The organism is Collinsella intestinalis, from assembly GCF_902501455.1.
GTDB classification, from domain to species: Bacteria; Actinomycetota; Coriobacteriia; order Coriobacteriales; family Coriobacteriaceae; genus Collinsella; species Collinsella intestinalis.
Window position 1 is genome coordinate 1 of the sequence record NZ_CABWIC010000002.1, and the last position, 57,671, is coordinate 57,671.

Annotated in this window: 44 protein-coding genes and 1 tRNA gene (1 of these 45 running past the window's edge); 35 read left to right on the plus strand and 10 right to left on the minus strand. The window is 63.7% G+C overall.

Annotated elements, in window-relative coordinates; genetic code table 11:
• The first annotated feature begins 211 nt into the window (after nt 1-211).
• The 14 genes from AOBCEHNH_RS00385 (at nt 212) to AOBCEHNH_RS00450 (ending at nt 16,081) form a co-directional block, all read left to right on the plus strand.
• Complete coding sequence (locus AOBCEHNH_RS00385; RefSeq protein ID WP_152062748.1) at nt 212-673, plus strand: hypothetical protein; 462 nt, start codon at nt 212-214, stop codon at nt 671-673.
• A 224-nt stretch (nt 674-897) separates the two neighbouring features.
• A complete protein-coding gene (gene typA / locus AOBCEHNH_RS00390) occupies nt 898-2,727 on the plus strand; it encodes a translational GTPase TypA (protein WP_152062749.1) in 1,830 nt (609 codons plus the stop codon).
• A gap of 235 nt (nt 2,728-2,962) precedes the next feature.
• Entirely contained in the window at nt 2,963-3,841 is an 879-nt protein-coding gene (locus tag AOBCEHNH_RS00395) for a YdhW C-terminal domain-containing protein (RefSeq protein ID WP_152062750.1), read from the plus strand.
• Between the two features lie 248 nt (nt 3,842-4,089).
• Nucleotides 4,090-4,683 (plus strand): iron-sulfur cluster assembly scaffold protein, encoded by a 594-nt coding sequence (locus AOBCEHNH_RS00400; protein WP_152062751.1) that lies wholly within the window; start codon nt 4,090-4,092, stop codon nt 4,681-4,683.
• 231 nt (nt 4,684-4,914) lie between these two features.
• Entirely contained in the window at nt 4,915-5,640 is a 726-nt protein-coding gene (locus AOBCEHNH_RS00405) for a 4Fe-4S binding protein (protein WP_226803163.1), read from the plus strand.
• 12 nt (nt 5,641-5,652) lie between these two features.
• The gene (locus tag AOBCEHNH_RS00410) at nt 5,653-7,899 is read left to right on the plus strand and encodes an aldehyde ferredoxin oxidoreductase (protein WP_118272279.1); all 2,247 of its coding nucleotides are present in this window, start codon (nt 5,653-5,655) and stop codon (nt 7,897-7,899) included.
• Nucleotides 7,900-7,923: 24 nt separating this feature from the next.
• Nucleotides 7,924-8,598, plus strand: a complete 675-nt coding sequence (locus AOBCEHNH_RS00415; protein WP_006723532.1) for a cytochrome c3 family protein — start codon at nt 7,924-7,926, stop codon at nt 8,596-8,598.
• A gap of 327 nt (nt 8,599-8,925) precedes the next feature.
• On the plus strand, nt 8,926-9,192 hold the full coding sequence (locus tag AOBCEHNH_RS00420) for a TIGR03905 family TSCPD domain-containing protein (RefSeq protein ID WP_152062752.1): 267 nt from the start codon (nt 8,926-8,928) through the stop codon (nt 9,190-9,192).
• Between the two features lie 194 nt (nt 9,193-9,386).
• Nucleotides 9,387-10,637, plus strand: a complete 1,251-nt coding sequence (locus tag AOBCEHNH_RS00425) for a hypothetical protein (RefSeq protein WP_152062753.1) — start codon at nt 9,387-9,389, stop codon at nt 10,635-10,637.
• A 132-nt stretch (nt 10,638-10,769) separates the two neighbouring features.
• Nucleotides 10,770-11,489, plus strand: coding sequence for a response regulator (locus tag AOBCEHNH_RS00430; protein WP_039910408.1), 720 nt, complete (start codon nt 10,770-10,772; stop codon nt 11,487-11,489).
• A gap of 204 nt (nt 11,490-11,693) precedes the next feature.
• The gene (locus AOBCEHNH_RS00435) at nt 11,694-13,202 is read left to right on the plus strand and encodes a sensor histidine kinase (protein ID WP_118272274.1); all 1,509 of its coding nucleotides are present in this window, start codon (nt 11,694-11,696) and stop codon (nt 13,200-13,202) included.
• 106 nt (nt 13,203-13,308) lie between these two features.
• Nucleotides 13,309-14,235 carry a phosphoribosylaminoimidazolesuccinocarboxamide synthase gene (locus AOBCEHNH_RS00440; protein ID WP_193221129.1) on the plus strand — a complete coding sequence of 309 codons (927 nt, stop codon included), beginning with the start codon at nt 13,309-13,311 and terminating at the stop codon, nt 14,233-14,235.
• Nucleotides 14,204-14,797 carry a hypothetical protein gene (locus tag AOBCEHNH_RS00445; protein WP_226803164.1) on the plus strand — a complete coding sequence of 198 codons (594 nt, stop codon included), beginning with the start codon at nt 14,204-14,206 and terminating at the stop codon, nt 14,795-14,797. Before AOBCEHNH_RS00440 ends, AOBCEHNH_RS00445 begins: the two co-directional genes overlap by 32 nt.
• 3 nt (nt 14,798-14,800) lie before the next feature.
• Nucleotides 14,801-16,081 (plus strand): aminopeptidase, encoded by a 1,281-nt coding sequence (locus AOBCEHNH_RS00450; RefSeq protein ID WP_152062754.1) that lies wholly within the window; start codon nt 14,801-14,803, stop codon nt 16,079-16,081.
• A 636-nt stretch (nt 16,082-16,717) separates the two neighbouring features.
• On the opposite strand, the gene AOBCEHNH_RS00455 is transcribed toward AOBCEHNH_RS00450, so the two are convergent.
• Nucleotides 16,718-16,790 (minus strand) — tRNA-Lys (locus AOBCEHNH_RS00455).
• A gap of 376 nt (nt 16,791-17,166) precedes the next feature.
• Between AOBCEHNH_RS00455 and carA the strand changes: the two genes are divergently transcribed.
• The 6 genes from carA to AOBCEHNH_RS00485 all read left to right on the plus strand — a co-directional run bounded on the left by carA (nt 17,167) and on the right by AOBCEHNH_RS00485 (nt 24,932).
• Nucleotides 17,167-18,537: a glutamine-hydrolyzing carbamoyl-phosphate synthase small subunit gene (carA, locus tag AOBCEHNH_RS00460; RefSeq protein WP_152062790.1), complete on the plus strand. Its 1,371-nt coding sequence runs from the start codon at nt 17,167-17,169 to the stop codon at nt 18,535-18,537.
• Between the two features lies 1 nt (nt 18,538).
• The gene (gene carB, locus AOBCEHNH_RS00465; protein WP_152062755.1) at nt 18,539-21,823 is read left to right on the plus strand and encodes a carbamoyl-phosphate synthase large subunit; all 3,285 of its coding nucleotides are present in this window, start codon (nt 18,539-18,541) and stop codon (nt 21,821-21,823) included.
• A 610-nt stretch (nt 21,824-22,433) separates the two neighbouring features.
• A complete protein-coding gene (locus AOBCEHNH_RS00470; protein ID WP_152062756.1) occupies nt 22,434-22,763 on the plus strand; it encodes a hypothetical protein in 330 nt (109 codons plus the stop codon).
• 96 nt (nt 22,764-22,859) lie between these two features.
• Nucleotides 22,860-23,336, plus strand: coding sequence for a 5-(carboxyamino)imidazole ribonucleotide mutase (gene purE, locus AOBCEHNH_RS00475; protein WP_152062757.1), 477 nt, complete (start codon nt 22,860-22,862; stop codon nt 23,334-23,336).
• A gap of 129 nt (nt 23,337-23,465) precedes the next feature.
• Complete coding sequence (locus AOBCEHNH_RS00480; RefSeq protein ID WP_226803165.1) at nt 23,466-24,305, plus strand: class B sortase; 840 nt, start codon at nt 23,466-23,468, stop codon at nt 24,303-24,305.
• 222 nt (nt 24,306-24,527) lie between these two features.
• Nucleotides 24,528-24,932 (plus strand): molybdenum cofactor biosynthesis protein MoaE, encoded by a 405-nt coding sequence (locus AOBCEHNH_RS00485; protein WP_152062758.1) that lies wholly within the window; start codon nt 24,528-24,530, stop codon nt 24,930-24,932.
• A gap of 380 nt (nt 24,933-25,312) precedes the next feature.
• Here the strand turns inward: AOBCEHNH_RS00485 and AOBCEHNH_RS00490 are convergent, their stop codons facing one another.
• From AOBCEHNH_RS00490 to pth, 4 genes are all read right to left on the minus strand, one after another.
• Nucleotides 25,313-26,611 (minus strand): putative ABC transporter permease, encoded by a 1,299-nt coding sequence (locus AOBCEHNH_RS00490; RefSeq protein WP_152062759.1) that lies wholly within the window; start codon nt 26,609-26,611, stop codon nt 25,313-25,315.
• 260 nt (nt 26,612-26,871) lie between these two features.
• Nucleotides 26,872-28,278, minus strand: coding sequence for an NADPH-dependent glutamate synthase (gene gltA / locus AOBCEHNH_RS00495; protein ID WP_152062760.1), 1,407 nt, complete (start codon nt 28,276-28,278; stop codon nt 26,872-26,874).
• Nucleotides 28,266-29,102 carry a sulfide/dihydroorotate dehydrogenase-like FAD/NAD-binding protein gene (locus AOBCEHNH_RS00500; RefSeq protein ID WP_006723557.1) on the minus strand — a complete coding sequence of 279 codons (837 nt, stop codon included), beginning with the start codon at nt 29,100-29,102 and terminating at the stop codon, nt 28,266-28,268. Before AOBCEHNH_RS00500 ends, gltA begins: the two co-directional genes overlap by 13 nt.
• 286 nt (nt 29,103-29,388) lie before the next feature.
• Nucleotides 29,389-30,018 carry an aminoacyl-tRNA hydrolase gene (gene pth / locus AOBCEHNH_RS00505; protein ID WP_006723559.1) on the minus strand — a complete coding sequence of 210 codons (630 nt, stop codon included), beginning with the start codon at nt 30,016-30,018 and terminating at the stop codon, nt 29,389-29,391.
• Nucleotides 30,019-30,216: 198 nt separating this feature from the next.
• On the opposite strand from pth, the gene glmU reads away from it, so the two are divergent.
• The 5 genes from glmU to AOBCEHNH_RS00530 all read left to right on the plus strand — a co-directional run bounded on the left by glmU (nt 30,217) and on the right by AOBCEHNH_RS00530 (nt 35,945).
• Nucleotides 30,217-31,617, plus strand: a complete 1,401-nt coding sequence (glmU, locus tag AOBCEHNH_RS00510) for a bifunctional UDP-N-acetylglucosamine diphosphorylase/glucosamine-1-phosphate N-acetyltransferase GlmU (protein ID WP_152062761.1) — start codon at nt 30,217-30,219, stop codon at nt 31,615-31,617.
• A 217-nt stretch (nt 31,618-31,834) separates the two neighbouring features.
• The gene (locus AOBCEHNH_RS00515; protein ID WP_006723561.1) at nt 31,835-32,821 is read left to right on the plus strand and encodes a ribose-phosphate diphosphokinase; all 987 of its coding nucleotides are present in this window, start codon (nt 31,835-31,837) and stop codon (nt 32,819-32,821) included.
• 108 nt (nt 32,822-32,929) lie between these two features.
• Nucleotides 32,930-33,820, plus strand: coding sequence for an energy-coupling factor transporter transmembrane component T (locus tag AOBCEHNH_RS00520; protein ID WP_152062762.1), 891 nt, complete (start codon nt 32,930-32,932; stop codon nt 33,818-33,820).
• Entirely contained in the window at nt 33,817-35,220 is a 1,404-nt protein-coding gene (locus AOBCEHNH_RS00525) for an ABC transporter ATP-binding protein (protein ID WP_152062763.1), read from the plus strand. Before AOBCEHNH_RS00520 ends, AOBCEHNH_RS00525 begins: the two co-directional genes overlap by 4 nt.
• 14 nt (nt 35,221-35,234) lie before the next feature.
• The gene (locus tag AOBCEHNH_RS00530; RefSeq protein WP_226803166.1) at nt 35,235-35,945 is read left to right on the plus strand and encodes an ECF transporter S component; all 711 of its coding nucleotides are present in this window, start codon (nt 35,235-35,237) and stop codon (nt 35,943-35,945) included.
• 16 nt (nt 35,946-35,961) lie between these two features.
• Here the strand turns inward: AOBCEHNH_RS00530 and AOBCEHNH_RS00535 are convergent, their stop codons facing one another.
• A complete protein-coding gene (locus tag AOBCEHNH_RS00535; RefSeq protein ID WP_152062765.1) occupies nt 35,962-36,804 on the minus strand; it encodes an exodeoxyribonuclease III in 843 nt (280 codons plus the stop codon).
• A 331-nt stretch (nt 36,805-37,135) separates the two neighbouring features.
• On the opposite strand from AOBCEHNH_RS00535, the gene folP reads away from it, so the two are divergent.
• On the plus strand, nt 37,136-38,860 hold the full coding sequence (gene folP / locus AOBCEHNH_RS00540; RefSeq protein WP_152062766.1) for a dihydropteroate synthase: 1,725 nt from the start codon (nt 37,136-37,138) through the stop codon (nt 38,858-38,860).
• An 11-nt stretch (nt 38,861-38,871) separates the two neighbouring features.
• On the opposite strand, the gene AOBCEHNH_RS00545 is transcribed toward folP, so the two are convergent.
• Nucleotides 38,872-39,636: a type III pantothenate kinase gene (locus AOBCEHNH_RS00545; protein ID WP_039910414.1), complete on the minus strand. Its 765-nt coding sequence runs from the start codon at nt 39,634-39,636 to the stop codon at nt 38,872-38,874.
• A 140-nt stretch (nt 39,637-39,776) separates the two neighbouring features.
• On the opposite strand from AOBCEHNH_RS00545, the gene AOBCEHNH_RS00550 reads away from it, so the two are divergent.
• The 6 genes from AOBCEHNH_RS00550 (at nt 39,777) to AOBCEHNH_RS00575 (ending at nt 45,509) form a co-directional block, all read left to right on the plus strand.
• Complete coding sequence (locus tag AOBCEHNH_RS00550) at nt 39,777-40,448, plus strand: cytochrome c maturation protein CcmE domain-containing protein (protein WP_152062767.1); 672 nt, start codon at nt 39,777-39,779, stop codon at nt 40,446-40,448.
• Nucleotides 40,449-40,571: 123 nt separating this feature from the next.
• Nucleotides 40,572-42,725, plus strand: a complete 2,154-nt coding sequence (locus tag AOBCEHNH_RS00555; protein ID WP_226803167.1) for a heme lyase CcmF/NrfE family subunit — start codon at nt 40,572-40,574, stop codon at nt 42,723-42,725.
• Nucleotides 42,718-43,464, plus strand: coding sequence for an ABC transporter ATP-binding protein (locus tag AOBCEHNH_RS00560; protein WP_152062769.1), 747 nt, complete (start codon nt 42,718-42,720; stop codon nt 43,462-43,464). Before AOBCEHNH_RS00555 ends, AOBCEHNH_RS00560 begins: the two co-directional genes overlap by 8 nt.
• Nucleotides 43,465-44,214 carry a heme exporter protein CcmB gene (locus AOBCEHNH_RS00565; RefSeq protein WP_152062770.1) on the plus strand — a complete coding sequence of 250 codons (750 nt, stop codon included), beginning with the start codon at nt 43,465-43,467 and terminating at the stop codon, nt 44,212-44,214. It begins immediately after the preceding gene.
• Between the two features lie 206 nt (nt 44,215-44,420).
• Nucleotides 44,421-45,314, plus strand: coding sequence for a cytochrome c biogenesis protein CcsA (gene ccsA / locus AOBCEHNH_RS00570; RefSeq protein WP_226803168.1), 894 nt, complete (start codon nt 44,421-44,423; stop codon nt 45,312-45,314).
• Nucleotides 45,315-45,509, plus strand: coding sequence for a heme exporter protein CcmD (locus AOBCEHNH_RS00575; protein ID WP_118272255.1), 195 nt, complete (start codon nt 45,315-45,317; stop codon nt 45,507-45,509).
• A gap of 330 nt (nt 45,510-45,839) precedes the next feature.
• Here AOBCEHNH_RS00575 and AOBCEHNH_RS00580 read toward each other — a convergent pair whose 3' ends face one another.
• Genes AOBCEHNH_RS00580 through AOBCEHNH_RS00590 form a run of 3 tightly spaced genes read right to left on the minus strand, consistent with a single transcriptional unit; the run spans nt 45,840 to nt 50,113 of the window.
• The gene (locus AOBCEHNH_RS00580) at nt 45,840-47,759 is read right to left on the minus strand and encodes an ABC transporter ATP-binding protein (RefSeq protein WP_152062772.1); all 1,920 of its coding nucleotides are present in this window, start codon (nt 47,757-47,759) and stop codon (nt 45,840-45,842) included.
• Nucleotides 47,752-49,629, minus strand: a complete 1,878-nt coding sequence (locus AOBCEHNH_RS00585) for an ABC transporter ATP-binding protein (protein ID WP_152062773.1) — start codon at nt 49,627-49,629, stop codon at nt 47,752-47,754. Before AOBCEHNH_RS00585 ends, AOBCEHNH_RS00580 begins: the two co-directional genes overlap by 8 nt.
• Complete coding sequence (locus AOBCEHNH_RS00590) at nt 49,622-50,113, minus strand: MarR family winged helix-turn-helix transcriptional regulator (protein ID WP_226803169.1); 492 nt, start codon at nt 50,111-50,113, stop codon at nt 49,622-49,624. The genes AOBCEHNH_RS00585 and AOBCEHNH_RS00590 overlap by 8 nt, the downstream gene beginning before the upstream one ends.
• A 208-nt stretch (nt 50,114-50,321) precedes the next feature.
• On the opposite strand from AOBCEHNH_RS00590, the gene AOBCEHNH_RS00595 reads away from it, so the two are divergent.
• The 3 genes from AOBCEHNH_RS00595 to prfA form a co-directional block, all read left to right on the plus strand.
• Nucleotides 50,322-51,215 carry an aldose 1-epimerase family protein gene (locus AOBCEHNH_RS00595; RefSeq protein ID WP_152062774.1) on the plus strand — a complete coding sequence of 298 codons (894 nt, stop codon included), beginning with the start codon at nt 50,322-50,324 and terminating at the stop codon, nt 51,213-51,215.
• Nucleotides 51,216-51,507: 292 nt separating this feature from the next.
• Nucleotides 51,508-56,685: a beta-N-acetylglucosaminidase domain-containing protein gene (locus tag AOBCEHNH_RS00600; protein ID WP_193221130.1), complete on the plus strand. Its 5,178-nt coding sequence runs from the start codon at nt 51,508-51,510 to the stop codon at nt 56,683-56,685.
• Nucleotides 56,686-57,019: 334 nt separating this feature from the next.
• A protein-coding gene (prfA, locus tag AOBCEHNH_RS00605) for a peptide chain release factor 1 (protein WP_152062776.1) crosses the window boundary here: on the plus strand, nt 57,020-57,671 show its 5' portion. It continues 416 nt past the right edge of the window; only the first 652 of its 1,068 coding nucleotides appear in the window; the start codon lies at nt 57,020-57,022; its stop codon lies beyond the right edge, outside the window.

The following is a 57,671-nucleotide window of genomic DNA, read 5'->3' on the forward strand; positions in this document are numbered from 1 at the left end:
GCACCGCGCCGATGGTACTGCGGGGTCAGCCCGTGGGAGAGCAGGGCGCCGCTGACCGGTGGACGGCTTTCGCGCTTTCCCGGCGCGGGAGCGCAAGGGGGTCCCCTCGGGGGCCCTCTTTTGCTATGTCGATAGGTTGTAACGAGGCATTGGTCTATCATGTACCTTTGCACTGGCTCGAGGGCATATGCCTAACCGGATAGGAGATCCCATGTCTGAGGAAATCTACAACAATGAAACTTCTCAGGACGAGGTCTCTGCCGAGCTCGATGCCATGGTCTGCGACCTGATCGACGACATGCTCAACGGTCTGGCCGATGGCGAGGACCTTGGTGTGGTTCTCATTGCCGAAGACGTAAACGGCAACCGCTATCAGGCCTGCTTTACCGAGGATGGTCCTGAGGCTTGCCTTGAGGGTGCTCAGCATTTTATCGAGGCCAACGCTGCGGGAATCCAGTCTGATCATGTCGGTCCGCTCGATCGCTATGCGATTGCGTATGCAGGCGGAGTGGAGCTCGACTGCGAGTTCCAGGATGCCCTCATTGTGAGCTTCTACCAGCGTGGGATGTCGATGGGCTACTCTGCATATGTGCTGTATGAGGGAGCCGGCACGGGTGAGGACTTCCGTTGGTGCGACCCTGAGCCCGCTGGCGAGGAACCCGCTCTTCTATAGGATCGGGATGCACTGTCTATCTCTCTGGTGAACCGTTTTGCCAAACTTGTAGTGTAGTTCTATAGCTTCAGATTATGTGTAGTGCCAGCAAACCCGCTGGTGAGGCATGTTTGTATCAGTGACAACGGCTACAATACCGCCGTTACGATTTCCCGTATACCGACAAATTATCACGCTCATCGATACTGGCTTGCGTGAGGCCGAATTATGGATAGGGGACGCCCATGCGCGTAGACAACCTTCGAGACATTGCCATCATCGCTCACGTCGACCACGGTAAGACCACTCTGTGCGACAAGCTGCTGCGCGCCGCTGGCGCCTTCCGCTCCAATCAGGAGGTCCAGGACCGCGTGCTCGACTCCAATGACCAGGAGCGCGAGCGCGGCATCACCATTCTGGCTAAGAATATCTCCATCGACTACAACGGCGTGAAGATCAACATCATCGATACGCCCGGCCACGCCGACTTCGGCGGCGAGGTCGAGCGCGTGCTGCGCATGGCCGACGGCGCGTTGCTGCTCGTCGACGCTTTTGAGGGCCCCATGCCCCAGACCCGCTTCGTGCTGCGTCACGCCATCGACACTGGTCTTTCCATCATGATCGTCATCAACAAGATCGACCGTCCCGGCGCCGATCCCGAGAAGGCGTACAACGACTGCCTCGACCTGATGGCCGACCTTGGTGCAACTGATGAGCAGCTTGAGTTCGCGATGGAGCACGTTGTGTACTGCTCTGGCGTGAACGGCTATGCCCGCCTCGACCCCGAGGATGGCAACATGGACATGTATCCGCTGCTCGATATGATCGTCAACGATCTGCCGGCTCCCGAGGTCGATGTCGACGGCCCGCTTGCCATGCAGTGCGTCACCATCGACCACTCCAACTTCGTGGGTCGCATCGGTATCGGCCGCGTGTATTCCGGCACCATCCACACCGGTGACCAGATTCTCGTCGTCAAGAACGACGGCGAGCGCAAGACCGCTACCGTGAAGCAGCTCTTCACCTTCGACTATCTGGGCCGCACTGAGTGCTCCCAGGTCAGCGCCGGCGACCTTGCCGCCGTTGTGGGTGTGGACAACACCGATATCGGCGACGTGTACACCAATCCTGAGAACCCCGTCGAGCTCGATCCCATCGAGATCGACCCGCCGACTCTCTCCATCGTGTTCGAGGCCTCCACGTCTCCGCTCGTCGGTCGCGACGGCGACATCGTCGGCGCCCGTCAGCTCAAGGAGCGCCTGTTCAACGAGCGCGAGAACAACGTGACCATGCGCATCGAGGAGCTGCCGGACAAGACCGGCGTTGAGGTGAGCGGTCGCGGCATCCTGCACCTCTCCGTCCTGATGGAGACCATGCGCCGGGAGGGCTATGAGTTCCAGGTGGGTCGTCCGCGCGTCCTGTTCAAGAAGGACGAGAATGGCAACCTGCAGGAGCCTGTCGAGCAGGCTGTTGTGGAGTGCCCGGACGAGTACGCCGGCAAGGTCATTGAGATCTTCGGCAATTCTGGTGGCACCATGACCAGCATGGAGACCGGCACTTCCGTCACGCACGTCGAGTTCCGCATCCCGACTCGCGGCATCATGGGCTTGAAGAACCGCATTTTGAACGTCACGCATGGCGAGGGCGTGTTCTACCACACCTTCCTCGAGTACGGTCCGTATGCGGGTGAGATCGGTGGCCGCAAGAACGGCGCCATGATTGCCATGACGACCGAGAAGGCCGTGGCCTACGCTTTGGGCACGCTGCAGGAGCGCGGTGCGCTGTTCGTCGAGCCCGGTACCGAGTGCTACGAGGGCATGCTCGTGGGCGAGCGCAATCAGCCCGGCGACATGGTCGTGAATATCGCGCGCACCAAGAACCTGGGTAACCAGCGCTCCTCGACCGCCGATATCTCCGTGCAGCTCGTGCCGCCGCGCAAGTTCTCCCTGGAGGAGGCCCTGGAGTACATCATCGACGACGAGCTCGTCGAGGTCACGCCCAAGAATATCCGCATGCGCAAGCGCCTGCTGAACGCCACCGACCGCAAGAAGGCCGCGAACCGCGCGGCCAAGTAGCGCGCTGTTCGGGCTATGCCCGTCCAAGGTCGCTCGTGGCTTACCGGGTTGATTGGGCGTCGTCGCTGGCGCCACGTCGGGAGACCGGGTTGTCCCGTGCCGCCCGAGTCCGGCTTCTTTGAGGGCAATCGTTCGTGAGGGGACGGGGTCTATCTGCATGTATGCTGGTAAACTGGCATGCGTACGGATTGACCCCGTCCTTTTTGCGTTCGGGGCTGATAAGTTGAGGTAATGCATGAGCGATGAGATTGAAATGAGGGCATCCGAAGAGATGCCGCCGATTGATGCGCCTATTGCGGTGGGGGAGAAGGGCGGGGCCGTCGCGTCCGGTATGCCCACTGCGACCGGTTCTTCCGCCGCGGCTGGCACTCCTGCCGCGGCTGACGTTTCGGCTGTTGCTGAAGATGCGGAGGTGGCTCGAACCCCTGAAGAGATCGCCCAGATCCACGCTCGCAACGACTGGCTGATCGCGGCCGATCAGGCTCTTTCCGACCTGCGACGCCGCTCGCGTGATGGAAAGTTGACCACATCCGAACGTTGGGTAAAGCGTGCGTTCGCCCCTGCGGGGACCGATGCCCGCACCTTTGCCGAGGAGCTCCTTGCGTTCATCGAGGAGCACACGCACGCCGAGGACACCCCTGCCATGGGAAAGCAGGATCTTCCTTTGGGATACGATGATCGTCCCGAGCTCGATGAGCTCGGATTGGACGATCCTCTCCCCGAGCCGGAGGTGACGGACATCGTCATCCTGTACGGCAAATCCGGCATCTACTTGTATTCCAAGCCGCTTATGTCGCACAGTTTTGCCCATGCGCTGTTCAATACGGCGGAGGGTGACGATTTGGCGACGTTTGCCGACGTGGTGCGTACCGAGTCGCGCGTGTATCCGCGTCCGGTGGCCGCCTCTGATTTCCTGAACCAGCCGTATCTGTGGTCTGCGTCCAAGGTTGCCGGCCTGTTCGAGCGCGCCATGAATGACGAGGCATATGCGGATATCGAGATCACCACGACGAGCCTGAACGAATCGTTCTTCTACTCCACGCGCCATCTGAGCTCCGCGCAGGGCAGGGCCCTGGCCGAGTGGTACGGGGTGGAGAAGTTCCGCAACCCGTAATGGTTCACCGTGAAGGATGGATGGTCGTAAAATGCCACCCTGTAGCAGCGTGGCATTTTACGACCGAAATCTCGGTTATTTGCATTTGGGAATGGTCGCAATCTGCTGGCGTGCGACAGCGTGGCAGATTGCGACCAAAAGTCTGAATGCGACGCCGCGCGAGATCTTGCAGCATGACAAAACCGCCTTCGCGGAGGCGCGTTGTTAGGGATAATGACAGGGAAACCCGATAGGAAGGAACCATCGCCATGGCCAAGCGCCGCCTGACCGAAGACACGCCGTTTTTGCGCACACCCGATATGTATCAGATCGAGAACGACGCCCCGATCACCGAGTATTCCGAGCGCACGCTCGATTTGATTGCCGACGCCAAGAACGGCGGTATCCCGGACGGTGCCAACGCATTTTGTAGCGTTGGCAAGGAGAAGCGCGGTACGGTTCAGATGCAGCTGTTTGCCGAGATCGACCCCGAAACCGAGACGTTTGTCGAGGTCGGTTTCCGCAGCCACGGGTGCCTGGCCGCTATCGCCTGTGCCACGGCGCTCGCCACCATGCTTCGCGGGAAGACGTTCGACGAGGCCCTCGCCATCACCAAGGAGGAGATCTTGGAGGCGGTGGGCGGTCTGCCGAACGGCCGCAAGTACACGCTCACCTATGCGGTGGAGGCCGTGCGCGCACTGATTGGCGACTACCTGCTGCGTATCAAGGGATATAAGATCGCCCAGCTCAATGAGGTCGTTCGCTGCGAGAGCATGTGCCCGAACTGCCTTCTCACCGAGAATTGCTCCCTGCGTGACGAGCGTGTCGACCAGGAGCTTCGTGAGGCGGGAGAAATCGAGTAGAGTGTGCGGCCGCCGTGGTGGCCATCGGGTGTGCACTGCGACGGGTGCGCGTTTCCCCAACACCCCGTGAATCAAGGCATTATTCTCCAAATAGAATAATGAGCATCTGGGGTTTAAACGTTTTATTCAGGCATAATTGAACCTGTCTGTATGTGCGCATTTTCGCCATGCGCGCAGCTTTTACGTTCCATGGGCGCAAGCGCGCCCGTGAAGCCTTTTGGGGAGGGAACTATGAAAGAGAACACCGCCATGGAGCAGGTTGGCTCCGGCGCGGACCGTCTCGACTCCTTCTTTACCCGTCGTGGGTTTGTGAAGGTGTCGGGCGCGTTCGTGGCGGGCATGGTGGCGCTGGGGCTGCTCCCGGATACCGCCGCTGCTGCCCCCACGAGCTCCAAGGGCGAGGTCGACTACTATGCGACCCCGGCCCACGTGCTCAAGGTCAACCGTGCCCGCTGCACCGGCTGCCAGCGCTGCGAGATGATGTGCACGCTCAAGAACGACGGCGCCTCTCAGCCCGCTGCCGCCCGTATCCACGTGCATGACGGCCTGCAGTTCGGCTCCGACTGGGAGTCCTGCGATGGTCTGTTCTACTCGTGCGAGTGGCAGATCCGCGCATGCCACATGTGCACCACCGCCCTGTGCCAGACCTCGTGCCCGCACGCTGCTATCGTGACCCTCGAGGACGGCACCCGCACCGTCGATCCCGAGAAGTGCGTTGGCTGCGGCACCTGCGTCGCCGCCTGCCCGTGGCACATGCCCGTGGTCAACACCGAGACGCACAAGTCCACCAAGTGCGTTGCCTGCGGCCGCTGCGCCGAGCAGTGCCCCAACGGCGCTCTCGAGCTCATCAAGTGGGAGAACGTTAACCACTCCTCCGGCCCCACCCGTTCCGAGATCAAGTGGCCCTACGTCAGCGAAGTCCAGGACTTCGTCGGCGGCGGCAAGAGCGCCCAGTAAAGGAGAAGCGCAATGGCTGAAACCTCTTACGGTTGGGCTGGCTGGATCGCCCGCGTCAACCTCACGAGCGGAGATATCACCGAAGAGTCCGATGTCGAGATGCAGAAGGACTACATCGGTGGCATGGGCTTCGCGAACAAGATCATGTACGACGAGGTCGGCCCCGAGGTCGATTGGATGGACGAGGAGAACAAGGTCGTTCTCGCCGTCGGTCCTCTGACCGGTTCCGGCGTGCCGCTGGCGGGTCGCTCCACCTGGGCGTCCCTGTCCACCTTCACCACCGACCACCTCGTGGTCGACATGCACTGCGGCGGCCAGCTCGGCGCTATGCTCAAGTACTCCGGCCACGACGGCCTGATTATCGAGGGCAAGGCCGACAAGCCCTGCTACATCTTCATCGATGACGACAAGATCAGCATCGAGGACGCCTCCGCCCTGTGGGGCAAGGGCACCCGCGAGACCACCGAGGCCCTGTGCAAGAAGCACGGTGCCGAGTGCTGCGTGGCCGCCATCGGCCTCGCCGGTGAGAACCTGCTGCCCTACGCCTGCGTGATGAACACCCGTTCCCACTCCGCCGGCGCCGGCCTGGGTGCCGTCCTCGGCTCCAAGAACCTCAAGGCCGTCGTCGTCCGCGGCACCAAGGCCTGCCACGTCGCCGACCCGCAGATGGTCGCCGACCTGTCCGACTACATGATCTCCCAGGTCATTGGCTCCAACAACAACCACGTCGTGCCGAGCACCCAGCAGTCCTGGGCCGAGTACTACGACGCCGGTTCCCGTTGGACCGCTCGCAAGGGCCTCTACTGGGCTGCCGCCGAGGGTGGCCCCATCGAGACCGGCGAGCCCAAGCCGTTCGAGCCCAACACCATGGGCTATCGCTGCATGAAGTCCACCAAGGACATGGGCCCCGCTGCTGAGAAGTACACGGTCAAGATGGCCGGCTGCCACGGCTGCCCCGTGCGCTGCTACGCTCAGGTCCACGTGCCCTACGTGCAGGAGAAGACAGGCTACGAGTCCCAGGGCAACACCTGCGTCCCCGGCTTCCCGTTCTCTGCCTACATGCAGTCCTTCCTCAAGGCCGAGGGCATCTTCGAGGAGGACGGCAAGACGCTGTCCGACCTCTCCGTGAGCTACAACATGCTCATTTCCGCCACCGTCGACGATCTGGGTCTGTGGTGCAACTACGCCCAGCTCTACCGCGACCTGGCTTACACCTACTCCGCCGGCATCCTGGACAAGCACGTCCCGGCCGAACAGATGGCCGAGTACAACTTCGACGCCATCATCCACGGCCAGGATCCCTCGAGCTTCGTCAAGATCCTGCTCGACATTGCCTCCAACGACGTTGAGAACAAGCCGATCTCCCTGCTCGGCCATGGTCCCATCGTGTGGGCCAAGGAGTGGGATTGCATGGATTGGTTCGACAACGCCAAGTCCGCGCTGATCAACTACCGCGGTTGGCCGGTCCACCACTCCATCGAGACCTTCGGTCAGGTCGGCGGTCTGTACAACATGATGTTCAACCGCGACGACATGATCCACTCCGCCGTCAACTTCCACGGCTGCGGCCTGCCGTATGAGCTCAAGGAAGAGATGGCCACCGAGATGTGGGGCAAGGGCGCCATCGACCCGGTCAAGGATTACACCGAGATGAATGAGGCCAAGGCCGAGTTCGCCTGGTGGAGCATCGTGACCGACGTCCTGCATGACTCCCTGGTCCTGTGCAACTGGGTGTGGCCGATGGCCATGGCCCCCGCCAAGGAGCGCAACTACCGCGGCGACCTGGACCTCGAGGCCCAGTTCTACACTGCCGTCACCGGCCAGAAGGTCACCATCGACGACCTGTACAAGGCCGGCGAGCGCATCATGACCCTCCAGCGCGCCAACACGGTCCGCGGTATGAAGGACAAGGACGGCAACGTGGGTTGCAACGACCTGCGTGGCGTTCACGACGTCATCACCGAGTGGGTCTTCGAGAAGGATCCCGAGATCGAGCCCTTCACCCCCGGTACCGACAAGATGGAGCGTAAGGACTGGAAGAAGGCCCTTACCATGCTCTACAAGCGCTTCGGTTGGGACGAGAAGCTCGGCTGCCCGACCAAGGAGTGCTTGAAGGACCTTGGTATGGACGACGTCGCCGAGGACCTCGAGTCCCGCGGCCTGCTCACCGAGGGTGGCGTTGCCTTCGACAAGCGCACCCGCACTTACGATCACATTCTCGAGAAGTATTGCGGCGACAACCCGGCGCTGTCCGCTTAAGTCGCTTGAGGTAGAGGAGCAACTATGGCTGATGAGACCAAGGAGACGAACGTGGCCGAGACCGCGTCCGAGACTCCCAAGAAGAAGCGCGACTGGAAGGGCAAGCGTCTTCCCATCGTGATCGCCGCCGTCGTGGCCGTGACGGTTCTCGGTGTCGCCGGCTGGGCCTGGCGCGCCACCCCCGGTTACTGCGACGCCCTGTGCCACAGCACCATGGGCAAGTACTACGACACGTTCGAGAATCAGACTGATTCCCTGGCGTTCGCCCACAAGGGTGTTGTTAACGGCAAGTGCCTGGACTGCCACGAGAACACGCTCGGCACCTCCGTGCGCATGGCTCAGTCCCAGCTCACGGGCAACCATGAGACCCCGCTCGCCAAGGTGACCTACACCAACGAGTTCTGCCTGCAGAGCGGTTGCCACGCGGGCGCCGGCATCATGCCCGGTGCGAGCGAGTCCTCCACCAAGGATCTTGCCTTCGACCCGCACAGCGACTTCCACGGCGTGCAGCAGTGCAATTCCTGCCATCGCATGCATGACCAGAGCGTCTTTACCTGCGCCGGCTGCCACCAGGTTGGTGCCTGGGAGGGCGAGGGCGGCATCCCCGAGGGTTGGACCAAGCAGGATCTTGGTGACGGCCAGCAGGGCGCCGTGCCGGACGGCTGGACCACGCCGTTCCTGTTCGAGGCCGCCGAGTAATTTCGGAAGGCTGCTATTGAGCACCAAGAAAGGGCGGGCCTTTGGGCTCGCCCTTTTTCTGTGCGGCGATTGCGGGTCGTGCGTCCCGGGCGAGGTAGCCCGCGTTGCACAGCAATCGCTGTGTCACATGGGCGACTGCGGTGCCACACGGGGATTGCCTATGGATGTCTGCCGTCTGCTTCGCCTAAAAAGGCGGGCATCCATAGGCAATTTCGCAGCGGACATAGGTATTGTCGCTGGACTGGACGGGGATGGCGCATCCCCAAACTGCACATATGGGTATGGCATACTTTTCCAGCAGAAAGACCGATAGTGAGGGGCATGACCATGACCAAGCTCGATTTCAAGCCGCGCGGCGTTTGCGCCCGCATGATCCACGTGGAACTGTCCGAGGACGGCCAGACCATTGAGAACGTTTCGTTTGAGGGCGGCTGCAACGGCAACCTCAAGGCGATTGGCAAACTGGTGGCCGGTCAGCCGGTCGACCGTGTCGTCGAGATGCTCGAGGGCAACACGTGCGGCCCGCGCAAGACCTCCTGTGCCGATCAGATGACCCGCGCCCTGCGCGAGGCTCAGGGGTTGGTTGCCGAGTAGCTGAAAGGCATGTTCGCCCGGTTGAGGTCCGTTGCCGTGTCGCCGGGCGTTGAAGATGGTTGCCTGGCAGCTTTACGGTGTGGCGCCGAACGGGCGCGGGTGCCGGGTTGCCGGAAGGTTGTCGGGGCGGCGGTGTCGGACGGGCACATCCAGGATTGAGCATTCGGTAGCGTACTGTATGGGGATCTCACATAATGAGCAGTAAACATCGCGAAAAGTTGAACCAGGGCCCTGCCGCCGGTTGTAAGGTCGGCGGCGGTTTCTCTCGCCGCTCTCTATTCAAGGGTGCGGCCGCGGCTACGGCGGCACTTGGGGCTGTTTCTCTCGCGGGCTGCGGCTCGAAGGGGGATGAGCAGCAAGTAAGCGGCGAGCCTCAGGTCATCACGGACGACTCTAAGATTGTGAACGTTACCGAGGAATTTAAGAGCGTCGACAATCCGATCGCCGTCCAGTCTGCCTGGGACCTGCCCCTCGGCACGGTGCCGTTTCACTCTGAGGGTGCATGGGCCGCGCTGCTCGAGGCGCCCTCCAGCGCTCGTTCGGTAAACACGCTCGGTATCATCTCCCTGGCGTCGGGCGCGCGAACCACGCTGATTCCGCAACCCATCAAGGGTGGTGCATACGGCTTCCACGACGTTCGATGCAGCGAGACGGTTTATGCGTGGATCGAGATGAACTACGCAGAGGCGTCGTGGGTGCTTCTCGCCCAGGAGCTGCAAAACGGCGCGCTTGCGGGCGAGGCGGTCGAGCTCGACCATGGCAACGCCGATTGGGAGCCCGCGCGTTTCACGGTGGCCGGCGGGCATGTCATATGGCAGAAGATGCCGCTTGCCGGCGGTTCCAAGCGTGCGGAGTTCTCTCATTGCTATAGCTGGGCGTTCGGCGATGCCAAGGCCAAGGACCTTTACGAGAGTCCGGGTCGCTTTGCCACATGGCCGCGCGTGAGCGGGGGGTACCTCACCATCGCGCCGCGTGTGAACACCGAGGAGGGCACGTTCTACGGGATAACCGCGCTCGACCTCGACGGCGGCAAAATGGTCGATCAGCTCGTCATGCCGCAAAACGTGAGCCCGTTTGAAGCCGTGTACATGAACGGGACGTTCGCGTTCTCTGTTGAGGCGAACTATGGGTACGGCGGAGGCTTGGGCAACATGGGCACGTTCATCGGTCGCGAGGGCGGTCCGTTCGTGTACCTGAGTCGCGAGCCCCTCGCCTGCGTGGCGTGGAAAGGCAGCCGCTACCTCATCAAGGCACGGTCGTCGCATTTTGTGGTGGACACCGAGGCAAAGACCTATGCGATCTTGCTTGCGCCCGACAAGGCCACCGACTATGGCGACTACCCCGCGAGCGAGGGCGAGACCGATCGTTTTGTGACGTTCGCCACGGTCCGCGGCGACAACGGCCTGCCCGCCGCCGTGCAGGTCAGGGTGTTCCCGCTGGCATAATGCGGGGCACCGTACCAGATTCCGGGCGCTTGATTGAGCGTCCGGCATATTGGGCATACTCCATCTAAGATATGCGTCGCGCTTGTGCGTTAAAATGTAATGACGCTTGATCACGAGACGAGGAGGCCGCCCATGGCTTCAGATGCACGTAAGATTTTGTTGGTTGAAGACGAGAAGGCCATTCGCGACGCGGTGGCCGCTTACCTCGAGCGCGAGGGTTACTGGGTCGTGGGCGTTGGCGACGGCCAGTCCGCTGTCGAGGAGTTCGAGAAGCATCAGTTCGACCTGATCGTTCTCGACCTCATGCTCCCCAAGCTTTCCGGCGAGCGCGTTTGCCGCGCCATTCGCGATACCTCGGATGTGCCGATCATCATGCTCACCGCAAAGGGCGAGGTCGAGGATCGCATCATCGGCCTCGAGCTCGGCGCCGACGACTACCTCATCAAGCCGTTCTCCCCGCGTGAGCTCGTTGCTCGCGTGCGCGCGCTGTTCCGTCGCGCCCATCAGGCCGATGAGCCGCAGGTCGAGGTGCTCGACTTCGGTGACCTGGTGATCGATATCTCCGGCCACAAGATCCTGGTCGAGGGCAAAGAGGTCGACCTCACCGCCTCCGAGTTCAAGCTCCTCACCACGCTCGCCCGTCATCCGGGTCGCGTGTACAACCGTATGGAGCTGGTGGAGAAGGTCCTCGGCTACGACTTCGAGGGTTACGAGCGCACGATTGACAGTCACGTCAAGAATCTGCGCGCCAAGCTGGGCGACGATCCCAAGAAGCCCAAGTGGCTCTACACCGTCCACGGCGTGGGCTATCGTTTCGAGGCTCCCGCGCAGTCGGACAAGGCCGACAAGTAACACGTCTGCAGACGGGCGCCGCGAATGGTCGTGGCGCCCGTTTTTTCATTTAACGGGCAGTCTCAAATGGGGACCGGTCTCAAATGGGGACAGGTACAATTTGAGACGCTTCTGCCTCAATCGGGGGCGGGTGCGATTCGAGACGCGCCGAGTGTAGCAATTGGTGCCTGTCCCCATTTGAGACCCAACCATGAGGAGGGTGAGATGGCGCGTTTGGTCATCGGGCAAAAACACGGGTACGAGGGCGATCAGTCCTCGAGCCGCGCGAGCTGGAACACGCCCCATGCCACGCCGAGGGCGGGCATCAGCTACGGCGGCAGGATGGCGCTCTCCTTCGCCCTGACCTCGCTGGTGACGGTTATGATCTTGGCCTCCGTGGTCATGGTGGTCTGGGGCGGTGCGTTCTCGGACTACACCCGTGCGAACGTCGAGGAGATCGCGAACGTGGTGGCCGCCAAGATCGCCGAGACGCACCGGGCGGACGGCGGTTGGAAGCGTGAGTCGCTCGCCGCCATTGCCGAGTCCAGCGCCCTGTCCGACGATATTGGCCTGCAGGTCATGGATGCCAACGGCAAGATCTTGTACGACGACACCCTGCCCGCGCGCCACGCCAAAGAGCACAGCCCCGTTTCCACGGCACCCACGGATCCCGAGTCCGCTGTGACGGTCCCCATCATCGCGGCGGATGGCGTGCGCATCGGCGATGCTCGCCTATGGGTGCTCGGCAGCGACGCCTTGCTCACAAAGGCCGATACGGCGTTTCGCGAGCGCACCTTCAACGCCATGGGACTCGCGGCGTTCATCGCCATTTCCATATCGGTCATCGTGGGCTTCTTGGTGTCGCGCATGTTCACCAAGCCTGTGGGCACCATCACCGATACTGCCCGCCGCATCCGCGAGGGCGATCTTTCGGCCCGCACCAACATGCGCGGTGACGATGAGATAGACCAGCTCGGAGAGACCTTTGACGAGATGGCGGCCAATCTCGAGCGCGACCTCAAGCGAGAGCGCCGCCTCACCTCTGACGTGGCGCACGAGCTGCGCACCCCGCTCATGGCCATGCAGGCAACGGTGGAGGCCATGCAGGACGGCGTGTATCCCACCGATGCCGAGCATCTCGAGACCGTCGCCTCCGAGACGCGCCGTCTGGCGCGATTGGTGCAGCAGACGCTCGACCTTTCCCGTCAGGAGAACCACGCCGCGCCGCTGCGCCTGGATCAGGTCGACATCGTCCAGCTCACGCGCACCATCGTGAACAACCAGCACCAGCTCTTCCACAACAAGGGCCTGCACCTGCGCTTTGCCGACGAGATGCAGGGACGCTCCGCGGTGATTACCTGTGATGCGGACATGATTACGCAGTGTGTCATCAACCTCATGAGCAACGCGATGCGCTATACGCCTGAGGACGGTTGGGTCGTGGTGTCGGTCCATGGGGATCGAAAGCACGTGATGGTCTCGGTCTCCGACACGGGCATCGGCATCGCCAAAGACGATTTGGCGCGCATTTTCGGCCGCTTTTGGCGCGCCGATGCGAGCCGCGCCCGCGAGGCCGGCGGCCTGGGCGTGGGCCTGGCGGTGACGAAGACGATCGTGGAGCGCCATCACGGCTTCATCGCCGTCGAGTCCGAGCTCGAAAAGGGCACTACGTTTACGTTACATCTTCCGCGCGAGCAGGAAGAGGAGAAACAGTCTTCTACAATGAGGTGCTAGTCGCGCACGGTGGCGGGGAGCGAGGAGTTCAGCGCCATCCGCACGGCGCAACGGCTGGCGCCGGGTGGTCCCGGCGTCGTATCACAGCGTTAAGGAGAGGGCGTTTATGACAGCAATGGAGCTTCGGCCAGATTCCCAGGGTAAGGTTCGCGACATCTATGATGCGGGCGATTCGTTGCTCATGGTCGCTTCGGACCGCATTTCGGCATTCGATTACATCCTGCCCGACGAGATCCCCTATAAAGGGGAGGTTCTGAGCCGCATCTCGGCATTCTGGTTCGAGAAGCTCGCCGATGTCGTGCCGAACCATCTGGTGTCTATGGATCCGCACGACTTTCCCGCGGAGTTCTTGCCCTATGAGGAGTATCTTTCCGGTCGCGCGATGCTGGTGCGCAAAGCCGAACCCATCAAGATCGAGTGCGTGGTCCGCGGTTATCTCACAGGGTCGATCAAGGAGGCGTATGATGCGACGGGGGAGGTCGACGGCATCGCGCTGCCGGCCGGCCTGGTCGAGGCCTCGCCGCTGCCTGAGCCCCTGTTCACCCCGTCTACCAAAGCCGACGTGGGAGACCATGATGAGAACATCTCCTATGAGAGGTGTGTCGAGCTCATCGGCGAGGACTTGGCAAGCCAGATTCGAGATCTGTCGATCAGCCTGTACACGGAGGCCTCGAGCTATGCCCGAACGAGAGGCATCATCATCGCGGACACCAAGTTCGAATTCGGCATCATCGATGGCCGTGTCACGCTGATCGACGAGTGCCTCACCCCTGATTCCAGCCGATTCTGGGATGCCGCCTCCTATGAGGAGGGCAAGGTTCAGCCCGGCTACGATAAGCAGTACGTGCGCGATTGGCTCAAGGACAATTGGGATTTCACGGGCGAGCCGCCGCGCCTGCCGTCTGAGGTTATTGAGAGAACATCGGCACGGTATCGCGATGCATATGAGATTATTACTGGTAGCACATTTTTGCCCATGGCATCCAAGAAGGAGCGATCGAGTGAGTACCAGAAGCGCAAACAACAAGCGTAATCAGGAGAAATTGCAGGGCGCGTCCGGCTCCGGCATGGCCCGCAAGTCGACCTCTTCCGCCAAGCCCGTCCGTCCCGCGGGCGGTTCGGTCCGCGTGGTCCCGGCAACCGCTAAGGCCAAGCGCGCCGCCGCCGAGCGCGGTGAGGATCTCTCCAACCTGTCCAAGGAGGAGAAGAAGGCCCGCAAGGCCGAGCTGCGCCGTGAGGAGGACCGCATTTACACCGCGTCCAGCCAGCTCATGAAGGAGGACGAGGATTATTCGCGGTATCGCCGCATCTGGTGGGTCCTGCTTGTCATCGGCATCCTGGCGCTTATCGGCACCTGGGTGCTTCTGGCCGTTCTCGGCCAGGATGGCATGGCCGACAAGGGCGCCCAGACCGCGCAGTTTGCCCTGATTGTGGCCGCCTACGCTGCGATCATCGTCGCCTTTATCTTCGACTTCATCAAGATTCGCCCGATCCGCAACGCCTGCCGCGATAAGGCCGCTGGCATGACCGCCGCCAAGCTCGACGACGTCATTGCCCGCTCCATGGCGCCCAAGGACAAGAAGCAGGGCAAGTAGCATATGTTCAAGGCCGAACTTACCGTGGAGGATGCCCGCGCCGGCATGCTCAAGCTGCAGCCCAAGATCGAGCGCTATGCCGACCTGATCGTTCGCAAGGGCGTGAACGTCGAGGCGGGGCAGGAGGTTGTCATCCAGGCTCCGGTCGAGGTTGCGCCGTTCGTGCGTACGCTGGTGGCACGTGCGTATGCCGCCGGCGCCGGCCACGTGACTGTGATTTGGAGCGACGACGAGATTGCGCGTTTGACGTATGAGAACGTCGAGGCTTCCTGGTTCGAAACGGTTCCTTCCTGGCAGCGCGAGCAGCTCGATTCGCTTGCCGAGGGCGGTGCGTGCTTCATCTTTGTCGAGGGTGCGGACCCCGAGGCCCTCAAGGGCATCGATCCGGCCAAGCCCGCGGCTGCCTCCAAGGCGCGCAACACCCAGTGCAAGGCATATCGCCGTGGCATGGATTTCAACATCAACTCGTGGTGTATCGCCGGCGCTCCGGTGGTCGCTTGGGCCCGCCGCGTGTATCCGGGCGTTGAGGACGAGGTCGCCGTGTATCGTCTGTGGTGCGCGATCCTCTCCGTTGCCCGCGCGGACGGCGATGATCCCGAGTCCGCATGGGAGCTGCACGACGCCACGTTCGAGAAGAACTTGCGGCTGTTGAACGACCGTCACTTTGATCGTTTGCATTACACCTCGGCCAACGGCACCGACCTGTGGGTTGGTATGACCGACCGCCATGTGTGGGAGGGCGGCTCGAGCGTGACGCCCGAGGGGCGCGAGTTCTCGCCGAACATCCCCACGGAGGAGGTGTTTACCTCGCCGGATTGCGACCGTGTGGACGGCATCGTGTATTCGGCCCTGCCGCTCGTGCGCCACGGCAACAAGATCGACCGCTTCTGGCTGCGTTTTGAGAGCGGCAGCGTTGTGGAGTTCGATGCCGAGGTTGGCCGCGATACGCTTGAGAGTATTCTTGAGACTGACGAGGGCGCGCGTCGCCTGGGTGAGGTTGCGCTGATCTCGAAGAACACGCCGATCCGCGAGACGGGCATTCTGTTCTACGACACGCTGTACGACGAGAACGCGAGTTGTCACCTGGCGCTTGGGTCTGCTTTCCCCGAGTGCTACGAGGGCGGCTGCGATCTGTTTGCCGAGGAGTTGCGTCGCCGCGGCCTGAACAAGAGTGCCGCGCACGTCGACTTTATGATCGGTGCCGACGACCTGGACATTACGGGTATCACGGCCGATGGCGAAGAGGTCCCGATCTTCGTGAACGGTCAGTGGACCTGGGAATAGAGATAGACCTCGGACTCGGGTTCCCGCCTGGCACGTCCTGGCATGGCGGCAGGCTTGGAAGTCGAGTTAAGCTTGGGATTGATTTTTGGCCGCCGGTGTTAAGCCGGTGGCCTTTTTCTGTTTGAGAACCGGTGGCCTTTTTTATGCGAGGTTCGTTCGTGCGAGATGCGCATCGGGCGCGTTGTCCGGCAGACCCGGTCTTGGTTGGGCTTTTGGCTGGGCGCACCTTACGGGAGAAATCGGACCGACCGTAACGAAGTTGAGGTTTTTCGTATTGAATACCGGTTGTGCCGAGTAGGTGCATATGGAGTGATGCTAAAAGCGCAGGTCACAAGATGGTTGAAAACTTGCCTACTCGATGAATTGCGATACGAGTACGAAAAACCTCATCCACTTACAGGCTGACGGCTGCGCGGGCCTCATCCCGCTGCGGTGCTGTGCCCTTATGGGACTCCGCTGGGGAACTTTTGCGCGTTTCCGTGCGCTCTACGCCCTTAATTGGGTTCGAGTTCATGCAGCGCTTCGCCGGAAAACACCTTCGCGTTTCCTCGGCTACGCGCTTCTGGCGGGGTGGAATCCATGCGAGGTAAACAAAAACGCGAGGGGCTCAGAGCCTCTCGCGTTCATGTTCAAGGGTGGGTCATCAGGGGTTCGAACCCTGGGCCTTGGGATTAAAAGTCCCCTGCTCTGCCAGCTGAGCTAATGACCCGCGTGCTGCATTGTACCACGGTCGGCAGCTATGGCATCGCGTGTCTCGGCAAATGGGGGTGTCCGTGCATTGCGGTTTTATTTCGGTGCCGCTGTCGAGACGGGCAAGTCCGTGGCGCGTTCGTTTGAATGAAGGGCTGATTGCAGAGACACTGAAGTGCCTAATGCATAAAAATCCTACTCCATAGCCAAATTACGAATATAAATTATTTACTACGCGAAACTCTGCAAAGTCGCGTACAATACCCCGAGACCATACGGCCTTTAAGCCGGTACCGAGAGACCGAAAAGGAGACGAGATGGGTTTGAATCGCCCTGCGGACGTGTGTGCGCCCGCGCCTTCGCGCGCTGATGCGAGCCCCCTGGCCCAGCGCATCATGGCATCCACTTCAAAAGGAAATACCAGCCCGGCAGTGCTGCTGCTTGCCGACGGCACCGTGTTCTACGGCCGCTCTTGCGGCGCTGCGGGCACGGCGACCGGCGAGGTTTGCTTCAACACCTCGCTCGAGGGCTACTTCGAGGTCATGACCGACCCGAGCTACGCCGGCCAGATCGTGACCATGACCTATCCGCAGATCGGCAACTACGGCATCGACCTCGCCGATGTACAGAGCGCCTTCCCCGGCGACGGCTCGCGTCCCGCGAATGCCCCGGCGATGCGCGCCATGGTCGTGCGCGACATGTGCCCCACGCCTTCCAACTGGCGTAGCGCAATGAGCGTTCCTGCATATCTGCAGAAGCTCGGCATCGTTGCCATCGAGGGTGTCGATGCGCGCGCCCTCGTCCAGCACCTGCGCGACAACGGTGCCCAGATGGGCATCGTCTCGACCGAGGAGTTCGATCTGGACGAGCTCGCCTCCCGCCTGGCCGCCGCGCCCCAGCTGGTGGGGGAGAACCTCGTGAAGACCGTGAGCTGCCCCGAGCCTCATCCCTTTACCGCGGCAGACTTGCCTGCTGCCCATGATTTTTCCCTGACCTCCCCGGCGGGTGAGGGGGCCGCGAATCCGGCTGTGCATCGCGTGGTCGCCTACGACTGCGGCGTGAAGCGCGGCATCCTCGAGGGCCTTGTCCGCGCCGGGTGCGAGCTCACCGTCGTGCCATGGGACACCCCCGCCTCCGAGGTGCTTGCGATGAACCCCGATGGCGTCTTCCTCTCCAACGGCCCCGGCGACCCGGACGCTGTTCCCGAGACGTACACGCAGGTGCAGCAGCTCATCGGCCGTGTGCCCGTATTCGGTATCTGCCTGGGCCACCAGATGATTAGCCTGGCCGCCGGCGCGCAGATCGAAAAGCTCAAGTTCGGTCATCGCGGCGGCAATCAGCCGGTCATGAACCTCCTCACGCGTCGCGTGGAGATCACCGCGCAAAACCACGGCTTCGGCCTGGTGTTCCCCAGCCTGGGCGCCCTCGTGCCCGAGCTGTCCGGCGGCGTTGCCGAGCATCCGGCCGATGGCGACCTGCGTTTCTGGGTTGAGCGCGGCATCGCGCCGGTGGTGGAGAACGAGCGCTTCGGCCGTATCCGCCTCACGCATGTGAACCTCAACGACGGCACCGCCGAGGGCATCCAGCTCCTCGACGCCCCGTGTTTCAGCGTGCAGTATCACCCGGAGGCCTCGCCCGGCCCCACCGACGCGCACTACCTGTTCACCGCGTTCGCGCGCCTCATGGCGGGTGAGCCGGATTATCTGAGCATCGATATCGCCGCCGACCGCCTTGCCGGCTGGAATTTTGCAACGGAGGAGAACTAGCATGCCCAAGCGCGAAGACATCAAACGCATCCTGGTCATCGGGTCCGGCCCGATCGTCATCGGCCAGGCGTGCGAGTTCGACTATTCCGGTGCCCAGGCCTGCAAGGTCCTCAAGGAGGACGGTTACGAGGTTGTCCTGGTCAACTCGAACCCTGCGACCATCATGACCGACCCCGGCCTCGCCGACCGTACCTATGTGGAGCCCATCACGCCGGAGTTCATCGAGCGCGTTATCGAGCGCGAGCGCCCCGACGCGCTGCTGCCCACGCTCGGCGGCCAGACCGGCCTGAACGCCGCCGTCGACCTCGCCCGTTCCGGCGTGCTCGAGCGCTACGGCGTTGAAATGATCGGCTGCGACCTCGCCGCGATCGAGCGTGGCGAGGACCGCAAGCTCTTCAACGAGGCCATGGCCGAACTCGGCCTCGAGGTGGCGCGCTCCGGTTACGCCTACTCCGTCGAGGACGCCCTGGCGATCGTCGAGCGTACGGGCTATCCGTGCGTGCTGCGCCCGAGCTTCACCATGGGCGGCGCGGGCGGCGGCATCGCTCATGACGAGGCCGAGCTCATCCAGATCGTGACCCAGGGCCTCGAGCTGTCCCCGGCGGGCGAGGTGCTCGTCGAGGAATCGATCGAGGGCTGGAAGGAATACGAGATGGAGGTCATGCGCGACCGCGCCGGCAACGGCATCATCGTGTGCTCCATCGAGAACCTCGACCCCATGGGCGTGCACACGGGCGACTCCATCACCGTCGCCCCTGCGCAGACCCTGTCCGATCTCGAGTACCAGCGCATGCGCGCCGCCTCCCTGGCGATTTTGGAGAAGATCGGCGTCGAGACGGGCGGCTCGAACGTGCAGTTCGCGGTCAACCCCCAAAACGGACGCCTCATCGTCATCGAGATGAACCCGCGCGTGAGCCGCTCCTCGGCCCTCGCCTCCAAGGCCACGGGCTTCCCCATTGCCAAGGCCGCCGCGCGTCTTGCCGTGGGCTATACCCTCGATGAGATCACCAACGACATCACTCGCGCCACGCCGGCGTGCTTCGAGCCGTCGATCGACTACTGCGTGGTCAAGGTGCCCCGCTTCGCCTTTGAGAAGTTCAAGGGCACCGACACGACGCTCACCACGCGCATGAAGGCCGTGGGCGAGGTCATGGCGATCGGCCGCACGTTCGAAGAGTCGTTTGGCAAGGCCATGCGCTCGCTCGAGGACGGGGCCTGCGGCTTCGGCGTGAACGCGAAGGGCGCGGGCGAGCTGGCATCCCTGGATGAGGACGACCTCGCGGCGGCTGTGTCCCGTGCGAGCGAGGGGCGCATCGCCTATGTCGCCGAGGCGCTGCGTCGCGGCTGGAGCGTGGAGCGCCTGTACGACGCCACGCGCATCGATCCGTGGTTCCTCGACCGCTTGCACGACATGATCGCCGTGCAGGAGGCGGTGCGCGGCTTGCGCGTGGAGGACATCGACGCCGACTCAATGCGCCTGCTCAAGCAGTACGGCACGAGCGATGCCCAGATCGCGCTGCTGACCGGCAGCGATGAGCGCTTCGTCCGCGCGTATCGCAAGGGGCTGGGCGTGGTGCCGAGCATGAAGACGGTCGATACGTGCGCCGCCGAGTTCGAGAGCGCCACGGAGTACCACTACAAGACGTACGAGAACCTCATGCGCCCGGCTCCCGCTGCGCGCCGTGGCGTGGCTGCCGACGAGGTGCGTTCCTGTGAAAAGCCCAAGGTCATGATCTTGGGCGCGGGTCCCAACCGCATTGGCCAGGGCATCGAGTTCGACTACTGCTGCGTGCACGCCTGCTACGAGTTGGCCGAGCGCGGATTCGAGACCATCATGGTCAACTGCAACCCCGAGACCGTGTCCACCGACTACGACACCTCCGACCGCCTGTATTTCGAGCCGGTCACCTATGAGGACGTGATGGACATCGTGGATGCCGAACGCCCCGCGGGCGTGATCACCACGCTGGGCGGTCAGACGCCGGTCAACCTCACGCGCGCGCTGGCCGAGAGCGGCGTGAAGATCATGGGCACGCAGCCCGACGCCATCGATTTTGCCGAGGACCGCGAGCGCTTCTCGGCGCTCCTCGACCGACTGGGCATCATGTATCCGCCGGCGGGCATGGCGACCTCGTTCGAGGAGGCCGAGGCCGTGGCGGCGCAGATCGGCTATCCGCTGCTCGTGCGTCCGAGTTACGTGCTCGGCGGGCGCGGCATGATGATCGCCTACGACGCCGAGCGCTTGCGCGAGTACATGGCCGAGGCCACGCGCGTGAGCCCCGACCACCCCATCTACCTGGATCGCTTCCTCGAGGGTGCGTATGAGAGCGACGTCGATGCCCTGTGTGACGGTGAGAACGTCTACATCGGGGGCATCTTGGAGCATATCGAGGAGGCGGGCATCCATTCCGGCGACTCGGCCACGTGCATCCCGCCGTTCTCCTTCTCCGAGTCCCTGCAGGAAAAGCTGCGTGAGACGACGCGCCGCATCGCGCTGGCGCTCGGCGCGCGTGGCTTGGTGAACGTGCAATATGCGGTTAAGGGCGACGCCATCTACGTGATCGAGGCGAACCCGCGCGCGAGCCGTACCGTGCCGTTCATCTCCAAGGCGACGGGCGTGCCGCTGGCCCGCTGTGCCGCCCGTATCATGGCCGGCGCCGCTCTGAGCGACCTGGACCTGCCGGATGATCGTCGCAAGCTCGATTACTTCTGCATGAAGGAAGCCGTGATGCCGTGGGGTCGCTTCCCCGGTGCCGAGGTCATCTTGGGGCCCGAGATGAAGTCGACGGGCGAGGTCATGGGCATCGCCAAGAGCTACCCCGAGGCGTACGCAAAAACGCAGCTGGCAATCGATTACCAGCTGCCGACGCCCAAGGACGGCCGCGTGTTCATCTCGGTGTGCGACCGTGACAAGCGCCATATCCTGAGCCTCGCGCGCATCCTGCGCTACCTGGGATTCGAGATCGTGTCCACCGAGGGAACGGCGCGCGTGCTACGCGGCGGCAACGTGCCGTGCGAGATCGTGGGCAAGGTTGGGGCCTCGAGTTCGGAGGACGGTGGTTCCTCGATCCTCGACCTCATCGCCGGCGGGGAGATCGCGTTCATCGTGAACATCCCCTACGGCCCGGGTTCGCGCGGCGACGGATACGTGCTTCGCACCGAGGCCGTGCGCCGCGGGGTGACCTGCCTGACGGCGCTTTCCGCCGCCAACGCGTACATCGCTGCGCTCGAGGCCCGTCAGTCGGGCGACGGCATGGAGGTCGTGGCGCTGCAGGACCTGGCGTAGGCCGCGGCGGCAAAGTCGCCGGTGCGGTAAGCGTTGCGGGCCGGTTTCATAGTGCGGGGGAGGGGTCTTCCTCGAGGAGGGGTGCTTCGGGCTCAGGGCCGGGCACCCCTTTTGCATGGCGAGGTCGCGTTTGCCCTAAATGTGAAGATGTGGGTTAAAACCGGTCATATCGAGTCACTTTACAAACCGCTGACAGAAAAAAAATGGGGGGGGGTTGCTTAGGCTCTTTGGGAGCGATTCGAAGGAACGGTGCGAAAAGGGGAACGTCTCTTCATCAATAAAGTAACGACATGATAGCTCTGGCAGCTCAACGAACCTCTTGAGTTGAGCGTGTGAAAGCCGCTTGAGCTGCGCCCGCTCGCAAGCCCCTCATCTGCGACGATAAAAAACCAGGCACAGGCTCTAAAAGTGACACCCCTGACACAAATTGATAGCTGCCAGGTAGAGATAAGGTGTTATGGTTCTCGGGTGCAAGTCAGGCTGGATGACGTGTGTAGATGCGAATCTGGCCTCCTCATGCGGGCGCGCGCTGAGCGTCCGCCGCAGTGCGGAGGCCGCGGCGCAGGCGTCCATCCTGGGGCAGATGCGTATTTCGGGGAGGTGCGCCAACATGAGCAAACGAGTCCGGGTCAATATTCCGGGTGTCCGGGTCAACGAGACCGGTTGCCGTGTGCTGCGCATCATTGCCGAGCGCTCCGGCTGTGAGCACGGCCGCCGCTGCGCCGAGGTTCAGCTCGCCCATCGCGATATCGCCCAGGCCGCCGCGGTCAGCGTTCCGACGGTGATTCGAACCCTCGCCGCGCTGCGCGATTGCGAGCTCGTCATCGTTCGCGACAACGTTCAGCCCAACGGTGCCCGCCTGCCGAACGGCTATGAATTGACCGCATTGGGCCTGGAGGTCATCCGCATGGCCGAGGAACTCGGGACCTTCGCGGAATAGCGCCTCCAATCGCGTGTGAAATGGGCTGAGAGCGGTCTCCCCCTCGTGCCAGTAGGTATACTAAAGCCACTACCACCGCGACTCCCTGGAGGCACCATGGAAACCACTGCAACTGAAAAGGCCCCGCTCGTCGGTATCATCATGGGCTCTAAGTCCGACCTTCCCGTCATGGAGGGCTGCACCGCCGAACTTGAGCGCCTGGGCGTTCCCTACGAGCTGGTCATCGCCAGCGCGCACCGCAATCCCGCGCAGGTGCACGAGTGGGCGGAGACCGCTGCCGACCGCGGCATCAAGGTGATCGTGGCGGCTGCCGGCAAGGCCGCGCATCTCGGTGGCGTCGTTGCCGCCTTCACCCCGCTGCCGGTCATCGGCGTGCCCATGAAGACGAGCGACCTGGGTGGCCTGGACTCCCTGCTCTCCATGGTGCAGATGCCCTCCGGCGTGCCCGTGGCCTGCGTTGCCATCAATGGCGCCAAGAACGCGGCCATTTTCGCCACGCAGATCCTCGGCGCCACCATGCCCGAGTATCGCGAGGCCATCGCTCAGCTCAAGCGTGAGATGGCGGAGGCGTAGAGGCGTATGGCGAGCGAAGGGGGAAAGCACTTCAAACCTAAAGGCCAGCCCGCGCCCGGCCCCGGTGGGGTTCAGGCGCCGCGACCGGTGAGCTCGCGGCCCGTTCCCCCGTCGCCGTACGCGCGACCTGTGCACGGAGCGCAGGCGGACGCTTCCGCTTCGTCCGCGTATCGCGCGCCTCGGGGCGGTAAGTCCGGACGTTCCGGCAAGCGCCGCGGCAACGTACTCTCCAACATCCTGATTGCGGTGGGCGTGGCGTTGCTTCTCGTGGCGGGCGGCCTGTTCGTCAAGGCGCAGATCGGCTACAAGAAGGCCAATGATTACTACAACGGCATCGCCGAGATGGCCGTGAAGGATTCCTCGGGCGAGGACGGCATCCCCCAGATCGATTTCGACGCGCTCAAAAAAGAGAGCGACGATATCGTGGGTTGGATCTACGTCCCCGGAACGCGCATCAATTACGTGGTCGCGCAGGGCGAGACGAACAACACCTACCTGCGTCATCTGCCCAATGGCGAATACAGCGAGAACGGCACCATCTTCATGGACATGGACGGCACCGCCCCGGGTATGGTCGACCAGCAGACCACCCTGTACGGTCATCACATGAACGACGGCGCCATGTTCGAGCCCATCGATGCGAGCATGGACCAGAAGGTCTTCGACACGTTCAAGAAGGTCTACTACATCACGCCCGAGATGACCTACGTCCTCAAGCCGATGTTCACCATGCAGGTGCAGGACGATTACGTGGACGCCCGCCGTACCAATTTCGATAGCGAGAAGGCCTTTACGCAGTACCTGCAGGCTTCCCTCGCCCAGGCGAAGGCAAGCGCGAAGGATGCCGCCGCCGAGGTGGAGAAGGCCGACAAGGTCCTCACCCTCGTGACGTGTGCCGGCCAGATCATTCCCCGCACCACCCGCGCCGGCATGGTGTGCCGCGTGGTCGACACCATTCCAGCCCAGTAAGCCTCAATTGAGGGGGCCTCAATTGGGGTCAGGGTCTCAATTGGGGCCAGGTGCGAATTGGGACACATGTTGGCCCCAATTGGGGACAGGTACAAATTGAGACATGTTCGCGCCGGCTTGCCGGGGATGCTTCCCCGCTGGCCGGTGCGCTATTTGTAGTCAAGGCGATGTCCCATACGCGCCTGTTCGCGGTTGGGCATTGCCGGAAAGAAAGGATCGACCATGGCAGATATGCCTTCCATCGACGCTTGGCTGCGTGAGGCCAAGGCCGACCCGAGCTTCCGCGCATGCGGAATGTATCTGGTCCATAACGGAACCGTGCGCGAGACGCCCAAGGCCGAGGCGCGCGGCATCGAGACCGATGGCGTCCAGCCCGGCGACAAGGTCACCGGCATGGTGTTCAGCTACGACGAGGCCAAGGTGGCCGCCGCCGTGGAAGAGGCGCGCGCTTTGCCGGGCATTGGCTACGTGCGCGTGTGGCTGAACTCCGGCGAGCTCTCCGTGGGCGACGACATCATGCTCGTGCTCATCGGCGGCGACATTCGCCCGCGCGTGATCGACGGTCTGCAGCACCTGGTTGCGACCATCAAGAACACCTGCGTCGTGGAGCGCGAGCTCTCCGAGTAGCGGGCCGTGATGGTTTGCGGTCTGGTTTCCGGTCGAGATTTGCCACTCTGCAACAGCGTGGCAAATCTCGACCATTTTTTATGCGCTGCGATTAGAAAAATGGTCGCGAAGTGCCATGGTGCCGGAGCGTAGCAAATCTCGACCATTTCTCATATAGGACGACCATGGGACGACCGGAAAAATGGTCGAGAAGTGCCACGCTATCGTAGAGAGGCATTTCTCGACCGGTTCATATGGGAAAAGTTCGAAAAAATGGTCGCAAAATGCCTCGCTGTTGCAGCTTGGCATTTTGCGACCAAAATCCCGTCTGAGAGAGGCGCCCGTATCTGGCAGATCGGCGCCCGGCGCGAGTTTGAAGCTCGTGTCTGCCCTGCTGCCCGCTACGCCGCCGGCTTGGGTGAATCCACGCGACTTGATGTATCCGGGTGGATCGTCATGGTCTGGAAGCGGTTTGCCATGTAGTCGTTATCGAAGTGCTCGGCGTAGAACTCCTCGACCGGGGAGCTGGGCTGAATGCCGCTCACACGGCAGAACCAGCAGTCGAGCGCCTGGAGCGTCATGACTCCGTTCACCAGCATGAGGGCGGCGACCACGGTGGTCAGCGAGTAGCGCATCTTCCACGGAATCAGGTTGATGAGCTTGAGCAGGCGCGGCAGGCAGACCTTGATCCAGAACAGACCGAGGGTGCCCCACATGAGCATGAACGGGGTGGACGTGCGCCCGGCGAACAGAATCGCCATGGGGTCGGGGATGCCGGGCAGCAGTTCGTAGGAGTACGCCCAGGCGATCGCGCCGAACGAGGTCTGCATCCACCAACCCACAGCAGCCTCGAACACGCCGCCAATCAGGGCGCTGACCAGGAAGATCAATACAAAACCGCGCTTATAGAATCGGTTGAGGGCAACGGTGAGCAGCACGGCGCCAAAGCCGTAGATGGGGCTGAACGGGCCGAACAGAAGGCCGGCTCGATCCTGGTACACGCCCGGATCGACCCACACCATATGGAAGATGATCTCGATGATCAGGCCGAGTACGCAGCAGACCATGAAGACCCAGAACAGGTTGAAGAAGTTGAGCTTGATATAGCCCTCGCCCGTGAGGTCTCGGCCCAGCATGCCCTCGGCGGCCGCCTCGCGGTCCTCGAGATCGCGCAGGCGACGCTGCAGTTCGCGCTCCTGGCGCAGCGTGGGATCGATCGTGGCAGAGAGTGCCGTGAGGATGCCCAGCTGGATCATGGGGCGGATGAGGTGCACGCCGATGCCCTGGAGCATGACGTCGATCAGGATCTGTGCGACCGTCATCACGATAAGGGCGTATGCCCAGCGGCCCGCGTCGCGGCGGTAGCTCTTCATGAGCGTCCAGCCGAAGATGATGAGTGCAACCGAGGCGACGAACGCCAGGACGGAGCCGATCGCCGTCATGGTGACGGTAAGGGTGAGGTTAGAACCGATGAGGACGGATTCCTGGCCGAGCACCAGTCGATAGACCATGATGCCAAAGTAGGCTCCCATAAGCGGCAACGCCACGACGCCGTCGAGCGCGCACAGGGCGCCATACACGCGCACGATGAGCGGGATGGCTTTGCGCTGGTCGGCGGTGGCGTTCTTGGGATCGAGATCGTTGCCCGGAAGGTCGTAGTCGGGGTTCGTGGTGGCTGTGCGGCTTGTTGGGTCGCTCACAGATGCTCCTTGCTCGCAAAATGGCACAAACCGAATATTTTTTCATAGTACCCGTTTTGGCCGAACGTACTCCCGCACCGCCATACCTCAATTCAGGGACAGTCCCTAAATTGAGGTGGAGGTGTTTCAAATCGAGGCGTGCCCGTCAAAGCAAAGGGCCCGCCGACCATATGGGTCGACGGGCCTTGAGTTTCGCGTTTGGTGCGCGGGCGCGCGCGGCGCGGGGCGTGCGCGGAGCGCTTGCCGGCCTCCGCGGCGGTTTACTCGCCCAGCAGCGCCTTCTTCATGGAAGCGGCGGCCTTCTTGCCGGCGCCCATGGCGAGGATGACGGTGGCGGCGCCGGTCACGATGTCACCGCCGGCCCACACCTTCGGGTTGGAGGTGCGGCCGTCCTCATCGGCCTCGATGAGGCCCCAGCGGTTGAGCTCGACGTCGGCGCAGAGCTTGGCGAAGGGGTTGGCCATGGTGCCGATGGCGGTGATGGCCACGTCGCAGGGGATCTCGAAGGCGGAGTCCTGAACCGGGACGGGGCGGCGACGACCCGAGGCGTCGGGCTCACCGAGCTCCATGCGCTCCAGCTTGACGGCGGACACAAAGCCGTCCTCGCCCTTGATGAACTCGAGCGGGTTGACGAGCTCGAGGATGTGAACGCCCTCTTCCTTGGCGTGATGGACCTCGGCCAGGCGCGCGGGCATCTCAGCCTCGGTGCGGCGGTAAGCCAGCATCACGCTGTCGGCGCCCAGACGCAGGGCGGTGCGGGCGGCGTCCATGGCAACGTTGCCGCCACCGAACACCACGACGTTCTTGCCCTGGCGGATCGGGGTGTCGTAGACGGGGAAGTCGTACGCGTGCATGAGGTTGGTGCGGGTGAGGTACTCGTTGGCGCAGTACACGCCGGGCAGGTTCTCGCCCGGAACCTTGAGGAAGCGGGGGAGACCGGCGCCCACAGCGAGGTACAGGGCGTCAAAGCCCTCCTCGTTGAAGAGCTCGTCGGCGTCGAACAGGCGGCCGGCGACGGAGTTGTACTCGAAGTGCACGCCGAGCTGCTCCAGGCCCTCGATCTCGCGCTTGACGATCTTCTTGGGCAGGCGGAACTCGGGGATGCCGTAGGTCAGCACGCCGCCGCCGGTGAAGAAGGCCTCGAACACGGTGACGTCGAAGCCCTCGCGGGCGAGCTCGCCGGCGCAGGCGATGCCGGAGGGGCCGGAGCCCACGATGGCGACCTTCTTGCCGTTCTTGGGCTTGCACACCGGAGCGCGGCCGACCTCCTCGGCCATGTCGCCCACCATGCGCTCGAGTTGGCCGATGGCCACGGCCTCGCCCTTGCGGCCGAGGATGCACTTGCCCTCGCACTGGTTCTCCTGCGGGCACACGCGGCCGCAGACGGAGGGCAGGAGGTTATCGCCCTTGATGGTCTCGAGCGCGCCGGCCCAGTCCTCATCGCGGATCTTGGAGATGAAGCCGGGGATGTTCACGCCGACGGGGCAGCCCTGCATGCACAGGGGCTTCTTGCAGTCGAGGCAGCGGTTGGCCTCGGCGATGGCGTCTTCCTTGGTGAAGCCCGTGTCGACCGGGCGGAAATCGCACGCGCGCTCAGCGGCCGGCTCCTCGTTCGGAGTGGTGCGGGGAGCGCCGATGTTCGGGCGATACTTCTTTACTTCTGGCATGCGCAGGCCTCCTCATGACGCTTGGTGGAAACGGCCTCTTCGCCGCGGTAGCTGGCCTGGCGCGCGGCCAGGTCGTCCCAGTCGACGGCGCTGGCGTCGAAATCGGGGCCGTCGACGCAGGCAAACTTGGTCTCGCCGCCCACCTCGACGCGGCAGCAACCGCACATGCCGGTGCCGTCGACCATGATGGGGTTGAGGCTGGCGATGATCGGGATGTTGTGCTCGTGGCAGGTGAGGGAGGAGAACTTCATCATCGGCACGGGGCCAACGCAGAAGGCGTGGTCGATGGAGTCGGTCTCGCACAGGCGCGCGAGCGGCAGGGTCACGACGCCCTTCTCGCCCATGGAGCCGTCGTCGGTGGTGACGAACAGGCCGGCGAGCGGCAGCGCGTCGAACTGCTCGTGCAGGATGAGGAGGTCCTTGGTGCGGGCGCCCATGATCACGTAGACGTTCTTGCCCTGCTCGCAGAGCATACGCGCCACGGGGTAGGCGATGGCGAGACCCACGCCGCCGCCGATGACGGCCACGGAGTCGCCCTCGACCTCGGTGGGCTGGCCCAGCGGGCCGGTGATGTCGCGGATGAAGTCGCCCTCGTTGAGCTCGGAGAGGCACTGCGTGGTCTTGCCCACCACCATGAAGATGAACTCGATCCAGCCCTCCTCCGCATTCCAGTTGGCGAAGGTGAACGGCACGCGCTCGCCCGTCTCGTCGATGCGCACCATGAGGAACTGGCCGGCGTGAGCCTTCTTGGCCATCCTCGGGGCGTGGACGCGGAACTCGAAGACCTTCTCCGAGAACTGCGTCTTCTTCAGGATTTCAAACATAGAACCCCTCTCTGATTGGCCGGAGCATCGTATGCGCAGGTCACGCAAGCAAAATGCCCCGATTGCAACCTCTTGTGCATGCGCATAAGGCGAATATGCGCATGCGCTGTCAAGTATACCCCGCGACCTTGCGTGTAAGCCTTGCCCGCGCGTCTTTCGGGCAAGCGGTAAAACGTTTTTCGGTGGGCGAGGGGGCGGTGAAAAGGAGGGCGCCGGCCTCAATTTAGGGACAGTCCCTAAATTGAGGCCGGCGCTTTTGGGTGCGATGCGGTTTTGCTCCGGGTTGTCAGTGTTTGCCGTTGGCGTTCGCGCCGCCGTTGACATGGTCGCGCGCGAATACGACGCCGCGGGTCACGGCGAGCGCCGCAGCTTCGGCGGCCTGGTGCGTCATGACCTCGAAGTCCTCGGCCTCGCGGGAGCGCAGCTGCTTCAAGACGAAGTCGGCCACGGGCATGCGACCCGGGGGGTTGCCGATGCCGGCGCGGATGCGGGAGAAGTCGCGGCTGCCGAGCTTGTCGATGATGGAGCGCAGACCGTTGTGGCCGGCGTGGCCGCCGCCGACCTTCACGCGGACGTCGCCCGCGGGGATATCGAGCTCGTCGTGGATGACGAGCAGCTCCTCGGGCTTGACCTTGTACTGCGCGCAGAGCTTGGAGATGGGGCCGCCGCTCGTGTTCATGTAAGACTGGGGTTTGACCAGGACGACCTCGCGCTTACCGCCTTCGGCCTCAGCGTCGTTGACGTTGATGACGGCGACCTCGGCGCCCGCCTGGTTCTTCCAATAGCTGACGCCCGCCTTCTCGGCCAGGACGTCGATCGCGCAAAAGCCGGCGTTGTGACGGGTTGCGGCGTATTCCTCGCCGGGGTTGCCGAGTCCGGCGACCATGCGGATGGGCTTGGGCTGTGCTGCGGCCATGGGGCTCCTTGCGTTCGTTATGTACCTGCCGAGTATGGTGGCGGTGGGTGGATGAGCTGTCAAATCGGGGCGCGCGGGATGTGGAGGGCGGCGGGGGTGTCGACTTGGGGGCGGTCTGCCTTCTTGCTGTGCGGTACTATCAATTCATGGGCGTCGTCGTCCGACGTCCGATTTGATACCGAACATCAAGGAGTCCCCATGGATGTCACCGCGATTGTAATGGCCGCAGGCGAGGGCACGCGCATGAAGTCGAATCATGCCAAGGTGTCCCACCAGATTCTCGGCAAGCCCATGGCCTGCTGGGTCATCGATGCGGCACTGGCCGCTGGATGCACTCGCGTGGTCGTGGTGGTGGGCAGCCACTCCGACGAGGTGCGCGCGCTGATCTCCGCTGCCTACGAGGGCACGCCTGCCGCCGACGCCATCGAGTGCGTCGAGCAGGTCGAGCGCTTGGGCACCGCGCATGCCGTCCGCACCGCGCTGGATGCGACAGGCATCGACGCCGGTCCCGTGGTGGTCTTAAACGGCGACCTTCCGCTCATCCAGGCCGATACCATCGCCGCCTTCGCCAACACCGTCGCTGACGGTTCGAACGCCGGTGCCGTGCTCACCTTCACCCCGCCCGTGCCCTTTGGCTACGGCCGCATCGAGCTGGCCGAGGACGGGACCGTCAACCGCATCATCGAGCAGAAGGACTGCACGCCCGAGCAGGACGCCGAGCTCCTCGAGTGCAACGCCGGCTGCTACGCCTTCGACGGAGCGCTCCTTGCCGCCCACATCGGCGAGGTCGGCAACGACAACGCGCAGGCCGAGTATTACCTGCCCGACATGGTTGAGATCCTTAAACGCCACGGCCATGCCGTGACCATCTCCCACTGCGAGGATTACCGCGACGGCCTGGGTGTGAATAGCCGTGTGCAGCTCGCCGAGCTCACCGCCATCGCCCGCGACCGCATCAACGAGCGCTTCATGACCGAGGGCGTCACCTTTATCGATCCCGCCCAGGCCTGGATCGGCCCCGATGCGCAGATTGGTCGCGACACCATCGTGTGGCCGCAGACTCACCTCATCGGCGCCTGCCGCATCGGCGAGGGCTGCCAGCTCGGCCCGAACAGCCGCCTCACGAACGTCGTGGCGGGCAACGATTGCTCGCTCGACGAGACGGTCGCCATCGACGTCGTGATTGAGAACGGCGTGACCTGCGGTCCGCGCGCCTACCTGCGCCCGGGTACGCACCTTTTGGACGGCGCGCACGTGGGTACGCATGTCGAGATCAAGAAGTCCACGATCGGCGAGGGCTCCAAGGTCCCGCATCTCTCCTATATCGGCGACACCACGATGGGTGCGGGCGTGAACGTTGGCGCCGGCTCCATCACCTGCAACTACGATGGCAAGAACAAGCACGCCACCACCATCGGCGACCGCACGTTCATCGGCTCCGACACCATGATGGTCGCTCCCGTGAACATCGGCGCGGACGTGGTGACCGGAGCGAGCAGCTGCATCACCCGCGACGTGCCGGACGGCGCCCTGGCCGTGGAGCGTTCCGACCAGCGCATTGTCGAGGGCTACACCGAGCTGCGTCGCGCCCGCCTGTAACCCTTTCGGATGTGTAATTGGGGACGGGTGCGAATTGCACATCCTGCTGATGGGCCTGCCGGTCGTCCGATTTCGGGCGGCCGGCTTTTTCATGACGAGACCCAAAGATGTGTAATTTGCACCCGTCCCCAATTACACATTATCGGTGGTCAATTGGCTGGCAAAGTGGCTAATATATAGAACGTGTAAGGAAGTTGTGGCGTATAAAGGAGAAGTCATGCCGACAACCGATCCCAAAAAGACCGTGGATATGAGCAAGATCCTGCGAGTGTACTCCGGTTCCTCCAACCGTCCGCTCGCCCAGAAGATCGCCAACCAGCTCGGCGTGGAGCTCTCCGGCCTTACGCTCAAGCAGTTCGCCAACGGCGAGATCTACGCTCGCTATGACGAGACCGTCCGCGGCGCCGACGTCTTCCTGATCCAGTCCGTTGCCGGCGAGAACGTCAATGACATGCTCATGGAGCTCCTCATCGCCACGGATGCCGCCAAGCGCGCTTCCGCCCGCTCCATCACCGCCGTCATCACCCACTACGGCTACGCCCGTCAGGACCGCAAGGCCGGCCCGCGTGAGCCCATCACCGCCCGCCTCGTCGCCAACCTGCTCGAGTGCGCCGGCGTCGACCGTATCATCACGCTCGACCTGCACCAGGGCCAGATCCAGGGCTTCTTCGACATCCCGGTGAACCACCTCTCCGCTCTGCCGCTCTTCGCCGACTACTACGACGCCATGGGCTTCGACACCGACAACCTCGTCGTCGTCTCCCCCGACGTGGGCCGCGCCAAGGCTGCCAAGAAGCTGTCCGACATGCTCGGCTGCTCGCTGGCCATCGCCCACAAGGGCCGTCCGCGCCACAACGCCGCCGAGGTCATGGGCATCATCGGTGACATCAAGGGCAAGACCTGCATCATCAACGATGACATGATCGACACCGCGGGCACCCTGTGCGCCAACGTGCGCGAGCTCAAGGCCCTCGGCGCCGGCGACATCTACGTGTGCGCCACCCACGGCATCTTCTCCGGCGAGGCCGTCCAGCGCCTGAACGACGCTCCGATCGTCGAGTGCGTGGTCACCGACGCCATCCCCGTCGAGGAGGGTGGCAAGATCAAGACCATCTCCGTGGCCGGTGAGTTCGCCGAGACCATCTCCGCCGTGTACTACGAGCAGTCCGTGAGCACGCTCGTGGGCGGCGACTTCGCGATGTAGCGAACGTGTTCAATGTGAGCGGTGGTTTGTCCACCGCTCGTTCGGCCGGGTCCCTCGCGGGCCCGGCTGTTTCTTAAAGGGGCGATTTGCAGAAGAGAGGGGGAGCGGATGGCGCAGGCGCCCAGGCATACGGCATTTGGAACCATACACCCCGCGGTGCCGGCGGCGTTTCTCGCGTGCACGCTCGGCCTGACCATGTTCGCCCCGCATCCGGTGCTGGTGTCGCTGTCCCTCGCGGGGGCGCTCGCGTACGGCGCCGTTGCCCGCGGTGTTCGTCCCGCGCTGCTCGCCTTGCGTTGGCAGCTTCCGCTCATCGTGTTGCTGGCCTGCGTGAACCCTCTGTTCGCGCAGCGGGGGAGCACGTTGCTGTTCTCGCCGTTCGGCATGCCGGTGTACGCCGAGAGCCTGCTGTACGGCGTTGTCATGGCGGTGATGTTCATGGCGAGCGTCCTATGGTTCCAGGCCGCACGCGATATCTTGCCGCAGGACAAGGTGCTCTCCCTGTTCGGCAACGCGGCGCCGGTCATATCGCTCATGATCTCGATGACGATGCGCCTCATCCCGCGCTTCGTGCGACAGGGGCATGTGGTCGCCGATGTGCAGGATGTGGCTCTGAGCTGCGCCGATGAAAATGGTCGCCGGCGTGCCGGCGAACGTCACGGCCTTGTGCGCCGTCGCATGCGGCAGAGCTCGGTGCTTATGGGCTGGGCCATGGAAGACTCCCTGGAAACTGCCGACGCCATGCGTGCGCGCGGCTGGGGCGCCGCGGAGCACCGAACCACGTACGTTCGCTATCGCTTCACTTCGCGCGACATGTTCGGCCTGGCGCTCGTCGCGGCTTTCGGCGCCCTCTGCATCGCGGTGGCGTGGCGGTCCTCGTCCTTTGCGTTTTATCCACAGCTCTCGCCCTTGGGTCCTTGGCTGAGCTACATTCCCTACGCCGCTTGGATGTTCGTTCCCGCGGCGCTGCACGTGTACGAGAGGAGCGTATTCGCATGAGCGATGAGGGTATCGCGCTCGCGTACGATGACGTGACGTTTCGCTATCCGGGCTCTCATGGTGACGTGCTGAGCGGCGTGTCCATGGCCGTTCCCGCCGGTGCGTTCGTGCTGCTGGTGGGAGGCACCGGTTCGGGCAAGTCGACGTTGCTCTCGCTGGCCAAGCCGCAAATCGCCCCTGCGGGGGACCGCGCCGGCCAGGTGCGCGTGTTCGGCAGACCCGTGGATGACTTGGATGGGGCCGAGGCATGTGAGGTCGGCTATGTGTTCCAAGACCCCGATAACCAGATCGTGTGCGACAGCGTGTGGCACGAGATGGCATTCGGCTTGGAAAACCTCGGTACGCCCCAGGGCGAGATGCGCCGTCGTGTTGCCGAGGCGAGCTACTTCTTTGGCATGGGGCCGTGGTTCCACAGCGATACGGATGCGCTTTCGGGCGGCCGCAAGCAGCTGCTGGCGCTTGCCTCGACGCTCGTCATGCAACCGCGCGTGCTGCTGCTCGACGAGCCGACGGCGCAGCTCGACCCCATCGCGGCGCGCAATTTCCTGCATGCCTTATTCCGCGTGAACCGGGAGCTGGGATGCACCGTGGTTGTTGCGACGCACGAGCCCGAGCTGATGGCTGATTACGCGACCTGTGCGTTCGAGCTGGTGGACGGCGCCGTGAGGCCGGTTGAGGACCTGGGGCGCTTCAAGTGCGAGGCCGCGTTGGCGGAGCGCGGCGCTCTCTGCGATGCGAATGCCCCGGCCGCCGTGTCGGCGCGCGGTGCGTGGTTCCGGTACGGCCGCGATGACGACTGGGTACTGCGCGGTTTGGATCTTGAAGTGCGTCAGGGCGAGGTGCATGCCCTGGTTGGCGGTAACGGCTGTGGCAAATCGACGCTGCTCGCCCTTATCGCGGGCACGCGCCGTGCGCAGCGGGGCGAGGTGCGTTCCGCGATTTCGGCCAAGGCGATGCTCCCCCAGGACCCCAAGGCCCTTTTTGCCGAGGAGCGCGTGGATGAGGAGCTCATGGAATGGGCGCATATCGGCGGATATGGCGCAGATGAGGTTCAGGCCATGATGGGAGAGCTCGGTCTTGCCGACCGCGCCGGCCTGCATCCGTACGACCTGTCCGGCGGTCAACGCCAGATGCTCGCCTTGGGCAAGCTGCTGCTCGTTCATCCACGGCTTCTGTTGCTCGACGAACCGACCAGGGGTCTCGACCGCGCCGCCCGCGAGCATGTGGCCGGCATGATCGAGGCTGCTCGCCGCGACGGTGTTACGGTCATCGTATCCACGCACGACCTGGCATTCGTGCGTCGCGTCGCCGACCGCGTGTCGCTTATGTTCGACGGCGAGCTTGCCTGCACCGAGCCCGTGGGCGAGTTCTTCCGCAACAACCTGTTCTACCGGCCATGATGGTGGGGGATGAGATGCGTTTGAGCGGCACGTGCGGACACGTTCTCGAAATTGCGCTGCTGGCTGCAGTTCCCCTGGTCATGGGCGCGGCATTGCTGACGGGGGCGGCAAACGCCGCACTGCTCATGATGGTCGTCGTGACGCTGGTGCTCGTTCTGTTCTTCCTGGGGTACGAGCGGAGCCAGCCTGCGCTGCGCCAGATCATGCCCACGCTGGTGCTCGCCGCGCTGGCGGCGGCGGGGCGCATCCTGTTCGCGCCTATTCCGGACTTCAAGCCGCTTTCCGCGATCGCCATCATCGCCGGCGCGACGTTGGGCCCGCGCAACGGCTTCATGGTCGGTGCGCTCGCGGCGCTTACCAGTAATTTCTTTTTCGGCCAGGGGCTGTGGAGCCCATGGCAGATGTATGCCTGGGGCGTGGTGGGATACGTGGGCGGCATGCTGGCTCGGTCCGGCGTGTTCGATAACCGCACGGCTGGCCGCCCGCGCGTATGGGCGCTCGTGCTCATGGGGCTGGCATCCGGCGCCCTATACGGCGTGATCATCAATGCATATGGCGTGCTGGGATTCGTGCGTCCGCTCACATGGGCCGGTGCGCTGGCCTACGTGGCCGCATCCCTGCCCTTCGACGCGATGCACGGCGTGGCGACTGCCCTGTTCCTCGCGGTTTTGTACGGCCCGTGGACGCGCCGCATCGGTCGAGTCGTGCGCAAGTACGGGCTGTAGCGTCTGCGCGGCGGCCCTACAGTTCGATCTCCAGCGTGACGGGGCAGTGGTCGGAGCCAAAGATGTCGTTGCGGATGCCGCAGGCGCGCACGCGGTCGGCGATTGCGTCGCTTACCAGGAAGTAGTCGATGCGCCAGCCCGCGTTGTTCTTGCGCGCGTTGAAGCGGTAGCTCCACCAGCTGTAGGCGCCCTCCAGGTCGGGGTTGGCGGCGCGGAACGTGTCGGTGTACCCCGCATCCAGCAACTCGCCGAACTTCGCGCGCTCCTCGTCGGAAAAGCCGGCGTTGCCGCGGTTGGACTTAGGGTTCTTGAGGTCGATCTCGTTGTGCGCGACGTTAAAATCGCCGCAGGTCACAACCGGCTTGCCCGTTTCGTCCTCGAGCGAGCGCAGGAAGGTGCGGTAGACGTCGTCCCAAGCCATGCGCGTGCTCAGACGGGCGAGCTCGCCCTGCGCGTTGGGGGTGTACACGTCCACGAACCAAAAGCGCTCGAACTCCAGGGCGCACACGCGACCCTCGGTGGCGGCGACGGCGACCAGTTCGAGTTCGTCGTCGGAGAGGCCTGCGGCGCGCCCGGCTGCGAGCACGGCGTCTGCGTGACGTACGGAAAGGGGCTCCTCGCGGCAGAACACGGCCGTGCCGGAGTAACCCTTGCGCTCAGCGTAGCTCCACACCTGGTGATAACCGGGAAGGTCGAGCTCGACCTGACCCTCCTGCAGTTTGGTCTCCTGCAGGCCGAGGATGTCGGCGTCGAGTTCGGCCACGATGTCGGTGAAGCTCGGGTCCTTTTTGAGCACGGCGCGCAGGCCGTTGACGTTCCACGAGGCGAGCTTGAGCGTGCGGGAAGCGGTGTCGGTCATGATGGTCTCCTTCGGCGGCGCACAGCGCCGGATATGTCGAAGGGCCCGTTCGGCGCTGCGTGCGCCGACGAAATGGGCCCAGTAGGGTATCGCATGGCTAACTATACTAGATGGCGGTGGCGCTGCGATTGCGGTTCGGCGAAAGCCTCGCCTGGTTGCCGACGCTCCAGGATGAGCGCGCCGCCCTGCTCATCTGCTGCGATATCGCGCGGGCATTCGAGGTTTAGGGCGTTCTCGGCCTCTCTATCCCCGCGTGCCACGACATTCGCGCAACGTAAAACGAGTGGGCTGGATACAATAGAACGAGTTTGTCTGTTTCGAAAGGATCCTCATGGCACGCGATTCCAAAGTTTGGCGCTGCGGAAAATACGAGCTGAAGTTCGACCGCCCGCGCATCATGGGCGTCCTCAACGTCACGCCCGATTCCTTCAGCGACGGTGGCGAGCACCTCGATACCGACGCCGCAATCGCGCACGGCCTCAAGATGCTCGACGATGGCGCCGATATCATCGACGTCGGCGGCGAGTCGACCCGTCCCAGTTTCACCCCGGTCGATCCCGACACCGAGGCGCGCCGCGTGCTGCCGGTCGTGCAAGCGCTCGCCAAAGCCGGCGCCGTTGTGTCTATCGATACCCGCCATGTGGAAGTCGCCAAGGCGGCCGTCCGCGTGGGAGCCTCCATCGTCAACGACGTGACGGGCTTCACCGACCCGCGCATGGTCGATTTCGTCAAGGAGAGCGACTGCGGCCTGGTGGTCATGCATGCCGGCGAGGTTGCCGACGTCGAGCGTCCCCGCACGCACACCGAGGTCCAGCTCGACACCTCCGCCGCCGCATTCATGGCGCAGAAGGCTCGCGAGGCCGAGGAGGCCGCTCGCGCGCTGGGCGCCACCGGCAAGTCCAAGCGCGCCGCCAAGGCAAAGCTCATCTCCGGCATGGTGCAGCCCCTGCAGCCGCAGCTGCCGTTCGACGCGCCGGCTCCCGCAGCCGATGCCGAGCAGGCCGCGCCGGCCCCCGGCGCATCTGCCGCCGTGGCGTTCGATGCGACCGACGCGGATGCCGTGAGCGCATCGGTCGAAGACGCACCTTCCAGCGACGATCTTGCGTCCGTGATGGCGCGCTCCGGGGCCACCGCATACAACGGCAGCCGCTCCGCGCAGCTCCGCCGCTTCACCCTGCCCGATTCGGCCCCGATCATGCGTCGCGTCATGGGCTTCCTGTCCGACCAGGCCCGCGCACTCATACACGCAGGCGTGGCCCGCGAGCGCATCTGCCTGGATCCGGGCTCGGGTTTTGGCAAGGAGGCCAACGAGGACATCGTTATCCAACGCGAGCTGGGCAAGATCGCCTCGCTGGGCTATCCCACGCTGTGTGCCGTATCGCGCAAGCGCCTGGTGGGCGCCATCTCGGGCGTGGCAAACGCCAGGGAGCGCGACATCGCCACGTTCGGCGTGTGCCTGGGCGCCATCGAGCAGGGCGCAAACATCGTGCGCGTGCACAACGTTGCCGGGTTCGCCCAGTTCCTGAATGGTTTTTGGGCGATCGCCCGCCCGCAGCCGCGCCGCGCCTACGTGGCGCTCGGCTCCAACGAGGGCGACCGTTTGGAGAACATCCGCACCGCGCGCGACCTCATTGCCCAGATCCCCATGACGTGTGTGTCGAGCTGCTCGCGCATTTACGAGAGCGAGCCCGCCTACGAAACGGATCAGGATGCCTTTGCCAATGCGGTGATCGAGATCAAGACCGAGCTGGCGCCGCTCATCCTGCTGGATGAGCTGGGCAAGGTGGAGCTGCAGCTGGGCCGCGACCGCTCCGGCAAGGCCAAGGCAAACGGCCCGCGCCCCATCGATTGCGACCTTTTGTGGATGGACAACGAGATTCACGGCGGCAACAAGCTGCGCCTGCCGCATCCCGGTCTGGGAGAGCGCGACTTTGTGCTGGTGCCGCTCGAGGACCTCATGCACAACCCGGCGCGCTTCTTCCGCTACGAGGGTATCGACGTCAAGGAGCCCGAGGACCGCGTGGGCCACGTCGTCGCCGAGCTCGGCACGCTGTAGCGTTCGACCCTTTACGCCAGGCGGCGGTAGATCTCGCAGATGCCCTTGATGGTGAGTTGGGGGTCGACGTGGTCGAACGCGTCGGTGGCCTCGGCCACCACGCGCGCAAGGCCGCCGGTGGCGATGACGGTCGCATCTTCGCAATCGAGTTCGCGCTTGATGCGCGCGATTAGGCCCTCGGCCATCGCGGCGGCGCCCACCACGGTGCCGCTTTGCACGGCCTCCACGGTGGTGTGGCCGATCGTGGCCTTGGGCGCTTCGAGCGGGACGCTTGCCAATCGGGCGGCGCGCGCGGTTAGAGCGTCGAGCGAGATGCGGATTCCCGGCGCGATGCACCCTCCGATGTAGGCGCCGCGCTCGTCGACCACGTCGATGTTGGTGGCGGTGCCAAAATCGACCACGATGCTCGGTGCGCCGTACAGCGCGGCCGCCGCCGTGGCGTTGGCGATGCGGTCGGCTCCCACCTCCGCCGGGTTGGGCGCGTCGATGCTTGTAACGGCCGCGGTCTCACGGCCCACGACCATCAGGCGCGCGCCCATGTCTCGGGCCACGCCCTCCCATTCGCGCATGAGCTGCGGCACCACGCCGGCAAACGCGATGGCGTGGACGCAGCCCAGGTCCAGGCCGTCTTTGTGGAAATAGCCGAGCAGGCGGACGTGCAGTTCGTCTTTGGTGAGCGTGCGGTCCGTGGGCATGCGCCATGCGTGTACAAGCTCGTCGCCGTCAAAGAGGCCGAGTGCGGTTTGGGTGTTGCCCATATCGATGGCCAAAAGCATGGTCGTCTCCCGTTGAATGTCATGCGGACGCTGCGGAAATAGGGTCGACAGGGTGTCCTGAGCGACAGCGCACATTGTATACTTATCGCTTGCACGTGCGCTCCGCGGCGCACAAACGTTTTCGGTTTCCGAGGAGTCTCATGAACAAGAAGGCCAAGCGCCGTCTGGTGGTGACCGGCGGTATCGTCGCCATCGCCATGCTCGTGATCGTCGCCATCGCCGGCTCCGGCGGGGCGGCCTCGTCGCTCACGGTGGGCGACCTGCTCACCGGCGATTACGCCGGCAAGAAGGTCCAGGTCACCGGCTCGGTTGTCGACGGCTCGATCGAGACGGACGGCACCGCGGTCCGTTTTGACATCACCCCCGAGGAGGGTGACGGGAGCGAGTCGGTCCGAGTCGTCTACGAGGGCGCGCTGCCCGCGACCTTTGGCTCGGGCGTCGTCGCCATCTGCACCGGCACGGTCGAGAACCCGCCCATGCTCAGGTGCACCGAGATGGTCACCAAGTGCCCGTCCAAGTACGAGAGCGCCGAGGGCTCCCTCACCGTCAAGGGCCTCATCGACCAGGCCGACACCATGATGTTCGAGGACACCAAGGTGTGCGGCTATATCCAGGGCGAGGTCAACGACGCCAGCGCGGATTACCGCTTTGTCATCGAGTCCCAGGGCGCCACGTTGAAGGTGGTGTACGACGGGGGCCTCGACGAGCAGGTCTCCGACGGCGTCGCCGTCGTGCTCTCGGGTCACCTCGATTCCGATGGCATCTTCGTCGCAACGGAGCAGCCCGCCATCGACTCCTCCATCTCAAAGTAGTTCACGGCGTTGCCGGGGCCCCGGATGTGAATGCGCGTCCGGGGCCCCGGTGCGTCGGTTGGGCGCCCGCCTCGCATCTTCGGCGATGCGCGCGGGCGCCCCTTCGCACCAGAAAGGTTTCCCATGACCTCAACTCTTGGCAATACCATGCAGAGCCTGGCGCTCGTGTTTTCCGTCGTTTCGGCGTTGATGCTCATCGCGGGTTCGAAGCGTCCGAGCTCGCGTCCGGCGCGCACCGGATACGTGTTCGTGTACGCCTCCTTCGCGCTGCTGACCGCCTGCGTGGGCATTGTGCTCATGGGCATGCTGACCGAGGATTACACCCTGGCCTACGTGGTCTCGAACTATCCCGCGACCGATAGCCCCCTGCAGCCGCTCTACCGTGTGAGTGCCGTGTGGGCTGGCCGCCAGGGCTCGCTTTTGCTGTGGACGTGGCTCATCTCCGCATTCGCCGCGGCCCAGGCGTACCGTCGCCGCCGTGCGAGCGAAGAGCTCACGTGCGCGGCCCTCGGCGTGACCGAGATCGTGGTCGCGTTGTTCACCGCCACGCTCGTCTTTTCGGCGTCCAACAATCCGTTTATGGCCACGGCCGCGGAGTACCTCAACGCCGACGGCACCCTGGTGTCCAAGATCGGCGGCATGAACCCGCTGCTCATGCATTGGGCAATGATCCTGCACCCGCCGGCGACCTTCATCGGCTACGCCGCGATGACCATCCCGTTCGCCTATGCCACGGCCGCGCTCATCACCGGCGACCTGTCCGCGCGCTGGGTTGAGCTGTGCGACCGCATGGCGGTGTTCGGATTCATCTTCCTGTCCATTGGCATGGGCCTGGGAGCGGTGTGGGCTTACGTCGTGCTCGGGTGGGGAGGCTTCTGGGCGTGGGACGCCGTGGAGAACGCCAGCCTCATGAGCTGGCTCACGTGCGTCGCCATGATCCATAGCTTCACGATGTACCGCAAACGCGGCATCTTCAAGCGCTGGAGCATGCTGTCGGCCACGATCACCTTCATCTTCGTGGTGCTCGGCACTTTTATCACGCGCTCCGGTCTGGTGCAGAGCGTGCACGCGTTTGCCGAGGACCCGGTGTCCACCTATTTCTTCCTCGCCATCATGGTGGTGAGCGGACTGGCGTTCTTGCTGGGCGTCGCGTACCGCCATGCCGAGTTCGGCGAGGACGACGGTGAGATCGAGTCCATGATCTCCAAGAGCGGGTCGTACTACCTGACCAATATCGTGATGCTCATGGCCGGCGTGCTCGTGGCCTACCTCACGGTGTCGAGCGCCCTGCCGAGTTGGATGCCGCTGGGCGGTGCGGTGGTTGCCGCTGGCGCGTACAATGCCGTGGCCCGTCCCGTGGCTGTGTTCGTGGTTTTGCTCATGGCCGTGTGCCCCATGCTGGGCTGGCGCAAGACCGACCGTGCCAAGTTCGCCCGCCACATGCGCGTCCCCGCCATCGCCGGCGCGGCGGTGTTCGTCGCGCTCATGGCGTACTTCGCACTGGTGCTGGTCCCCGAGTATCACGAGATCATCGCGGCCGGCGGGGCGGCGGGCGAGGCGCTTGCCGAGCAGGGCCCCGCGGTTTATTACTTCGGTTTGACGGTGCTCGCCTTCGCGTCTGCCGCCCTGCTGTTCACGAGCTCGCTGTATCTGTTGGGCCGCGGTGTGCGCGGCCGCATGCGCGCCAAAGGCGAGGGCATGCCGCTCGCGCTGGTCAACCTGTTCCGCCGCTCGCCCGCGCAGGCCGGCGGCTACCTGTGTCACCTGGGCGTTGCCATCGTGGTGGTGGGCCTGGTGGGTTCCATGATGTATGTGCGCGAGGCCACGGTGAACCTGGCGGGCGAGGCCGGCGAGTCGGTGCGTGTGGGTGCCTATGAGCTTACATTCACGGACAGCGAACGCTATTCCGACGATCAAAACAACGAGATCATGCGCGTTGAGCTCGACGTGACGAACGCCGAGACCGGGCGGCCGCTCGGACACGTGGCGCCCTCCATGAAGGTCGCGGCCGCCACGAGTCAGACCACGCTCGATGCGGCCGTCATCACGTTCCCGCTCGAAGACCTGTTCGTGGCGTTCCAGGGTCTGAATCCGGACGGCAGCCTGTCGCTCAACGTCAAGGTGAACCCGCTCATCCTGTTCACGTGGGCGGGTGGCGCGATCTCCACGCTGGGCATCGTGCTCGCGTTCGCACCCCGCCGCGCCACGCCGCTTTTGGCAGCCGACGAGCGCGAGCGTGCGGCCGCATCTTGTGCCGAGGGTGAGCTGCATGAGTAGCCCTGTCCCCGAATCCGCAGCGCCGCTCGCCATTGAGGCCAGAGGGCTCGTCAAGCAGTTCGGCGGCCGTCGTGCGCTCGACGGCCTCGACCTGGAGCTGCCACAGGGTGGGTTCCTCTCCATCTTTGGCCCCAATGGCGCCGGAAAGACCACGCTTCTGCGCGAGCTTGCCCTTCTGGCGCGGCCGACTGGCGGTGAGCTGCGGATTCTCGGTGTCGACGCCCTTGAAGAGCCCGACGTTTTGCGCTCCCGCATCGGTCTCATCTCGCACAAGACCATGCTTTACGGCGATCTGACCGCGCGTGAGAACCTGGCGTTCTTTGCGAGTCTGTACGGGCTGGAGGGACCGGAAGCGGGCGCTCGCATCGACGAGCTGCTGCGCCTGGTCGAGCTCGACCATCGCGCGAACGATTGTGCTCGTACCTTCTCGCGCGGCATGCAGCAGCGCCTCTCTATTGCCCGCGCCCTCATCAACGACCCTGAGCTCGTGTTGCTCGACGAGCCGTATTCGGGCCTCGATCCGCATGCCGCGGAGCTCTTCGATCGCCTGATCGCCCGCGTTCGCGATGGGCGCACGTTTGTGATGGTCAGCCACGACCTCGAAAAGGGCTTTGACCTGTGTACCCACGCGCTCATCATGGCGCGTGGACGCGCGGTGGTGTGTGCCGAGACGGCCAAGATAGATCGTGTGGCCTTCCGAGACCTGTATTTGGCTACCGTTGGAATGGGGGTGGCGTAAATGGCTGGGATGCATCGCGGGAAATCCGGCGTCGATCGGGTCGAACATCTGCGCCCCTCTGCGTTCGCGCAGTACAGGGCCCTACTTGCCAAAGACGTTCGGCAGGAGTTCCGCACGCGCGAGATGCTCACGTCGATGATCGTCTATTCGCTGCTCGTGCTCACCATTTACGGCGCCGCGCTCGCTCAGGTGGGAGACAAGCTGCAGATCGTGTCTTTCGCGGGCGGCCTGCTGTGGGCGCTCATCGTGTTCACGAGCTTGCTGGGCTTGAATCGCAGTTTCAGCCATGAGACCGAGTCGGGTTGCCTCGAGGGCATTTTGCTCGCGCCGATCGACCGCGCGGTGGTGTTTCTTGCCAAGGCGACGTCCAACTTGCTGTTCCTTCTGATGGTCGAGTTGGTCACGGTTCCGCTGTTCTTCGTGTTCTTCCTTTCGGGTGCCGAGCTGCCGCCCACGACTCCCATGATCCTGCTGCCACTGTTGGTCGGTACGATCGGCGTGGCGGGGGTCGGTACGCTGCTGTCCACCATGGCGATTGACACGCGCGGCCGCGACGTGCTGCTCGCGATTTTGTTCATCCCCGTGGCATTTCCACTGCTGTACGCTTGCGTCTCCGCGACCGGTGTTGCGCTGATGGGCGTCGAGGGAACCTTTGCCACGTTCTGGCGGAGCCTGGCGCTCGCCGCCGCGTATGACGTGGTGATGGTCGCTGCCGCGTGGGGCTTGTACGAATTCGCCCTCGATTCCTAGCGCTCCATGATCTGCCGGTTTCCATCGAGACCGTACCCTCGCGCCGTGTGCGGTGCGTTGCGTGTCGTGCGCCGTGTGTCGTGCGTTGCCTCCGCCTCCATCTATCGGGGTTGCGCCCGTGCGGCATGCGCTAGTATGTAGTGACAAAAATCGCAGGTTCGTGGCGTAAGCGTCCGATGCCTGCCATCTGCATGGAAAGGAACAAGATGCGCGAGAAGCTCGCCGACAGGCTGGTGCCCGCATTGCTCGCGATAGGCGCCGTGCTCACTGCGATCGACGTGGTGTGGACGTTCACGGTGGCTCCGCTGGTACAGGGAGCGAGGCTCTCAGAGCCCGCGATTATCGCCGGTCAGGTGGTCACCACCAAGTTGCTGCTCAGCCAAAAAATCTTTTATCTGCACGTCCCCGTGGCCGTGGCGTCGTTCGCGGCGATGGCGGTTGCCGCCTTTTTCGCCGCCCGCTTCCTTGCTACGAAGGACCGTGCGCACGACCGCGCATCTCGCACGGCAATGCAGGTCACGCTCGTGTTCATCATCGCCACGATGATCTCGGGCGACGTGTGGACGCGTTTCGAGTGGGGTGTCTGGTGGGTCTGGGAGCCGCGCCTCACCACGTATTTCATCCTCATGTTGCTGGTGATCGGCTACTTCATCCTGCGTAACGCGCTCGACGATCCCGAGCGTTCCGCACGCTTTGGCGCGGTGTTTTGCATCATCGCCTTCATCGATGCGCCCATTTCGTTCTTCATCACGCGCTTGGTGCCGAGCTCCGTGCACCCCGTGGTGTTCCGGACCGATTCGGGCTTGCCGCCGGCGATGCTCATTCCGTTCTTGCTCGGCTTGTTCGGCATGTGCATGATCGCGTTCGCCCTGTATCGCTATGCCCTGCGGGTCAATACCGCCGCGGATGAGGTGGAGGAGCTGAAGGAGCGCCTCGAGGAGCTCGATGCCTCGGCTCAGCGCGCCGCGGCCGATGAGGCGCTCGAGCGCCTGCAGGCTCAGGCCGCCGCGCTGGTTGCGGCCGACCCCGTTGCCGACTCTGCCGCTGACCCCGCCGCCCACGCGGGCGACATGCCGCCTATCCCGTCCAAGGAGGATTAAATGGATCCGATTCTCTCCGAGGTCTATTCGACCGTGTTGCCCGCCGCCCCCTACGTGCTCGCTGCGTATGTGGGCATCCTGCTCGCCCTGTTCGCCTTCGTCTTCTCCCTTTGGCGTAAGTCCAAGCGCACCGAGGCCGATATCGACGCCCTCAAGCGCGCCCTCGAGGATCGTGAGCGCCGCGCGGGTAAGTAGTCGTGCCTGGCCAACGCGTGCGGGCGTGAATGGCGCGGCCGCTCGTGAGGCTATGAACGATTTGCCGCCAAGAAAAGGAGCTTATGAACCATTCGTTCATAAGCTCCTTTTTTGTACACATATCTACCTGCGGAAATAATGCACTCAAAACAGGTGGCAGGGAGTTAATCGTTCATAACCTCCAGCAGTATCCAACGGCTTCCGACAACCTCCGACAGCCGCCAACGGCCTCCGACGGCCGCGAACTGCGCTGCCAACGACCTGCCCGGAGCGGGGGCGTTCGGGCCGCTCGTCGGAAGCGCCCGTCTCGCCCCGCATCGAAGGGCGGGCTTACTCGAGTTCAAACGCGCCGGTGTAGAGCTGGTAGTAGTAACCGCGCTTGGCGATGAGCTCGTCGTGCGTGCCGCGCTCGATCACGCGCCCGTGGTCCAGGCAGATGATGACATCGGAGTTGCGCACGGTGCTCAGGCGATGGGCGATCACGAAGGTCGTTCGACCCTGCATGAGCGCGTCCATACCGCGCTGCACGATGGCTTCGGTGCGCGTGTCGATGGAGCTCGTCGCCTCGTCCAGGATCATCGCCGGCGGATCGGCAACCGCGGCGCGCGCGATGGAGATGAGCTGGCGCTGTCCCTGCGAGAGCTGCGAGCCGTTGCCGGTGAGCATGGTGTCGTACCCCTCGGGCAGGCGACGGATGAAGTCGTCGGCTCCCGCCAGCTCGGCGGCATGGATGCACTCCTCGTCGGTGGCCTCAAGGCTGCCGTAGCGGATGTTGTCCATCACGGTGCCGGTGAACAGGTTGACGTCCTGGAGCACCACGCCGAGCGAACGGCGCAGGTCTGCCTTGCGGATCTTGTTCACGTTGATGCCGTCGTAGCGGATCTTGCCGTCGGCGATGTCGTAGAAGCGGTTGATGAGGTTGGTGATCGTCGTCTTGCCCGCGCCCGTCGCGCCCACAAAGGCGACCTTCTGACCGGGCTTGGCGTACACGGACACGCCATGCAAAACCTCGTGGTCGGGCGTGTAGCCAAAGTCGACGTCGTCCATCTGCACGTCACCGCGCAGGGGCACATAGGTCACGGTGCCGTCCGCGCGGTGCGGGTGCTTCCAGGCCCACAGGCCGGTGTGGTGGTCGGCCTCCTCGATCTCCCAGGTATCCGGGTTGACCTGGGCGTTCACGAGCGTGACGTACCCCTCGTCGGTCTCGGGCTCCTCGTCGAGAAGAGCGAAGATACGCTCAGCGCCCGCCAGACCCATGACCACGGCGTTGATCTGCTGGGAGATCTGGCCGATCTGGCCGCAGAACTGCTTGGTCATGTTGAGGAACGGAACCACCACGGCGATGGACAGCGGCAGGCCCGAGATGGACAGATTCGGAACGCCGAGCGCGAGGAACACGCCACCTGCCAGGGCAACCATCACGTAGATGAGGTTGCCGAGGTTCATGAGGACGGGCATGAGGATATTGGCGAACATGTTCGCCTTCTGGGACACCTCGAACAGGCGCTCGTTGCGCTCGTCGAAATCGGCCTCGGCGGCCGCCTCATGGCAGAACGCCTTCACGACTTTCTGGCCGCCCATGACTTCCTCGATATGACCCTCGACCACGCCGAGCTCGCGCTGCTGCGCAATGAAGAAGCGGGCGGAGTTTGACCCGAGCACCTTGGTGAGTGCGACCATGCACAGCACGCCGATGACGATGACCAGGCACATCCACACCGAGAAGTAGAGCATGATGCTGAACACCGTGGTCAAAACGATGACGGTCATGACCAGGTTTGGCAGCGATTGCGAGATCATCTGGCGCAGGGTGTCGATGTCGTTGGTGTAGTGCGACATGATGTCACCGCGCTGGTTGGTGTCGAAGTAACGGATCGGCAGGTCCTGCATGTGGTTGAACATCTTCTCGCGCAGCTTCATGAGCGAACCCTGCGTGACGACGCCCATGTAGCGGTTCCAGAAGAGCGAGGACAGGTTGCCGATGATGTAGATGACGCCGAGCGTGGTCACGAGGCCCAAGATCTGCGGGCGCGCTGCGGCCCAATCGCCGGTCTGCCAGGAGGTCGAGATGACCTCGAGGGCCTTCTGCAGGAAGACCGAACCGATGGAGTTGATGAGGGCGCACAGCACCACGCCGAGCATCACCAGCGGAAGCAGGACCGGATAGAACGAGAAGAGCATCTTGACGAGGCGCTTGAGCGTGCCGGGTTTGGAGCCCCTGGCGCGCGCGTTGTCGGCGGGCTTACTCATGGGCCTCACCCCCTTCCTGCATCGTGGTTTCGAATGCGTGGGTAAGTTCTGCGGCGGTTTGACGATCGGCGTCGCCGGTCTCGCGTGTTGCGGGCGCATCGTCATCGGCGTTCTGGGAGCCGTCGCCGTCCACGGTTTCCTCACCCATCTTGTTTTGCGAGGTGAACGTCTCGCGGTAGATCTCGGAGGTCTCGAGCAGCTCCTCGTGCGTGCCCATTGCGGCAATGCGGCCGCCCTCCATCACGATGATGCGGTCGGCGTCCTGCACGGAGGCGATGCGCTGGGCGATGATGAGCTTGGTGGTCTCGGGCAGGTAGGCGGCGAGGCCCGCGCGGATCTTGGCGTCGGTCTTGGTGTCCACGGCGCTCGTGGAGTCGTCCAAGATCAAGATCTTGGGACGGCGCAGCAGGGCTCGCGCGATGCACAGGCGCTGCTTCTGACCGCCCGAGACGTTGGAGCCGCCCTGTTCGATCCATGTGTCGTAGCCCTTCGGGAAGCCGTCGATGAACTCGTCGGCGCAGGCCAGATGGGCCGCCTCGCGGATCTCCTCATCGGTGGCGTTCTCGTCGCCCCAGCGCAGGTTCTCCGCGATGGTGCCACTGAACAGGACGTTTTTCTGCAGCACCATGGCCACCTCGTGGCGCAGCGCATCGAGGTCATAGGAGCGCACATCGCGCCCGCCCACGCGCACGGTGCCCTCGGTCGCGTCGTACAGGCGTGCGATGAGGTTCACGAGCGTGGACTTGGCGGAACCGGTCCCGCCGATGATACCGACGGTCTCGCCGCTTGCGATATGCAGGTCGATGTCGTCGAGTGCCTGGCGCTCGGCGTGCTCGGAGTACTTGAAGCTCACATGGTCGAAGTCGATCGAGCCGTCCGCGACCTCGTGTGCGGCCTCGGCGGGGTTCGTGATGGTGGGCTCGGCGTTCAGCACCTCGACGATACGGTTCGCGCTCTCCTCGGACATGGTGACCATCACGAAGATCATGGAGAGCTGCATGAGGCTCATGAGGATCTGGAATCCGTAGGTGAAGGTGGAGGAGAGCTGGCCCACGTCGAACAGAGTGCCCTGGCTGGTGATGATGAGCTTGGAACCCAGGTAGATGATGACGACGAAGGCACCGTTGACGCACAGGTTCATCATCGGGTTGTTGAGGGCGAGCAGCTTCTCGGCGCGGGTGAAGTCGGTGCGGACGTCCTCGGCGGCGCGGGCGAACTTCTCCTTCTCATAGTTCTCACGCACGTAGCTCTTGACCACGCGCATGCCGGTCACGTTCTCCTCGACCGACTCGTTGAGCGCGTCGTACTTGCGGAACACGCGGGTGAAGATCGGCCCGACCCTGTGGATGATGAATCCCAGACCGCAGCCGAGCAGCGGGATCATGGCCAGGTAGACAAAGGAGATGTAGCCGCCCATGGCGTAGGCCATGGCAAAGGCGAATACCAAGACGAGCGGCGCGCGGACGGCGATGCGGATGATGAGCATGAACGCCTGCTGCACGTTGGTGACGTCGGTGGTGAGGCGCGTCACGAGCGACGAGCTCGAGAAGCGGTCGATGTTGGCGAACGAGAACGTCTGGATCTTGTAGAACAGGTCGTGGCGCAGGTTCTTGGCAAAACCGCAGCTTGCGTAGCTGCAGGTGACGCCCGCCGCCGCACCGAAGAACAGCGAGACGAGCGCGAGGCCCACGAGAACGCCGGCCGTGGGCATGATCTGTGCGATCTGCGCGCCGTCTTTGATGGTGTCGATGAGGTTGGCCGTGACGAAGGGAATCGCCATTTCGCAGGCGACCTCGCACAGCACCAGGATCGGTGTGGCAATGGACGGCAGCTTGTAATCGCGAACGGATGACACGAGGGTTTTAATCATCAAGTTCCTCCCAGGTGACGCGGATCTTCTCGAGCATCTCGGCGAGCTGCTCCTGTTCCTCGACGGTTAGAGCGGCGAAGGCGCTGCGGCGGAAGCGGTCGCGCTTCTCGTGTTCGAGGTGGGCGAGGCGCGTGCCCTCGTCAGTGAGGTGGACGAACAGCTGGCGACGGTCCTTGGTGTCGCGCGTGCGCTCGATCAGGCCGGCGGTCTCCATCTTGGAGAGGATCTCGGAGAGCGAACCGGGCTTGATCTCAAAGCGCATGCCGAGCTCCTGTTGGGAGAGCGTCCCCCCGCAGCGGTCGAGCATGCATAGGATGGGGATCTGGCCGGATCGGCCGCCGCTGTGGAAATGCATGTAGTGGCCGCAGAAGCCGAGCCCCCTGAGAATGCGCTTGGCGCGCATGATCGTCTCGTCCTGCTGTGCCTCGGGTGTCTCGATGCTGCTCATGGCCCGGCAGATCGCGCTGGGCGTGGGTGTTTCCATGTCTGTTCCTCCTACTCTCGAATTCGTCCACTCGAGGGTACGAGTGCCCGGCATGATAGTCAAGGTACCGAACAATATGGAACCGAACGTTAATGTGCCCGTCGCACGACAGGGCCAAACGGGGGATAATGGGGTGTGCAATGGCGTCGCAAGCGCCGTTCACCATGGGCGCCCGGTGCGCCTCCATCTTCGTCCGAAAGGTTTCGCCATGTCGAACACGACCATCTCCAAGGGCGGTCTTTCCGCCACCATCAGCTCCAAGGGCGCCGAGCTCACGAGCCTCAAGCTCGATGGCCGCGAGTATCTGTGGCAGGCGGACCCGGCGTTTTGGGGCAAGCACGCCCCGGTCCTGTTCCCCATCGTCGGCTCCCTGCGCGGAGATGAGGCCGAGAGCGCCCAGGGCACATGCCGCATGCCCCGCCACGGTCTCGCCCGCATCAACGAGCACCGCGTCGCCGAGGTAGCCGAGGATGGCTCTGCGGTGACCTTCGAGTTCACCAGCTCTCCGGAGACGCTCGAGGCGTATCCGTACGAGTTTAAGCTCAACATGACCTACGCCATCACGGGCGAGGCGACGCTCACCCAGACCTTCTCCGTCACCAACACGGGTGCCGCCGACATGCCCTTCTCCGTGGGCGGTCACCCCGCGTTCAACGTCCCCGCGCCCGGCGCCGGGGATGAGGCGTTCGAGGATTACGTGATCGAGTTCTCCGAGCCGTGGACCTGCGTTGCCCCCACTATCGCCGAGGGTGGGCTGCTCACGTTCGACGAGACGACCGTTCCGGTTGAGAACGCCGACGTCCTCCCCGTCACCCGCGAGCTGTTCTCCCGCGATGCCGTCATGCTCACGGACGTCCCGGGAGGCACGTTGACCCTGCGCGGAACCAAGAGCGGTCGCGGCGTGCGCATCGACTTCGCGGATTTCAAGTACATCGGCATCTGGTCCGCGTGCCAGGGCAACTCCCCGTTCATCGCGCTCGAGCCCTGGACCGGCCACGCCACGCTCACCAGCGAGGATGACGTGTTCGAGCACAAGCGCAACGTCACCGTCATCGCTCCGGGCGAGACCCGCGACTTCTCCTTCAGCATGACCGTGCTGTAGGGGGGCGTTGTTGCGAGCGCGCGGCGCAATGTGAACAACGACGTATATACGTGGGGCGGGACGCGACCGGGGTTTCGGTGCGCCCCGCTTTTTCTGCCGCCTCGCATAGACCACTGGTATTACATCAAAATAACAACTGCTGAAACGATTGACCGTCTACCGACGATATTGAACGTTTGTCGCTCCGACAGATGCAATTACCCACCACACAACTATGGTGGGTAATTTGTAAGGTGCCGTCGGAATGCGCCGACATGCGCATGGGGGCACATCATCCAATCGAGGAGGCAGGATGAAGCAAAGTATGCGTTGCAGGATCGCCGCGCTCGCTGTAACGGCGGCGGCCTGTGTGGGAACGCTATTCATGCCCGTTGGAGCGCATGCCCAGGAGGGCGATTATCAAATATTCCCAACACCGCAGAAGGTCGCCTATCAGGAGGGCTCGGTCGAGTTCGCCGATAACGTGACGACGGTCGTCGAAGACGGCATCGACGCCGAGACCGAGGCGCACCTCGAGGAGGCGGTCAAGCTCAAGGCCAAGAGCGTCAAGAGCGCGGATGCCGTGCCGACGAGTGGCACCGCGGTGCTGGTCGGCATCAAGGGTTCGGGCAAGCAGGTTGACTCTTACGTCAAGCAGCTCGTGGACGCCAAGAAGCTCGCCTATGACGCCAAGCTGTTCGAGCAGACCGATGCGAACCTGGTCGCGCTCCTTCCCGCCGAGGATGGCGCCGCCAATCGCATCATCGTCTTGGGCAAGGATACCGATTCGGCGTTTTACGGCCTGTCGACAGTCTTCCAGATCTTGCAGCAAGATGCCGATAGCTCGCTGCGCGCCCTGGTTGCCAGCGATCACGCCGACGTGATCACCCGCGGTTTCATCGAGGGCTACTACGGCAATCCCTGGAGCACCCGCGACCGCGTGGCGCTGATGGAGTGGGGCGGCTACTACAAGCTGAACGCCTACTTCTACGCCCCCAAGGACGACCCCAAGCACAACTCCCAGTGGCGTGAGAAATACACCCAGGCGGAGATCGACGAGAAGATCAAACCCCTCGCAGAGGCGGGCAACAAGTCCAAGGTGCGCTTTGTCTACGCGCTGCACCCCTTCATGCACAACCCCATCACCAAGGACAACTACGACGAGACCTTCAAGATCATGAAGGCCAAGTTCCTCCAGGTGATTGATGCGGGCACGCGCCAGATCGCGATTCTCGCAGACGATGCCGGGTATCAGCTCGGCCCCAACGAGAGCGCGGATAAGCACACGGGTGAGCTTTACAAGAGACTCCTCGACGATACGACCGCGTGGCTTCGCGAGCTCCAGAACGAGAAGAATCCCGACGGCACCTTCAAGTACCCCGGTCTTAAGGACACGCTGATCTTCTGCCCGGTGGACTACATGGGCCACGGTGAGAGCTGGTACCGCACCCTTGGCGAGAACGTCCAGGTGATTAACACCGGCGGTCGGGTCTGGGGCAAGATTGACAACGCCTTCGCCACCACCTTCAAGAACAACTCGGGCGTCGCCCCCTTCATGTGGATCAACTGGCCCTGCTCCGACAACGACAAGGACGCCCTGCATATGGGTGGGCACAACAACTTCCTCGGCTCCGATCTCAAGCCGGGCCAGGTCAAGGGCGTCGTCATCAACCCGATGCAGCAGTCCGAGCCCTCCAAGCAGGGCATCTTCATGACCGCGGACTTCACTTGGAACCTGTGGGGCTCTACCGAGCATGCCGACCAGGTGTGGGAGAAGTCCTTCAGCTACATCGATCACAACTCGGGCAAGGAGACGGAGGGCTCCAACGCCCTGCGCGAGCTGTCCGGCCATATGAAGCGCATGTACGGCGGCGGCGCGACATGGGAGAACGACGAGTCTGCCGATATCAAGCAGGAGCTCGCGGACTTCCGTGCCAAGCTCTCCTCCGATACGGTGACCGCAACCGATGTCGACAAGGTGTCCAAGGTCTTCCTGGACCTGCAGCGCACCGCCAAGACCTATCGCGAGAACGCCGGGACCAAGGCGATGGCGGAGCAGATGAAGCCCTGGCTCGACACTTGGGATGACTTGACCGCTGCGGCGCTCGCCGAGCTCGAGGCCGTGAAGGCCGGCATCGAGGGGGATGCGTCCACCCTCGTCTCCAAGTACGCCGAGGGCGCCGGGCTCTTGGAGCGTGCCAACGGGCACGCCCTGTGGTACATCAACCATTATGAGTACGCGCGCGTCGGCAAGGCGCACATCACCCCGATGGTCCTTGCTCTCGACGCCTATACCGCCGAGAAGGCGACCCTGGCGGCCGACCCTGACGCCGTGGTCACCAAGCTGGTGACCAGCCGCACCGACACGCCCGTGGGCAGCGCGGCCGCCGTCTTCGACGGCGACCCCAAGACCGGCGCCGTCTACCAGAGCCCGAACAGGCTGGTCGAGGGTGATTACTTCGGCATGGTGAGGAGCAAGCCCTTCGATCTCAAGTCCGTCACCTTCATCCAGGGCGGCGGCAAGGACTTCATGGACGCCAGCAAGGTCCAGTACCTCAAGGGCGGCCAGTGGATCGACGTCGAGGGCTCTCAGGAGTTCAACGTCAGCAAGGTCTCCCTCACCGGCCTCGACATCAAGGGCGTCGAGGGCGTGCGCATCGTGGCCGTGCGCGACAACCGCCAAGACGCCTGGCCGACCATCAACGAGATCATGGTCAACAAACAGCTCGACGAGAACGCCGTGTTCACCGGCACCGTGAGCATCGCCAACCAGGTCTCCGCCGACGGAAGCAAGCCCCTTCAGCACGCTTCGGACGGTAAGGACACCGAGGCGTGGTTCAAGTTCAAGGACGAGGGCGAGGACAGGGACACCACCGCCGTCGACGCCGCCGTCCAGGTGACGTTCGACGCCCCCAAGACCATCACCTCGATCACCTTCAAGCAGGGTGGCGGCTCCGATGACGTCATCGAGTCCGGCAAGGCTTATTACCAGGACGTCGACGGCGTCTGGCACGAGGCCGGCGTGATCACCTCCGCCAAGTCCCAGACCATCCAGCTGGCCGGTCCCGTGAGCGCGAAGGCCATCAAAGTCGTCAACGGCGTCAAGACCGCCAAGTGGTGGCGCGTCGTCGACCTCCATGCTGGCTTCGGTAAGATCGAGGCGACTGCGACCGCGACCACGAACATGCCGCAGTATCAGAACAACCCTATCGTCAACGTTGTCGACGGCAATGCGGATAGCAAGTTCTGGAGCAATCGGAAGACCCAGGCAAACGATTACGTGATGCTCTCGTTCAGTGCTCCCAAGTTCATCGATACCGTCTACCTCAAGCAGGGCGATGCCGACAAGTTCACCGCCTCCAAGCTTTACTACACTACCGACGCCGCACCTGCGGCGGACGGCAAATGGACCGAGCTCCCCGCGCCGACCTCCGCTTCCGAGCAGACCATCACCTTCGACCGCGTGGAGGCAACGGGCGTGAAGCTCGTCTCTACCGCCGCGACTGACAGCTGGTTCCAGCTCTTCGAGTTCAACGCGTTCGAGAAGTTCTCTTATAGCAAGGACAGCCTTTACGCTTCCTTCGACCTTGCGGGTGTGAGCCTCGCTGCCCGTGTGGGTGACGGCTCCTTCAAGACAACCGATGGATCGGCGACCCTGCCCAAGAAGGGCGACGTCATCGCCGTCGACCTCGGCTCCGTCCGCCGCGAGGTTGTCCTCGCCAACGCGGATGCCCAGGTCGCAAAGGGGGCGGAGCTCGTCTACTCCCAGAACGGCATCGAGTGGAGCCCGCTCAAGGGCGCCGACCCCGTCCGCGCCCGCTATGTCGGCTACCGCGCCACGGCGGATGCGGCATCCGTCGACTTCAAGGCGCTCACCGGCAGCTACCTGCACTCCCTCGCACCTAGCATCGTTAAGAGCGAGCTGCCCGGCGCCCAGACCCTCGACGCCGCCAAGATCTTCGACGGCAACGTCGCCACCGCCACCAAGTCCAGCGGTGGCCCCTCCGAGGGCACCAAGGTCGTTTTCGACCTGGGCCAGGAGCGCTCGATCAAGAGCGTTGAGTACTTCGTCCCCGAGACCAGTCTCGATTACATCCGCAATGCCGTGATCGAGGTCGCCGATAGGGCCGACGCTCCGGACGCCGAGTGGAAGACGGTCCTCGACATCAACAGCGATGGCAAGATCGCCGCTCCCGGTAAGGACGTGCCCGCGAAGGAGGCCAAGTGGATGACGCACTCCACGGACTTCCCGGGCAACATGTTCATCAAGTCCGGCGAGGGCGTCGACGAGACCGCGCGCTTCATTCGCATCCGCTTCACCAAGGCCTACGCCGAGCGCTGGTTCGAGATCGGCGAGCTGCGCATCAACGGCGGCGAGTACGTGCCGGTCTACGCCGGCGGCGACTTTGAGACCACTGCGGTTGAGCAGCAGGGCAAAACACCCGACAACCTGCTCGACAAGAGCGTGCTGACCGCATGGCAGCCTGCTACCGACGAGGCGGGAACGCTGACCTACCACGTGTCCGAGCCGTTCGGCGCCGACGGGGCGCCCTTTGACGGCGTTCGTGTCATCTCCAAGGCGGCCCAGCCCGCCGTCAAGGTGAAAGCGGTCGTCTACAGCGGGGACCTTCGCGCGGGCGAGCCCGCGACCAAGACGGTTGAGCTTGGGGTTCTCGATAGCGTCCTCAAGGACCTGTCCTTCGGTAAGGGCGTTTCCGCGGTTAAGGACATCGTCTTCGAATGGCCCAAGGGCACCGTCCCCCAGATTTCCGAGATCTTCCTGACCCGCGGTGTCGATGCTTCCCTCGATGGCGATATCGAGGCGCTGCGCGACCTCGTCGCCAAGGCGAAGACCGTCGATACGGCGGCGTGGACGACCGATTCCGTGACGGCGCTCGACAAGGCGGTCGTGGCAGCCGAGGAGGCCCTCAAGGCTCCTGAAAGCCTGACCTACCAGCAGATCGTCGATCTCAAGGCCGGTATCGAGGGCGCCCTTTCCAGCCCGGTGCTCAAATATGCGGGCACTGAGCTGCAGCAGCTTATCGACAGCGCCGTTGCCGATGGTTCTAAGTTCACGCCCGAGAGCTGGAAGGCATATCAGGATGCACTCGATGCCGCCAAGGCGGGCCTGGAGAACGCCGACAACCTGTCCCAGGCTGAGGGCGATCGCCTCGCCCGTGAACTCAAGGACGCCCTCGCCGCGCTCGTTGAGAACGCCGATCAGGGCGGATCGGGCTCTGGCAACGGCGGTTCCGGCAACGGTGGCGCCGGCAATGGCGAAACCGGCAATGGTGGCGCCGGTAACGGTGGCCAGGGCGGCAATTCCAACGGCAATGGTGCCAACGGTTCTACTGGCAAGCCCGGTTCCAGCTCCGATAAGCTGGTGCAGACCGGCGACGACTCGCTGATGCTCATCGGCGGCACCGCCTTCGCCGCGGTCGCCCTCGCCGGCGCCGGCATCGCGCTCAAGCGCCGCCGCAGCAACGCCTAAGCCCTCGCGTCCCAGCGAGAAGGGCACATACGATTCGGGCCGCACCTCTCCTTGAGGTGCGGCCCTTTTCATGCCCGGCGCCGACCGTGCTGGGTGGCTGTCGCGTCGGATGCGCGGGGTAGCCGTCGCACCGGTCATCTGCCGAGCCTATGGGAGTTTTGCAGGTACGTTGGCGTGGTAGGGCGTTGCGGGGTATGATGCCTATCTGGAAACTACGGGAGGAACCATGCACATCGCGCTCGATAAGCTCTAGCTACGTTTGACGCCGTGCCCGCCGCTTCGCCGGCAGGCCCTCTTTCACATTTCGCCAACAGCCAACGCATAAGGAGCAACCATGCGCGACAAGCTTGAGAAGATCATCATCGCTTTCGAGGAGCTCGAGAAGAAGCTCTCCGACCCCGCCGTCGCCAGCGATATCAAGGAATTCACCCGCCTCAACAAGGAGTACGCCCACCAGACCGACCTGGTGAAGGCCGCTCGCGAGTACCTGGGTGCCCTCGACGATATCGATGTCGCCAAGGAGATGCTGCACGACGCCGCCGACGCCGACGAGAAGGAGATGCTCCAGATGGAGATCTCCGAGAACGAGGCAAAGCTGCCCCAGCTCGAGGAAGATATCAAGATCATGCTCATCCCGGGCGACCCGATGGATGAGAAGGACACCATCGTCGAGATCCGTTCCGCGGCGGGCGGCGACGAGGCGGCTATCTTCGCGGGCGACCTCTTCAAGATGTACCAGCGCTTCATCGAGTCCAAGAAGTGGAAGATGACGGTGCTCGACTCCAGCCCCTCTGAGGCCGGCGGCTTCAAGTCCATCGAGTTCAAGGTCGAGGGCGACAAGGTCTACTCCGTCATGAAGTACGAGTCCGGCGTGCACCGCGTGCAGCGCGTCCCCAAGACCGAGTCCCAGGGTCGCATCCAGACGTCTACCGCGACGGTGGCCGTGCTGCCCGAGGCCGATGAGATCGATATTCAGATCAACCAGG

Excerpts from the sequence above, each read along its gene's own strand:
- AOBCEHNH_RS00385 (WP_152062748.1), top strand. The coding sequence starts at position 212 with ATGTCTGAGGAAATCTACAACAATGAAACTTCTCAGGACGAGGTCTCT.
- typA (WP_152062749.1), top strand. The coding sequence starts at position 898 with ATGCGCGTAGACAACCTTCGAGACATTGCCATCATCGCTCACGTCGAC.
- AOBCEHNH_RS00395 (WP_152062750.1), top strand. The coding sequence starts at position 2,963 with ATGAGCGATGAGATTGAAATGAGGGCATCCGAAGAGATGCCGCCGATT.
- AOBCEHNH_RS00400 (WP_152062751.1), top strand. The coding sequence starts at position 4,090 with ATGGCCAAGCGCCGCCTGACCGAAGACACGCCGTTTTTGCGCACACCC.
- AOBCEHNH_RS00405 (WP_226803163.1), top strand. The coding sequence starts at position 4,915 with ATGAAAGAGAACACCGCCATGGAGCAGGTTGGCTCCGGCGCGGACCGT.
- AOBCEHNH_RS00410 (WP_118272279.1), top strand. The coding sequence starts at position 5,653 with ATGGCTGAAACCTCTTACGGTTGGGCTGGCTGGATCGCCCGCGTCAAC.
- AOBCEHNH_RS00415 (WP_006723532.1), top strand. The coding sequence starts at position 7,924 with ATGGCTGATGAGACCAAGGAGACGAACGTGGCCGAGACCGCGTCCGAG.
- AOBCEHNH_RS00420 (WP_152062752.1), top strand. The coding sequence starts at position 8,926 with ATGACCAAGCTCGATTTCAAGCCGCGCGGCGTTTGCGCCCGCATGATC.
- AOBCEHNH_RS00425 (WP_152062753.1), top strand. The coding sequence starts at position 9,387 with ATGAGCAGTAAACATCGCGAAAAGTTGAACCAGGGCCCTGCCGCCGGT.
- AOBCEHNH_RS00430 (WP_039910408.1), top strand. The coding sequence starts at position 10,770 with ATGGCTTCAGATGCACGTAAGATTTTGTTGGTTGAAGACGAGAAGGCC.
- AOBCEHNH_RS00435 (WP_118272274.1), top strand. The coding sequence starts at position 11,694 with ATGGCGCGTTTGGTCATCGGGCAAAAACACGGGTACGAGGGCGATCAG.
- AOBCEHNH_RS00440 (WP_193221129.1), top strand. The coding sequence starts at position 13,309 with ATGACAGCAATGGAGCTTCGGCCAGATTCCCAGGGTAAGGTTCGCGAC.
- AOBCEHNH_RS00450 (WP_152062754.1), top strand. The coding sequence starts at position 14,801 with ATGTTCAAGGCCGAACTTACCGTGGAGGATGCCCGCGCCGGCATGCTC.
- carA (WP_152062790.1), top strand. The coding sequence starts at position 17,167 with ATGGCATCCACTTCAAAAGGAAATACCAGCCCGGCAGTGCTGCTGCTT.
- carB (WP_152062755.1), top strand. The coding sequence starts at position 18,539 with ATGCCCAAGCGCGAAGACATCAAACGCATCCTGGTCATCGGGTCCGGC.
- AOBCEHNH_RS00470 (WP_152062756.1), top strand. The coding sequence starts at position 22,434 with ATGAGCAAACGAGTCCGGGTCAATATTCCGGGTGTCCGGGTCAACGAG.
- purE (WP_152062757.1), top strand. The coding sequence starts at position 22,860 with ATGGAAACCACTGCAACTGAAAAGGCCCCGCTCGTCGGTATCATCATG.
- AOBCEHNH_RS00485 (WP_152062758.1), top strand. The coding sequence starts at position 24,528 with ATGGCAGATATGCCTTCCATCGACGCTTGGCTGCGTGAGGCCAAGGCC.
- gltA (WP_152062760.1), bottom strand. The coding sequence starts at position 28,278 with ATGCCAGAAGTAAAGAAGTATCGCCCGAACATCGGCGCTCCCCGCACC.
- AOBCEHNH_RS00500 (WP_006723557.1), bottom strand. The coding sequence starts at position 29,102 with ATGTTTGAAATCCTGAAGAAGACGCAGTTCTCGGAGAAGGTCTTCGAG.
- pth (WP_006723559.1), bottom strand. The coding sequence starts at position 30,018 with ATGGCCGCAGCACAGCCCAAGCCCATCCGCATGGTCGCCGGACTCGGC.
- glmU (WP_152062761.1), top strand. The coding sequence starts at position 30,217 with ATGGATGTCACCGCGATTGTAATGGCCGCAGGCGAGGGCACGCGCATG.
- AOBCEHNH_RS00515 (WP_006723561.1), top strand. The coding sequence starts at position 31,835 with ATGCCGACAACCGATCCCAAAAAGACCGTGGATATGAGCAAGATCCTG.
- AOBCEHNH_RS00520 (WP_152062762.1), top strand. The coding sequence starts at position 32,930 with ATGGCGCAGGCGCCCAGGCATACGGCATTTGGAACCATACACCCCGCG.
- AOBCEHNH_RS00525 (WP_152062763.1), top strand. The coding sequence starts at position 33,817 with ATGAGCGATGAGGGTATCGCGCTCGCGTACGATGACGTGACGTTTCGC.
- AOBCEHNH_RS00530 (WP_226803166.1), top strand. The coding sequence starts at position 35,235 with ATGCGTTTGAGCGGCACGTGCGGACACGTTCTCGAAATTGCGCTGCTG.
- AOBCEHNH_RS00535 (WP_152062765.1), bottom strand. The coding sequence starts at position 36,804 with ATGACCGACACCGCTTCCCGCACGCTCAAGCTCGCCTCGTGGAACGTC.
- folP (WP_152062766.1), top strand. The coding sequence starts at position 37,136 with ATGGCACGCGATTCCAAAGTTTGGCGCTGCGGAAAATACGAGCTGAAG.
- AOBCEHNH_RS00545 (WP_039910414.1), bottom strand. The coding sequence starts at position 39,636 with ATGCTTTTGGCCATCGATATGGGCAACACCCAAACCGCACTCGGCCTC.
- AOBCEHNH_RS00550 (WP_152062767.1), top strand. The coding sequence starts at position 39,777 with ATGAACAAGAAGGCCAAGCGCCGTCTGGTGGTGACCGGCGGTATCGTC.
- AOBCEHNH_RS00555 (WP_226803167.1), top strand. The coding sequence starts at position 40,572 with ATGACCTCAACTCTTGGCAATACCATGCAGAGCCTGGCGCTCGTGTTT.
- AOBCEHNH_RS00560 (WP_152062769.1), top strand. The coding sequence starts at position 42,718 with ATGAGTAGCCCTGTCCCCGAATCCGCAGCGCCGCTCGCCATTGAGGCC.
- AOBCEHNH_RS00565 (WP_152062770.1), top strand. The coding sequence starts at position 43,465 with ATGGCTGGGATGCATCGCGGGAAATCCGGCGTCGATCGGGTCGAACAT.
- ccsA (WP_226803168.1), top strand. The coding sequence starts at position 44,421 with ATGCGCGAGAAGCTCGCCGACAGGCTGGTGCCCGCATTGCTCGCGATA.
- AOBCEHNH_RS00575 (WP_118272255.1), top strand. The coding sequence starts at position 45,315 with ATGGATCCGATTCTCTCCGAGGTCTATTCGACCGTGTTGCCCGCCGCC.
- AOBCEHNH_RS00580 (WP_152062772.1), bottom strand. The coding sequence starts at position 47,759 with ATGAGTAAGCCCGCCGACAACGCGCGCGCCAGGGGCTCCAAACCCGGC.
- AOBCEHNH_RS00585 (WP_152062773.1), bottom strand. The coding sequence starts at position 49,629 with ATGATTAAAACCCTCGTGTCATCCGTTCGCGATTACAAGCTGCCGTCC.
- AOBCEHNH_RS00590 (WP_226803169.1), bottom strand. The coding sequence starts at position 50,113 with ATGGAAACACCCACGCCCAGCGCGATCTGCCGGGCCATGAGCAGCATC.
- AOBCEHNH_RS00595 (WP_152062774.1), top strand. The coding sequence starts at position 50,322 with ATGTCGAACACGACCATCTCCAAGGGCGGTCTTTCCGCCACCATCAGC.
- AOBCEHNH_RS00600 (WP_193221130.1), top strand. The coding sequence starts at position 51,508 with ATGAAGCAAAGTATGCGTTGCAGGATCGCCGCGCTCGCTGTAACGGCG.